The 57,671-nt window shown below is 63.8% G+C and carries 42 protein-coding genes (3 of these 42 only partly in view); 28 read left to right on the top strand and 14 right to left on the bottom strand.

The annotated features are described in order from the left end of the window. The 8 genes from KW845_RS24090 to KW845_RS24055 all read left to right on the top strand — a co-directional run. Positions 1–2,972 carry the 3' portion of a multidrug efflux RND transporter permease subunit gene (locus KW845_RS24090; protein WP_218371884.1) on the top strand. 235 nt of this gene lie to the left of the window's left edge, so only the last 2,972 of its 3,207 coding nucleotides appear in the window; its start codon lies beyond the left edge, outside the window; it ends in the stop codon at positions 2,970–2,972. Between the two features lie 2 nt (positions 2,973–2,974). After that, entirely contained in the window at positions 2,975–4,378 is a 1,404-nt protein-coding gene (locus KW845_RS24085) for an efflux transporter outer membrane subunit (protein ID WP_218372164.1), read from the top strand. Then, positions 4,371–5,822 (top strand): carboxylesterase, encoded by a 1,452-nt coding sequence (locus KW845_RS24080; protein ID WP_218371883.1) that lies wholly within the window; start codon positions 4,371–4,373, stop codon positions 5,820–5,822. The genes KW845_RS24085 and KW845_RS24080 overlap by 8 nt, the downstream gene beginning before the upstream one ends. Beyond that, the gene (locus KW845_RS24075) at positions 5,819–6,871 is read left to right on the top strand and encodes an AI-2E family transporter (protein ID WP_218371882.1); all 1,053 of its coding nucleotides are present in this window, start codon (positions 5,819–5,821) and stop codon (positions 6,869–6,871) included. Before KW845_RS24080 ends, KW845_RS24075 begins: the two co-directional genes overlap by 4 nt. A 140-nt stretch (positions 6,872–7,011) precedes the next feature. Beyond that, complete coding sequence (locus KW845_RS24070) at positions 7,012–8,439, top strand: basic amino acid/polyamine antiporter (RefSeq protein ID WP_218372163.1); 1,428 nt, start codon at positions 7,012–7,014, stop codon at positions 8,437–8,439. A 13-nt stretch (positions 8,440–8,452) separates the two neighbouring features. Next, positions 8,453–9,697: an arginine deiminase gene (locus KW845_RS24065; RefSeq protein ID WP_218371881.1), complete on the top strand. Its 1,245-nt coding sequence runs from the start codon at positions 8,453–8,455 to the stop codon at positions 9,695–9,697. A 91-nt stretch (positions 9,698–9,788) separates the two neighbouring features. Next, positions 9,789–11,216: a basic amino acid/polyamine antiporter gene (locus tag KW845_RS24060; RefSeq protein WP_255592900.1), complete on the top strand. Its 1,428-nt coding sequence runs from the start codon at positions 9,789–9,791 to the stop codon at positions 11,214–11,216. A gap of 36 nt (positions 11,217–11,252) precedes the next feature. After that, positions 11,253–13,076 (top strand): SLC13 family permease, encoded by a 1,824-nt coding sequence (locus tag KW845_RS24055; protein WP_370628283.1) that lies wholly within the window; start codon positions 11,253–11,255, stop codon positions 13,074–13,076. 19 nt (positions 13,077–13,095) lie between these two features. Here KW845_RS24055 and KW845_RS24050 read toward each other — a convergent pair whose 3' ends face one another. Together KW845_RS24050 and KW845_RS24045 are read right to left on the bottom strand one after the other, a co-directional pair. Then, a complete protein-coding gene (locus KW845_RS24050; RefSeq protein WP_255592941.1) occupies positions 13,096–13,548 on the bottom strand; it encodes a glycine zipper 2TM domain-containing protein in 453 nt (150 codons plus the stop codon). 95 nt (positions 13,549–13,643) lie between these two features. Then, positions 13,644–14,102, bottom strand: a complete 459-nt coding sequence (locus tag KW845_RS24045; RefSeq protein ID WP_218371879.1) for a hypothetical protein — start codon at positions 14,100–14,102, stop codon at positions 13,644–13,646. 264 nt (positions 14,103–14,366) lie between these two features. Here KW845_RS24045 and KW845_RS24040 point away from each other — a divergent pair, with 264 nt between their 5' ends. From KW845_RS24040 to KW845_RS24030, 3 genes are read left to right on the top strand one after another with little or no spacing between them, the layout of a single operon-like run. Further along, the gene (locus KW845_RS24040; RefSeq protein WP_218372160.1) at positions 14,367–15,758 is read left to right on the top strand and encodes an amidohydrolase family protein; all 1,392 of its coding nucleotides are present in this window, start codon (positions 14,367–14,369) and stop codon (positions 15,756–15,758) included. A 58-nt stretch (positions 15,759–15,816) separates the two neighbouring features. Beyond that, positions 15,817–16,734, top strand: a complete 918-nt coding sequence (locus KW845_RS24035) for an aldo/keto reductase (RefSeq protein ID WP_218371878.1) — start codon at positions 15,817–15,819, stop codon at positions 16,732–16,734. Positions 16,735–16,744: 10 nt separating this feature from the next. Further along, positions 16,745–18,067 carry an NTP/NDP exchange transporter gene (locus tag KW845_RS24030; protein WP_218371877.1) on the top strand — a complete coding sequence of 441 codons (1,323 nt, stop codon included), beginning with the start codon at positions 16,745–16,747 and terminating at the stop codon, positions 18,065–18,067. 82 nt (positions 18,068–18,149) lie between these two features. Here KW845_RS24030 and KW845_RS24025 read toward each other — a convergent pair whose 3' ends face one another. The 4 genes from KW845_RS24025 to KW845_RS24010 all read right to left on the bottom strand — a co-directional run bounded on the left by KW845_RS24025 (position 18,150) and on the right by KW845_RS24010 (position 24,006). Beyond that, positions 18,150–19,622, bottom strand: a complete 1,473-nt coding sequence (locus KW845_RS24025; protein WP_218371876.1) for an aldehyde dehydrogenase family protein — start codon at positions 19,620–19,622, stop codon at positions 18,150–18,152. A gap of 42 nt (positions 19,623–19,664) precedes the next feature. After that, positions 19,665–21,452 carry a thiamine pyrophosphate-binding protein gene (locus KW845_RS24020; protein WP_218371875.1) on the bottom strand — a complete coding sequence of 596 codons (1,788 nt, stop codon included), beginning with the start codon at positions 21,450–21,452 and terminating at the stop codon, positions 19,665–19,667. 63 nt (positions 21,453–21,515) lie between these two features. Beyond that, positions 21,516–22,496, bottom strand: coding sequence for a tripartite tricarboxylate transporter substrate binding protein (locus KW845_RS24015; protein ID WP_218371874.1), 981 nt, complete (start codon positions 22,494–22,496; stop codon positions 21,516–21,518). 133 nt (positions 22,497–22,629) lie between these two features. Continuing rightward, entirely contained in the window at positions 22,630–24,006 is a 1,377-nt protein-coding gene (locus KW845_RS24010; RefSeq protein ID WP_255592899.1) for a citrate/2-methylcitrate synthase, read from the bottom strand. A 147-nt stretch (positions 24,007–24,153) separates the two neighbouring features. On the opposite strand from KW845_RS24010, the gene KW845_RS24005 reads away from it, so the two are divergent. The 3 genes from KW845_RS24005 to KW845_RS23995 are packed head-to-tail and all read left to right on the top strand — an operon-like array spanning position 24,154 to position 26,949. Then, positions 24,154–25,131, top strand: coding sequence for a TauD/TfdA family dioxygenase (locus KW845_RS24005; RefSeq protein WP_218371873.1), 978 nt, complete (start codon positions 24,154–24,156; stop codon positions 25,129–25,131). A 9-nt stretch (positions 25,132–25,140) separates the two neighbouring features. Further along, on the top strand, positions 25,141–25,941 hold the full coding sequence (locus tag KW845_RS24000; protein WP_218371872.1) for an HpcH/HpaI aldolase/citrate lyase family protein: 801 nt from the start codon (positions 25,141–25,143) through the stop codon (positions 25,939–25,941). Between the two features lie 30 nt (positions 25,942–25,971). Beyond that, entirely contained in the window at positions 25,972–26,949 is a 978-nt protein-coding gene (locus KW845_RS23995) for a tripartite tricarboxylate transporter substrate binding protein (protein WP_218371871.1), read from the top strand. 37 nt (positions 26,950–26,986) lie between these two features. Here the strand turns inward: KW845_RS23995 and KW845_RS23990 are convergent, their stop codons facing one another. Beyond that, positions 26,987–27,739: an IclR family transcriptional regulator gene (locus KW845_RS23990; RefSeq protein ID WP_218371870.1), complete on the bottom strand. Its 753-nt coding sequence runs from the start codon at positions 27,737–27,739 to the stop codon at positions 26,987–26,989. Positions 27,740–27,813: 74 nt separating this feature from the next. On the opposite strand from KW845_RS23990, the gene KW845_RS23985 reads away from it, so the two are divergent. Genes KW845_RS23985 through KW845_RS23975 form a run of 3 tightly spaced genes read left to right on the top strand, consistent with a single transcriptional unit; the run spans position 27,814 to position 30,522 of the window. Further along, positions 27,814–28,719 carry an oxaloacetate decarboxylase gene (locus KW845_RS23985; RefSeq protein ID WP_218371869.1) on the top strand — a complete coding sequence of 302 codons (906 nt, stop codon included), beginning with the start codon at positions 27,814–27,816 and terminating at the stop codon, positions 28,717–28,719. Positions 28,720–28,723: 4 nt separating this feature from the next. Next, positions 28,724–29,986: an aconitase family protein gene (locus tag KW845_RS23980; protein WP_218371868.1), complete on the top strand. Its 1,263-nt coding sequence runs from the start codon at positions 28,724–28,726 to the stop codon at positions 29,984–29,986. Further along, positions 29,983–30,522, top strand: a complete 540-nt coding sequence (locus KW845_RS23975; protein ID WP_218371867.1) for a hypothetical protein — start codon at positions 29,983–29,985, stop codon at positions 30,520–30,522. The genes KW845_RS23980 and KW845_RS23975 overlap by 4 nt, the downstream gene beginning before the upstream one ends. Positions 30,523–30,569: 47 nt before the next feature. Here KW845_RS23975 and KW845_RS23970 read toward each other — a convergent pair whose 3' ends face one another. From KW845_RS23970 to KW845_RS23960, 3 genes are all read right to left on the bottom strand, one after another. Then, a complete protein-coding gene (locus KW845_RS23970) occupies positions 30,570–31,145 on the bottom strand; it encodes a YSC84-related protein (RefSeq protein WP_218371866.1) in 576 nt (191 codons plus the stop codon). A gap of 192 nt (positions 31,146–31,337) precedes the next feature. Then, on the bottom strand, positions 31,338–33,566 hold the full coding sequence (locus tag KW845_RS23965; RefSeq protein ID WP_218371865.1) for an NADP-dependent isocitrate dehydrogenase: 2,229 nt from the start codon (positions 33,564–33,566) through the stop codon (positions 31,338–31,340). A gap of 248 nt (positions 33,567–33,814) precedes the next feature. After that, positions 33,815–34,807 (bottom strand): AraC family transcriptional regulator, encoded by a 993-nt coding sequence (locus KW845_RS23960; protein WP_218371864.1) that lies wholly within the window; start codon positions 34,805–34,807, stop codon positions 33,815–33,817. Positions 34,808–35,038: 231 nt separating this feature from the next. Here KW845_RS23960 and KW845_RS23955 point away from each other — a divergent pair, with 231 nt between their 5' ends. Then, on the top strand, positions 35,039–41,716 hold the full coding sequence (locus tag KW845_RS23955; protein WP_218371863.1) for an autotransporter outer membrane beta-barrel domain-containing protein: 6,678 nt from the start codon (positions 35,039–35,041) through the stop codon (positions 41,714–41,716). 112 nt (positions 41,717–41,828) lie between these two features. Here KW845_RS23955 and KW845_RS23950 read toward each other — a convergent pair whose 3' ends face one another. Next, a complete protein-coding gene (locus KW845_RS23950) occupies positions 41,829–42,248 on the bottom strand; it encodes a CBS domain-containing protein (protein ID WP_218371862.1) in 420 nt (139 codons plus the stop codon). Between the two features lie 239 nt (positions 42,249–42,487). On the opposite strand from KW845_RS23950, the gene KW845_RS23945 reads away from it, so the two are divergent. The 3 genes from KW845_RS23945 (at position 42,488) to KW845_RS23935 (ending at position 45,247) form a co-directional block, all read left to right on the top strand. After that, entirely contained in the window at positions 42,488–42,970 is a 483-nt protein-coding gene (locus KW845_RS23945; protein WP_255592898.1) for a DUF2231 domain-containing protein, read from the top strand. Beyond that, on the top strand, positions 42,967–44,250 hold the full coding sequence (locus tag KW845_RS23940; RefSeq protein WP_218371861.1) for a sorbosone dehydrogenase family protein: 1,284 nt from the start codon (positions 42,967–42,969) through the stop codon (positions 44,248–44,250). Before KW845_RS23945 ends, KW845_RS23940 begins: the two co-directional genes overlap by 4 nt. Positions 44,251–44,509: 259 nt before the next feature. Further along, entirely contained in the window at positions 44,510–45,247 is a 738-nt protein-coding gene (locus tag KW845_RS23935; RefSeq protein ID WP_255592896.1) for a haloacid dehalogenase type II, read from the top strand. Here the strand turns inward: KW845_RS23935 and KW845_RS23930 are convergent. The 3 genes from KW845_RS23930 to KW845_RS23920 form a co-directional block, all read right to left on the bottom strand. After that, entirely contained in the window at positions 45,178–46,380 is a 1,203-nt protein-coding gene (locus tag KW845_RS23930; RefSeq protein WP_218371859.1) for an alpha-hydroxy acid oxidase, read from the bottom strand. The two genes, KW845_RS23935 and KW845_RS23930, sit on opposite strands and share 70 nt — an antisense overlap. Before the next feature lie 80 nt (positions 46,381–46,460). Beyond that, positions 46,461–47,276, bottom strand: a complete 816-nt coding sequence (locus KW845_RS23925) for an IclR family transcriptional regulator (RefSeq protein WP_218371858.1) — start codon at positions 47,274–47,276, stop codon at positions 46,461–46,463. Positions 47,277–47,374: 98 nt separating this feature from the next. Then, on the bottom strand, positions 47,375–51,004 hold the full coding sequence (locus tag KW845_RS23920; RefSeq protein WP_218371857.1) for an AAA family ATPase: 3,630 nt from the start codon (positions 51,002–51,004) through the stop codon (positions 47,375–47,377). Between the two features lie 334 nt (positions 51,005–51,338). On the opposite strand from KW845_RS23920, the gene tssA reads away from it, so the two are divergent. Then, entirely contained in the window at positions 51,339–52,880 is a 1,542-nt protein-coding gene (tssA, locus tag KW845_RS23915) for a type VI secretion system protein TssA (RefSeq protein WP_218371856.1), read from the top strand. Positions 52,881–52,906: 26 nt separating this feature from the next. Then, positions 52,907–53,425 carry a type VI secretion system contractile sheath small subunit gene (gene tssB, locus KW845_RS23910; RefSeq protein ID WP_218371855.1) on the top strand — a complete coding sequence of 173 codons (519 nt, stop codon included), beginning with the start codon at positions 52,907–52,909 and terminating at the stop codon, positions 53,423–53,425. Positions 53,426–53,428: 3 nt separating this feature from the next. Next, the gene (tssC, locus tag KW845_RS23905; RefSeq protein ID WP_218371854.1) at positions 53,429–54,916 is read left to right on the top strand and encodes a type VI secretion system contractile sheath large subunit; all 1,488 of its coding nucleotides are present in this window, start codon (positions 53,429–53,431) and stop codon (positions 54,914–54,916) included. Positions 54,917–55,017: 101 nt separating this feature from the next. After that, entirely contained in the window at positions 55,018–55,503 is a 486-nt protein-coding gene (locus KW845_RS23900) for an Hcp family type VI secretion system effector (RefSeq protein WP_218371853.1), read from the top strand. Positions 55,504–55,548: 45 nt separating this feature from the next. Beyond that, complete coding sequence (gene tssE, locus KW845_RS23895) at positions 55,549–55,968, top strand: type VI secretion system baseplate subunit TssE (RefSeq protein WP_218371852.1); 420 nt, start codon at positions 55,549–55,551, stop codon at positions 55,966–55,968. 3 nt (positions 55,969–55,971) lie between these two features. Next, positions 55,972–57,671, top strand: partial view of a type VI secretion system baseplate subunit TssF gene (tssF, locus tag KW845_RS23890; protein WP_218371851.1) — the 5' portion only. The gene runs 25 nt beyond the window's last position; only the first 1,700 of its 1,725 coding nucleotides appear in the window; the start codon lies at positions 55,972–55,974; the stop codon falls past the right edge of the window. Continuing rightward, on the top strand, positions 57,660–57,671 hold the 5' end (the start) of the coding sequence (gene tssG, locus KW845_RS23885) for a type VI secretion system baseplate subunit TssG (protein ID WP_218371850.1). 1,035 nt of this gene lie beyond the right edge of the window; the window shows 12 of its 1,047 coding nt (coding positions 1–12); the start codon lies at positions 57,660–57,662; its stop codon lies beyond the right edge, outside the window. Before tssF ends, tssG begins: the two co-directional genes overlap by 37 nt.

Genomic DNA, 57,671 nt, shown 5'->3' with positions numbered 1-57,671 from the left:
CCGCGGTAAGCCGGGCCAATGGCTCGGCCCAGATCACGGTCACGTTCGAGCCGGGCACCGACCTGGACGTGGCGCGTGGCCAGGTCCAGGACCGGCTGAGCCGCGTCGAGCCGCGGCTGCCGCAGGAAGTGCGGCAGATGGGCATCACGGTGACCAAGGCGTCGTCGGGATTCCTGATGCTGATTGCGCTGCAGTCCGACCGTCCCGAAGTCACGACGGTGCAGATGGGCAACTTCGCCTCGAACAATATCCTGAACGAATTGCGGCGCATCCCCGGCGTGGGCGATGTGCAGCTTTTCGGATCTTCCTATGCCATGCGGATATGGATGGACGAGAGCAAGCTGGCCAGCTACCAAATGTCGGCGGGCGACGCGCTCAGGGCGGTGCAAGAGCAGAACACCCAGGTGGCCAGCGGCGCGCTGGGCGACCAGCCCTTGGCGGAAAATGCCCAGTTCCATGCCCAGATCGTCACGCAAAGCCGCTTTTCCACGCCCGAGCAATTTCGCGAAATCATCTTGCGCGTCAATACCGACGGTTCGGTGGTGCGGCTGGGCGACGTGGCTCGCGTCGAGCTGGGCAATGACAACTACGGCTTTCGTCTTAGCGTCAATGGCAGGCCGTCCGCCGGCATCGCCATCCAGCTGGCCAACGATGCCAATGCCCTGAATGTGGCGCAGCGGGTACGCGCGCGCATGACTGAACTCGAATCCATCTTTCCCGACGGGGTCGGCTGGACCGTGCCGTTCGATACCACGCCTTTCATCGAGACCTCGATCCAGTCCGTCGTGGTGACCATGTTCGAGGCGCTGTTGCTGGTGACGGTGATGGTGTTCATCTTCCTGCAAAGCTGGCGCAGCACGCTGATCCCGACCCTGGTCGTGCCCATGGCCCTGATAGGCACATGCGCCGGGTTGTTCATGTTTGGCGCTTCGCTGAACTTGTTGTCGTTGTTTGGCATGGTGGTGGCGATCGGGATACTGAACGACGATGCCATCGTGATCTCCGAGAATGTCTCGCGCATCATGAAAGAAGAGGGCCTGACCGCGCAAGAGGCCACCCGCAAGGCAATCGGCCAGGTGTGGGGGCCGATCATCGCCAGCACCCTGGTGCTGGTGGCTGTGTTCGTACCGATGGCGATGTTTCCCGGGTCGAGCGGCGCGATCTACCGGCAGTTCTCGATCACGCTGACGGTATCCATCGTGATATCGACCATACTTGCCCTGTCGCTGGGCGCCGCCCTGTGCGCCACCTTGTTGAAACTGCCCGAGCCCGCCGGCTCGCCGGGCACCGGGCGCCGCGCGAACTGGTTGAACCAGGTACACCGGGGCAAGCAATGGGTGTTCGACAAGTTCAACGCCGGGTTCGATGCCGTGACCCTGTGGTATGTGAGCGGCGTGCAGCGCATGCTGGTGCATCCCATGCGGTGGATGCTGGCGTTCCTGCTGGTGTGCGGTTTCGCGGTATTCCTGTTTTCGCGCCTGCCCGGGGGATACCTGCCGTCGGAAGACCAGGGGTATTTCTTCGTGGCCTACACCGGGGCGCCCGGCGGCACGGCCGAGAGCACGGAACGCGCGGTCAACCAGGCTGAGCAGATGCTGCGCCAGCAAAGCGTGGTGCGCAATGTCGCGTCGGTAGTCGGGTTCAGTTTCTTCGGGCAAGGCCAGACGGCGGCCATGTCCTTCGTGGACCTGCACCCCTGGGCGCAACGGCCTGGCGCGGGCGATTCGGTCGATGCCATGGTGGGGCGCAGCAACCTGGCATTTCGCACCATACCCGAGGCGCTTATCTTTGCGCTCAATCCGCCGCCCATCCCGTCGCTGGGCAATGCCTCGGGCTTTTCCATGAAGGTGCAGGACCGCAGCGGCATGGGCGGGGCAGTGCTGGACCAGGCCGGCGCGGCGATGCTGGCGGCGGCCGCCCGCAACCCGGTGCTGGTCGGCATGCGTATCGACGGCATGCCGCCCGCGCCGCAGCTCTATGTGGAAATCGATCGCGTGCACGCGCGCGCGCTGGGGCTGCAGGTCGCCCAGGTCAACCAGGCGCTGTCGCTGGCGTTCGGGTCGAATTATGTCAACGACTTCGTGCATGACGGCAGCGTGCTGCGGGTTTTCCTGCAGGCCGATCCAGACCAGCGCATGCGGCCCGAGGACATTGCCGCGCTGCAATTGCGCAACGACAGGGGCCAGATGGTGCCGTTCTCGGCCTTTTCGCGCATGCGCTGGATCAACGGCCCCCAGCAGCTGGAGCGCTACAACGGCTTTCCGGCGATCACCATCTCGGGCGAGGCCGCGCCGGGCAATTCCAGCGGCGACGCGCTGCGCGCAATGGAAACCATCGCCGGCGACACGCTCGGCAGCGGGCTCACTTACGAATGGACCGGCACCGCTTTTGAAGAGACCCAGGCCGGCAACCAGGTGGCGCTGTTGCTGGGCTTGTCGCTGATCGTCGTATTCCTGCTGCTGTCGGCGTTGTACGAAAGCTGGTCGGTGCCCATCGTCGTGCTGCTGATTCTTCCATTCGGGATGTTGGGGGCTGCGGGGTTCACGCTGGCCCGTGGCATGTCGGCCGACGTCTATTTCAATATCGGGCTGGTCACCATCATCGGCCTGGCGGCCAAGAACGGGATATTGATCGTCGAGTTCGCCATCAAAGAGGAAGAGCGGGGGCGCGACCGGCTCGAGGCCGTGGTCGATGCCGCGCGGCAACGGCTGCGCCCGATTGTCATGACGAGCCTGACGTTCGTGCTGGGCATGCTGCCGCTGGTATTCGCTGCGGGCGCGGGCGCCGCCAGCCGGCAGGCAGTGGGCACCAGCGTCATGGGCAGCATGCTGACCGCCACGATCTTCGGCGTGTTCTTCACGCCGCTGTTCTACGTGGTCGTGCGGAAATGGTTCGGTGGGCGAAAAGAACCCGAGGGACCCGGCCGGCCCGATACGCCGGCGGCCGACCGCAGCAACGAGACGGAGGCGTGAACATGCGCCGCGCGCTATGGCTAGTGCTGTTATGCGCAGGATTGTCCGCATGCGACCTGTCGCCGTCGTACCGGACACCGGAGGTAGCGGTGCCCGACAGCTTCTCCGGGCCGGACGCCGCCGCCGGCGTTCCGGCGCAAGATCTGACATGGCAGGCGTTCTTCGGCGACGAACAGCTCAAGTTCCTGGTGGCCCGGGGCCTGGAACTCAACCGGGACCTGGCGGCAGCCGTGGCGCGGATCGAGCAGGCCAGGGCGTTCTACCGGATCGAGCAGGCGAATCGCCTGCCCCGGGTCGATGGCGGCGCAGGAGCCAGCCGCAACCAGGCACCGCTGTCCAGCCTGGATCCGGTCTTTGCCGACAGCCGCCGCACGATCCAGTTCAACCAGTACAGCGTCCAGGTCGGCGTCAGTGCGTTCGAACTCGATTTCTGGGGCCGGGTGCGCAATTTGAGTGAAGCCGCGCGGCAGCAATACCTGGCTACCGTGGAAGGAAAACGGGCCTTCCGCCTGTCGCTGATCGCCAATATCGCCGCCACGTATTACGCCGCGCGCGCCGGCGAAGAAGGCATAGAACTGGCTCGCAATACGGTCGATACGCGTACCTATGCGCTGCAAGTCGCCAAGTACCGCCTGGATGCCGGGGTGACCTCGTCAGTGGATTATGAGCAGTCCGCCATCCTGCTGACGCAGGCGCAGACACAGCTCGCGGAATTGCGGCGCACCACGGCCGAGCACTGGAACCGGCTATGGGTGCTGGTGGGCGGCAAGGTCGATACCGCCATGCCGGCGGCCAGGCCCATCGAAAATGCCGGACAGTTCGAAGACCTTGATGCCGGTTTGCCTTCGTTCCTGCTTGTCATGCGACCCGATATCCGGCAAGCGGAAGACATGCTGCGCGCCGCCAATGCCAATATCGGCGTCGCGCGGGCGGCGTTCTTTCCCCGGATCTCGCTGACCGGCACATTCGGATATGCCTCGTCGGAACTGTCGGACCTGTTGTCCTCGCCCAGCCAGATCTGGACCGTGGGAGGCACCCTGGGGTTGCCCATCTTCGATTGGGGACAGCGGCGCGCCGGTGTCGATCTGGCGGTGGCGCGGCGCGACGAACTGGTGGCAAATTACCAGAAGACGGTACAGACCGCGTTCAGCGAGGTGGCCACCGCGCTGGAGCGGCGCGAGCGCTATAGCGATCAGCTGATCGCCCAGGCGACCGCGGTGCAGGCCCAGCGCAGATTGGCCGAGACGGCCGATCTGCGATATCAGAACGGCATTTCCATCTACCTTGAAGTGGTGGATGCGCGGCGCGGCCTTTTCAACTCGGAACAGCAGATGCTGTTGCTGCGCGCCGCCCAGTTGCAGAACGGAGTGTCGCTATATGTGGCGCTGGGAGGCGGGGATGAATAGGGTGTTGAAGAAAACCCTGAAGATCCTGGGATGGACGCTGGCTACCGTGGTGCTCACGCTGCTGGGCCTGCGCATCTACAACATCCAGCAAAGCCCGCCGCTGGCGGCCTGGCATACCTATGTGCCCGATGAGCTTCATGCCGACGAGCTGGACCAGATGTCGTGGCAGGAATATATCGCGCATGAAGAAAAGTTGTTTGCCCAGGTGCGGCAGAATGTCAGCGCGAAGATCGGCCAGGAAGACAAGGTCGAGAGCAATCGCTATTTCGAGGATTCCCGGGTGAATCCCAACCATTTCGCGCATGACTGGAACCGGTCGTACATCCTGGCGCCGGCCGGCGAACCGAAAGGCGCAGTGGTGCTGCTGCACGGGCTTACCGACTCCCCCTACAGCTTGAGGCACATCGCCGTTCACTATCAGTCAGTGGGATATGTGGTGGTGGCGATCCGGATGCCCGGCCATGGCACTGTGCCGGCTTCGCTGACGGACGTCGAATGGCGCGACTGGGCGGCCGCCACGCGGCTGGCGGTGCGCGAGGCGCGCCGCAGGGTACCGGCGCCCCGGCCGCTGCATATGGCGGGGTTCTCCAATGGCGGCGCCCTGGCGCTGATGTATGCCTTGCAGGCGCTCGACGACCCCAGCCTGGCCGCGCCCGACCGGCTGGTCCTGATATCGCCCATGATCGGGGTGACGCGCTTTGCGCGCTTCGCCGGCCTGGCCGGCCTGCCGGCGATCCTGCCGGCATTCGCCAAGGCGGCGTGGCTGAGCATTGTCCCGGAATTCAATCCGTTCAAGTACAACTCTTTTCCCGTCAAGGCCGCGCGCGAGTCGTACAGCCTGACCATGGCATTGCAGGACGAACTGGCGTCGCGCGGGCGCAATGGCGGCCTGGACCAGCTTCCCCCCATCATCAGCTTTCACTCGGTGATGGATTTCACGGTCAGCACGCGGGCGCTGATCAATGCGCTGTATGCGCGGCTACCCGAAAACGGCAGCGAACTGGTCTTGTTCGACTTGAACCGGGCCACCAAGCTGGGGCCGCTCTTTCGCCGCGGGGTGGAATGGACCCTGGCGGGCACGCTGCCGGGCGAGCGGCGCAATTACCGCCTGACCATCGTCACGAATGTCAGCACCTCATCCAGCGACATGATCGAACGGGTCACCGAGGCCGGCTCGGTCGAGGTGGCCGACCGGCCCATCGGCATCAGCTACCCGCGCGACATCTACTCGCTGTCGCACGTGGCCTTGCCGTTCCCGACCAATGACGCACTGTACGGACAGCATCCGGACAATATCGAAGAGTTCGGTATCAGCCTGGGGGCGATGTCCATGCGGGGCGAGGTGGGCGTGTTCGTGGTCGGCATGGATTCGCTGGCCAGGCTGACGTCCAATCCTTTCTATTCTTACATGCTCGAGCGCATAGATGGAGTCATTCCAAGATGAGACACCCCCGCGTCGGACGTTCGGACCTGCTGGGCGGATCCCAGGCCGGGCTGTCGTTGCGCATCATCAGCGGCATACTCATCCTGGGGCTGCTGTATCTGGCCAGCTCGGTTTTCGTGCCGCTGGCCTTCGCGCTGTTCACGATTGCGCTGGTGGCACCTACCCGGGCGGCGCTGTGCCGGCGCATGCCTTCGCCGCTGGCCTCGATAGTGACGCTGCTGCTGACCGCGGCGGGCGCGGCCGTGTTCCTGTTTCTGGCGGGCTGGGGATTCGGGCTGATCGCCCAATGGATCATCGCCAACGCGGGCAGGTTCCAGCGCTTGTTCAGCCTGGAAACCGAAGGCTTGCATCCCCAGGGCGCCATCGTGCTGCGCATGTTCCTGGACAACATCAACGCCTCGTGGCTGCTGCGGGCCGTGCAGGAAATCGCGCTCAGGATCAACAGCATGCTGGGCCTGGCCTTCCTGACCATCATTTTCGTTGCGCTGGGCTTGTTCGAGCTGGACGAGGCGCCTGGCCGCGTGGAAAAACTGCTGGGGGCCAGGAACGGCCGCCGCTGGGTCTTGGGGGCCAGGCAGGTAGCCGGCAAGCTGCGCCGCTATATGGTCATCCGCACGGTGGCCAGCGTGCTGACCGGGGTGACCGTCTGGTTGTTCGCGATGTATGCGGGGCTGGAGCTCGCCACCGCCTGGGGCGGGCTGGCGTTCCTGCTCAATTACATCCCGTTCCTGGGGCCGCTGGTCGCTACCGTCTTTCCGGCGCTGTTCGCGTTCGTGCAGTACGAATCGCTGCAGGCCAGTCTGGCGGTGTTGTTCGTCCTGAATTTCATCCAGGTCATCTACGGCTGCTACCTGGAACCCAGGCTGGCCGGCAGCGCGTTTTCGCTGTCGCCCCTGATGGTGATGGCGGCGGTTTTCTTCTGGGGGCTGGTGTGGGGAATTCCCGGCACCTTCATCGGTGTGCCGATGCTGATCGCCATGATGACAGCCTTCGATACATCGTCTACGGCAACGGGAGGACAGGACATGAAGCCTATTGACCGAAGTTGACCATCCGGTATGGAAATCTGCCGATCGCAGCATGCGGGCTTACGCCAGCCGCTACTCAAGATGCCAATGCGATGCCGGTAAGCGTGGGCGCCCGCATCTTGCGCCCGCATCTGTGTTTATCTCTGCAGGCGAGGTGAATGATGGAAAGCAGCACAGAAAAGAAGCTGGGGCTCATGGCCCTGACAGGCATGGTAGTGGGCTCGATGATAGGCGCGGGCATATTCTCTTTGCCGCGCACCTTCGGCGGAGCCACGGGCGTTATCGGCGCCCTTATTGCGTGGGTCATCGCGGGCGCCGGCATGTATACGCTGGCCCGCGTGTTCCAGAGCCTGGCCGAACGCAAGCCCGACCTCGATGCCGGCGTGTTCGCCTACGCCAAGGCGGGTTTTGGCGACTATCTGGGTTTCCTGTCCGCCTTCGGGTATTGGATAGGTAGCTGCATCGGCAACGTCTCTTATTGGGTGCTGATCAAATCGACCCTGGGCGCGTTCTTCCCGGTCTTCGGCGACGGCAACACCGTGATCGCCATCGCGGCCGCCTCGGTCGGGATCTGGCTGTTCCACTTCATGATCCTGCGGGGCGTGCAGCAGGCGGCATTCATCAATGCCGTGGTCACGGTCGCCAAGGTGATTCCGATCCTGCTGTTCATCCTTATCCTGATATTCGCGTTCAAACTGGATCTGTTCCAGGCCAACCTGTGGGGCGCGCAGGGGCTGGATGGGCCCAGCCTGTTCGAGCAGGTCAGGCTGACCATGCTGGTGACGGTGTTCGTCTTCCTGGGGATCGAAGGCGCCAGCGTCTACTCGCGCTATGCCTCGCAGCGCTCGCACGTGGGGATCGCCACCCTGATAGGGTTCGTATCGGCCTTGTTCCTGATGGTGCTGGTCACGATGCTGCCCTATGCCGCGATGCAGCAAGGCGATATCGCGGCGCTGCGCCAGCCGTCCATGGCCGGCGTGCTGTCTGCGGTGGTGGGGCCGTGGGGCGCGGTGTTCATCAGCGTGGGGCTGCTGATATCGGTGCTGGGCGCCTACCTGGCCTGGTCGCTGATCTGCGCCGAAGTGCTGTTCGCGGCCTCGAAGAACCAGGACATGCCGCGCGCCTTCGCGCGCGAGAACAAGAATGGCGTGCCCGCGACGGCACTGTGGCTGACCAACATCATCGTGCAGTTGTTCGTGATCAGTACGTACTGGTCCAACGATGCGTTCGCCCTGATGCTCAGCCTGACCAGCGCCATGTCGCTGATTCCGTACCTGTTGGTGGCCGCCTACGGCTTCATGCTGGCCAAGCGCGGCGAGACCTACGAGAACGGCGTAGGCCAGAACCGCGACCTGGTGCTGGCAGGTATCGCGGCGGTTTACACCACTTTCATGATTTTTGCAGGAGGTTTGAAATTCGTTCTGCTCTCGGCACTCTTGTATGCGCCTGGGTCTGCCTTGTACTACTGGGCCCGGCGTGAACAAGGACGGAAGCTGTTCACCGGGTTCGAGCTCGCAGTGTTCATCGTGGCATGGATAGGCTGCATCGCAGCCATTGTGGGTCTGGTTCGCGGCTGGATCGCGATTTAACTAGGAGTCGACCATGACTGGAAACATAGAATTTGGCGTTCATTCGGAAGTCGGGCAGTTGCGCATGGTAATGGTCTGCGCACCCGGACGCGCTCATGAACGGCTGACACCATCCAATTGCGATGCGTTGCTCTTCGACGACGTTATGTGGGTCGATAACGCCAAGAGAGACCACTTCGACTTCATCACCAAGATGCGCGACCGTGGCGTCGAGGTGGTCGAGATGCATAATCTGCTGGCCGAGACGGTGGAAATCGCCGAAGCCAGGAAGTGGATCCTGGACAACCAGGTGGTAGCCAACCAGGTCGGCCTGGGGCTGCTCGACGAGATCCGCAGTTATCTCGACGGACTGCCCTCGCGCAAGCTGGCGGAAACGCTCATCGGCGGGCTGTCCACCGAAGAATTTCCCGAGTCGATCGGCGGCGAGCAACTGGCGCTGATCAAAGAGGCGGCCGGCGTCACCGAATACCTGCTGCCGCCGCTGCCCAATACGCTGTATACCCGCGACACCACATGCTGGATATACAACGGCGCCACGTTGAACGCGCTTTACTGGCCGGCGCGGCACGAAGAAACCATCCTGACGTCCGCCATCTACAAGTTCCACCCGACATTCGCGGGCAAGGTGAATGTATGGTGGGGCGACCCGACCCAGGACCATGGGCTGGCAACCCTGGAGGGCGGCGACGTCATGCCCATCGGCAACCGCACCGTGCTCATCGGCATGAGCGAACGGACCTCGCGCCAGGCGATCAGCCAGCTTTCGGCGTCGCTCTTCGAGCGCAATGTGGCCGACCGGGTCATCGTGGCCGCCATGCCGAAACTGCGCGCGGCCATGCACCTCGATACGGTGCTGACTTTCGCCGACAGGGATTGCCTGCTGGCCTATCCCGACATCGTCAACAACATCCAGGCGTTCTCGTACCGCCCGGGCGACAAGCCGGGCCAACTGGAACTGCACAAAGATGAGGGCTCGTTGACCGATGTCATCGGCCAGGCCCTGGGTGTATCGAAAATGCGGGTGGTCGAAACCGGGGGGAATGCCTACCTGCGAGAGCGCACGCAATGGGATAGCGGGGCCAACCTGGTCTGCATTTCCCCGGGCGTCGTGCTGGCCTACGATCGCAACGTCTACACCAACACGCTGCTGCGGAAAGCCGGTATCGAAGTCATTACCTTTGTGGGGGCCGAGCTCGGAAGAGGGCGGGGCGGCGGGCATTGCATGACATGCCCGATCGCGCGCGACGCGTACGAGTAGCAAGCCTGCAAGCACGCTAATCCGGGGCGCGGCCGGCCGCGCCCCGGGGATCCCTGTTTGATCTTCTTGCCCGCTGGCACGGGAGACTGTCTTGAACGCGGAAACTGCAAAGCTCTCCCGGATGGCGCTGGTCGCCATGGTCGTGGGTTCGATGGTTGGCGCAGGGATATTTTCATTGCCCAGCGTATTCTCGCGGACTACCGGCCCCCTGGGCGGACTGGTAGCCTGGGCCATCGCCGGCACCGGCATGTTGACACTGGCCATGGTGTTCCAGTTCCTGGCGCGCCGGCGTCCCGACCTGGACTCCGGCATCTTTGCCTATGCCAAGGCCGGGTTCGGGCGCTACATCGGTTTTCTCGCCGCGCTGGGCTACTGGACAGCGGCCTGCCTGGGCAACGTCAGCTACTTCGTGGTGTTCAAGGCCACCCTGGGCGCTGTGTTCCCTTTTTTCGGCGACGGCGATACGGTGCCGGCGGTGCTGGTGTCGTCGATCCTGCTGTGGACCACGCATTTCGGCATCTTGCGCGGCATCCGGCAGGCCGCCGGGATGAACACGGTGGTGACGATCGCCAAGATCGTGCCCATTCTCATCTTCATCGTCTGCGTGGCGTTCGCCATGGACATGGATGTGCTCAGGGCGAACATCCAGGAAGGCGCCAGCCCCGACAAGGGCAGCTTGCTCGAGCAAGTGCGCAGCACCATGCTGATCACGGTCTTCGTGTTCCTGGGTGTCGAGGGCGCAAGCGTCTATTCCCGCTACGCCAAGCGCCGCGACGACGTGGCGGTGGCCACCGTGACGGGATTCCTGCTGGTCCTGGCGCTGCTGGTATCCGTGACATTGCTGTCGTACGGGATACTGCCGCGTGCCGAGCTTGCCACCCTGCGCAACCCTTCGATGGCAGGGGTGCTGCGGGCCGCGGTGGGGCCCTGGGGAAGCGTGCTGGTCAGCGTGGGCCTGATGGTGTCGGTGGCCGGTGCCTATCTGTCGTGGATACTCCTGGCGGCCGAGGTCCTGCATGCCGCGTCGCGCGCCAATACCATGCCCAGCTTTCTCAGCCGGCAGAACAAGCACGGCGTGCCCGACCGGGCGCTGTGGCTCAGCAACGGTATCGTCCAGCTATTCCTGCTGGGCACGCTGTTCACGCAGGACACCTTCGTCCTGGTCAAGAACCTGGCCAGCTCCATGAGCCTGATCCCGTACTTCTTCGTGGCCGGCTTCGGCCTGCTGATGGCGGTACGGGGGGAAGCCTACGACGGATGGAGTTCCCGGCGCAAATTCGAGCTGTGCATCGCAGCCGTGGCCACGATATATGCAATAGGCATGATCCTGGCGGGCGGTTTCAGCTATTTCGTGCTGTCGGCACTGATCTACGCGCCGGGCACCATCCTGTTCATCATCGCGCGGCGCGAGCAGCACGGTGCCGTATTCGCCGGTTTCGAATGGCCCATCCTCTTGATTATCGTGCTGGGCAGCCTGGCCGGCATATGGGGCATCACGACCGGAAACATGAGGCTCTAGGCCCCGCCAACCAGCCCGATACTGACGACGCTTAACGTGATAACCGGCGACCTTGCCATTGTCCTGGCCATCCTGGGCGGGGCCATCGTACTGTTCCTGATCGGGCGCCCGCGTGCGGACGCCGTGGCCTTGCTCGTGCTGGTGCTCTTGCCCTTGACCGGCATGGTGTCGATGCGCGAAGCGCTCGATGGCTTTGCCAATCCCAATGTCATATTGATCGCCTGCCTGTTCGTCATCGGCGAGGGGCTGGCCCGCACGGGAATTGCGCAACACGTCGGCGATTGGCTCGTCCGCCGTGCCGGCACCAGCGAAAGCCGGCTGACCATCATGCTGATGGGGGCCGTCGGCTTGATGGGGTCGATAATGAGCTCGACCGCGGTGGTGGCCATTTTCATCCCTATCGTGTTGCGCATCTCCCGTCAGGCGGGCATGGCCAGCCGGAAGATGCTGATGCCTCTGGGAACGGCGGCGGCCATCAGCGGCATGCTGACCCTGGTGGCCACCACCTCGAACCTGGTCATCAACGGCGCGCTGGTCTATAACGGCTACGCCGGGTTCTATTTCTTCGAATTCACGCCCATCGGCATCGCCATCATGGCGGCGGGCATGGTCTACATGCTGGCGGCCCGGCATCTGCTGGGCGCAGAGCGCACCGCGCGCAGCAGGGCCAGGCCCAGTATCGGCAACTGGGCGGCCCGGTACGCGTTGCAGAGCCGGGCCCACCGCCTGCAGGTCGCCGGCGGCTCGGGCCTGGCAGGCCGCAGCCTGAGTGCCTGCGGCCTGGGAGTGGATAGCCAGGCATGCGTCATCGCCATTGAACGACGCTCGCGCTTTGCCAGGTCAGTGCTGCATGCCACCCCCGACAGTGTCATGGAGCCCGGCGATATCCTGCTGCTGGATGCGGACACCGCGGCATTCGACATCGGCCAGTTCTGCGCAGCGCAAGGGCTCGAGCAATTGCCGATGTCCGAAGCCTATTTCTCGGACCAGGCTCGCGACGTGGGCATGGTCGAGGTGATCATTCCTCCCGAATCCCGCCTGGTTGGCACCGCGGTGCGCGATTCGGATGCCCTGAAGCACAATGGCCTGTCGGTCGTGGGAGTCTGGCGCGGCGACAAGGCCCTGGGCAGGCTGCAGGGCGCGCGGATCCGGGTCGGCGATACGCTATTGGTAGTAGGCCCGTGGAAGGGCATTTTCTCGCTGCAGTCCGAAGAGCATGACCTGGTCAGCCTGGCGCTGCCGATCGAGACCGATGCGCTGGTGCCGGTGCCCGACAAGGCCCGGCATGCCTTGTTCGCGCTGTGCGTGGTAGTGCTGTTGCTGCTGACCGATTGGGTGCCGAATGTCATGGCCGGCCTGATCGGCTGCCTGCTGATGGGACTGTTCGGTTGCGTCACGCTGGATGTGGCCTACCGGGCGATCAATTGGCGCAGCCTGATCCTGATCGTCGGCATGCTGCCGTTTGCCGTGGCGCTCAAGCGCAGCGGCGGGGTAGACCTGGCGGCCGATCTGCTGCTTCATCTTTCCGGATCGTGGGGTGTCTATGGGCAGCTCGGCATCGTGTTCCTGGCCACCGTGATCCTGGGCATTGCGATTTCCAGCACCGCCACGGCGGTACTGATGGGCCCCATCGCGATCAGCGTGGCCCAGGAACTGCACGTCTCGCCCTATGCTTTCGCCATGACGGTGGCCATTGCATCCACGGCAGCCTTCATGTCGCCGGTATCGACCCCGTCCAATGCCCTGGTCAGTGTGGCCGGCGGCTACCGATTCAGCGATTACTTGAAGATAGGCACGCCGATGATGGCGATCGCGCTCATCATCAGCGTGCTGTTGATACCGGTATTGTTCCCGCTATAACCGGGCGCCGGCAACTGGACTACAGCGGGGCCACGCGCGTAACGCCGCCGTGGGTAATGACCTGGACCCGCTGGCCCACGAACACGGGCACGTCGGCCTCTTGCGCCACGACGCGGGTCCCGCCATTGTCGAGCTGCAGCGTGATTTCCACACCCTGTCGCGTGCTGCGGGCATTTTCGGCCGCATTGCCCACCATTGCGCCACCGATCGCACCGCCCACGGTGGTCAGGCGCCGGCCCGAGCCTCCGCCTATGGCGCTGCCCGCCACTCCGCCCAGCACGCCGCCCGCCGCAGCCCCCAGGCCGCTGGTGCTGCTGGCCTGGATGACGATGGGGCGCACGCCGGTTACGTGGCCCAGCACGACGGTCTGCGCGCGCTGGGTCTGTTCAAAGGTATAGACGCGCGATGACGCGTGCGGATTCGCGCAACCGGCCAGCACGGCCGCTGCAAGCAACCCGAGTCCGACCGCCATGGTCTTGATGGCACCCGCTGCCCTGACATTTCTGCGCTCATGCATGAGGTTCGCTCCGGAAAGATAAGAAAGGTCACGCCATGATCAGCGCGCGGTCAGCGACGCGGGTTGGAAGTGGAAGAGGGGGTCGGGGTGGGAGTGATCGTCGTGGTGGTGGAAGGCGGGGCCTGGGATTCCAGGCGGATGGGACTGCCTGCCTGGTCCACGATCCGCAGCGGGCGCCCGTTGAAGAAAATCACGCGCCGGGGGCTCCAGTCGGCGGACGCCTTGTCCATCGTGTCGTAGCTGGCCACCTCGAAATCGTATTCCCAGCCGTGCTGGAACTGGCCTTGCTCGTCGGTATAGCTGACCTTCTTGACCGAGTCCGCATAGCCTTTGTCGCGGTAAGAGACGTAGCGAGTCGGGGGCAGGGTGTCCCGGTACTGCGACATCATCTGGTACAGGTCGTCTTCGCTTGGGGCGGTGCCGTAGCGCGCCAGGTCGTCCCTGGAGCCTGCCGTGGACGCGCAACCGGCCAGCAGGGCCGTCATCAACAGAAAGGGGACGCTTTTCATCGGCATTGCTCCTTGAAAATATCCACGCAATTCGGATCCGGCACCTGGCGGCCGCCGGTAGCTAGAGGCCCGCAGGGCATATTAATACTCCTACTATGCGCAAGTTGGCAATACCGACGCGGCACGGTCTGCCTGTGCAATCTTCTTGCATGGCCATTTGCCATCGCGTATCGTCAAGCGCAATACCCCTGGCCGCGCACCGTTGAGCGCAGTTCCACTGAAGACGCGGCCATACACCATGACAGGAGACTACCTGTGCGTGCAATGCCGGTACTGAGGTCGATTTTCCTGGGTGCGCTGCTATGCGGTGGTTCCGCCATCGCGCACGACTGGCCAAGCCCGCAAGATGCCGCCGGCGCCGATGGCGCGGCCGGCAATGCCAAGGCCCCTGCATCGTTGATCCTGTTCGAGAACGTGCGCGTCTTCGACGGTACTTCTCCCACCTTGTCCGGCCCGGGCAGCGTGCTGGTGCGCGGCAATGTCATCGAGAAAGTGGCCCAGGGCCAGGTGTCGGCCGAGGGCGCGCGCGTCATCGACGGCGGCGGGCGTACCTTGATGCCCGGACTGATCGATGCGCATTGGCACAGCATGTTCGTGGGAGTGCCCATCGGCGCGGCACTGACCGCCGATGCCGGGTACTTGAATATCGTCGCGGGCATCGAGGCCCGCAAGACCCTGATGCGCGGCTTCACCACGGTACGCGACGTGGGCGGCGCGGTCTTCGGGCTCAAGAACGCCATCGACCGCGGCGTCATCCCCGGGCCGCGCATCTACCCGTCCGGGGCCATGATCAGCGTCACCGGCGGGCACGGCGACTTCCGCAATCCTTCCGACCTGCCGCGCACCCAGGGAGAACCCGCTTCGAGGCATGACATTGCCGGCGACAGCGCCATCGCCGACAGCCCGGACGAGGTGCGGCTGCGCGTGCGCGAACAACTCATGCATGGCGCCTCGCAGATCAAGCTGACGGGTGGCGGTGGCGTGTCGTCGCCGCACAGCCCCCTGGACGTGGTGACATTCAGCGAAGCCGAACTGCGTGCCGCGGTGCAATCGGCCGCCGACTGGGGCACTTATGTGGCCGTGCATGCCTATACACCCGAAGCCATCCAGCGCGCCATCCGGGCCGGGGTGCAATCCATCGAGCACGGCAGCCTGATGGACGAGGAAACCGCCCGGAAGATGGCCGAAACAGGAACCTGGCTCAGCACCCAGGCCTTTCCCGACGAGCTGGCCGACGCCTTTCCGCGCGGCTCGAATGAATGGGAAAAGGCTCAGGAAGTCTTTGCGGGCACCGACAGCACCTACCGGCTGGCCGTCAAGTACAAGCTGAAAACCGCGTTCGGCACCGACATTCTGTTTTCCAGCGCCTTGGCCGCGCAGCAGGGGCGCCTGCTGGCCAGCCTGACGCGCTGGTATTCGCCTGCCGAGACCCTGATCATGGCAACGGGCACCAATGCGCAACTGCTGGCCCTGTCGGGCAAGCGCAATCCCTATCCCGGCGAATTGGGCGTGGTGCGCGAGGGCGCGCTGGCCGACCTGCTGCTGGTGGATGGCAACCCGCTCGAAAACATTGCGCTGATCGGCGATCCGGACAAGAACTTCGTCCTGATCATGAAGGACGGGGCCATCGTCAAGGACGCGTTGGCCGCGCATTGAGTGCGTCGACGGCAAGCCGGCCAACGCAGTCGGCCGGGTTTCGGCAAGGAGTGCCCGGATGTTCACACGCCGCCACTTTCTCTCTGGCCTGTCCGCGCTGGGCATGGGCGCCAACCTGCCGCGCGCGGCCCGGGCCGCCGATGGCGCCACGCCTGCGCTGCAGACCCGGCGCATTCCCTCTTCTGGGCAGGCCGTGCCCCTCATCGGCATGGGCACGGCCGACAGCTTCAACGTCGGAACCGGCCAGGCCGAACGGGCACCATTGCGCGAGGTCATGCAGCGCTTCTTCGCTGCCGGCGCCACCGTGATAGACACTGCGCCCAGCTACGGGCAGTCGGAAGCCGTGGTGGGCGACCTGCTGGCCGAACTGGGCTTGCGCGAGCGCGCCTTCCTGTGCACCAAGATCGGGGCTTCGGGCCGCGCTGCCGGCCAGGCGCAGTTCCAGGAGTCGCTGCGGCGCTTGAAGACCGACAAGGTCGAGCTGCTGCAGGTGCACAACCTGGTCGACTGGAAGACGCAGCTTGCGCTCATCAATGAATTGAAGGCGCAGGGCCGGACGCGCTATTCGGGCCTGACGCACTACAACGAAGGGGGGCAAGGCGAACTGGCCGATGCGGTGCTGGCCGCGAAGCCGGATTTCCTGCAGATCAACTATTCGGTGATATCCACCGGTGCCGAAAAGCGGCTGTTTCCCATGGCGCAAGAACTGGGCGTGGCGGTGCTGGTAAACCGCGCTTTCGACGATGGCCGGCTGTTTCGCCAGGTGGCCGGCAAGCCGCTGCCAGGCTGGGCGGCAGAAGCGGGCATCTCGTCGTGGGCGCAGGCTTTCCTGCGCTTCGCCCTTGGCCATCCGGCCGTCACGGCGGTGATCCCGGCCACCAGCCGCCCGGACCGGCAAAGCGACAACCTGAAGGCGGGCGTGGGGCCCATGCTGAGCGCCCAGCAGCGCCAGTCGCTGCGATCACTGTTTGCCTGAGCGCGACGCGATGGCCCATCCCGCCGCGCGGCGGCCAGGCTTCCTGTCCCGCCTGTTCAATCTGCACCAGGGCGAGTCGCCGGCGGTAGCCGCCGGCCTGGCAATGTTCTTCCTGTTGTTCACGGCGTATTTCATGCTGCGGCCGGTCCGCGAGACCATGGGCGTGGCAGGCGGCGTGGACAATCTGCAGTGGCTGTTCACCGGCACTTTCGTCGCGACGCTGGCGGCCTTGCCGCTGTTCGGCTGGGTGGCCTCGACGGTGCCGCGCCGGCACATCGTATCGTGGGTATACGGTTTCTTCGCGCTGAACCTGGCGGGGTTCGCAGCGATGCTATGGATACACCCCGATAGTGTGTGGGCGGGACGGGTGTTCTATATCTGGCTGTCGGTATTCAACCTGATGGCCATTTCGCTGGCCTGGAGCGTGCTGGCCGATTTGTTTGCCGGCGAGCAGGCGCGGCGGCTGTTCGCGCTGATAGCGGGCGGCGCCAGCCTGGGCGGGCTGGCGGGGCCGATGCTGGGGGCCTTGCTGGTCGTGCCCCTGGGCCACGGCGGCCTGCTGTTGCTGGCTGCGGTGCTGCTGGCCGCCAGCGCCGGGGCGGCGGCCTGGCTGCACCGCTGGCGAGACCATCATCCCGCCGCCGATATCGTGCCGGCCGACGCCGCGCAGCGCCATCGGCCGCTGGGCGGCAACCCGTTTGCCGGTATCTCCGAACTGCTGTGCTCCCGGTATCTGCTGGGCATCGCGCTGTTCGTGACGCTGCTGGCCAGTGTCAGTACGTTCTTGTATTTCGAGCAGGCGCGCATGGTGGCGGAACACTTTCCCGACCGTGCGCGCCAGACCCAGGTGTTCGGGCTGATCGATGTCGTGGTACAGGGCCTGGCCATTCTTACCCAGGTGTTCCTGACCGGCCGCATCGCGCAGCGGCTGGGCGTAGGGGTGTTGCTGACGGTGGTGCCGCTGCTGCTGGTGGCGGGTTTCCTGTGGCTGGCGCTGGCCCCCGTGTTTGCCGTTTTTGTCGTGGTCATGGTGGCACGCCGCGCCGGCGAATACGCACTGGTGCGGCCCGGCCGCGAAATGCTCTACACCGTGCTGCCGGCCGAACAAAAATACAAGGCCAAGAACTTCAACGACACGGTCGTGTACCGCGGCGGCGATGCGCTAAGCGGCTGGGTCAAGCGCGGCGTGGACCTGATCGCCGATCAACCCACACTGGCGCTGGGCATAGGCGCGGGTATTGCGTTGGCATGGGCCGCCACCGGTGCGTGGCTGGCGCGCTGGCACGGCAGGCTGGAAGCCGGGCAGGGGCACGCGGAAAGGCCCCGAGGCTAGGCTTTGCCATTCGAAATCGGCGCGTTGCGGCGATTTCCCCGATTTCGTCGAGGCTATGGGCGCTTTCGTCGCATTGCCGAGGCTATCGGAACTTCAGGTTCACATTCTTGCAGTATGTGAATTCAAGCAGCTCGGCAAAGCACTCCTCGCGGCCAATGCCGGATTGCTTTACACCGCCGAACGGGGCGCCCATGAAGTGCTGGCTGGAGTTGTTGATCCAGACATACCCGGTCTGGATGCGCCTGGCCGCGCGATGAGCGGTGTCCAGGTCTTGCGTCCAGATCGATCCGGTCAAGCCAAAATCCACGCCGTTGACCTGTTCGAACAAGGTGCTTTCGTCCTTCCACCGGAACACCGACATGACGGGGCCGAAGACCTCTTCCTGTGCCAGGCGCATGTGCGGTTGCATATCGGCGAACACAGTGGCCTCGTAGAAGAAGCCGTCTTTCAGCGCCGGGTCGGCGGGCCGTTTTCCACCGCAGACCAGTCTTGCACCGTCCGCCAGGCCGATCTTGACGTAATGCTCTACCTTTTCCAGTTGCGCGCGGCTGACCAGCGAGCCCATGGTGGTGGCCGGATTAACAGGAACACCCGGCCGATGGCGCTGCGGCAGCAGGCTTGCCACCTTGTCCAGGACGGTGTCGTGAATCGACTCGTGCAGAAAGACCCGGCTGGTCGACCCGCAGCTCTGGCCGGACCAGGTGAAGTTCATGCCGCCGATGATGCCGTCCACCAGGCGTTCTAGGTCTGCATCGGGATAGGCGATCAGCGCGTTCTTTCCGCCCAGTTCCAGCAACACGGGTTTGAGGTTGTCCGAGGCGGTTTTCATCACGGCCTTGCCGGTGGGAACGCCGCCGATCAGGGTAACCTTGCGCACCAGGGGATGCCTGCTCATTGCATCGCCGCACTCGCGCCCGCCGCACAGAAAATTGACCACCCCGGGCGGAAAGATCGCGCCCACCAGCTCGGCCAGTTTCAGGATCGACAGCGGCGCCTGGTCGGGCGCCTTCACCACCACGGTGTTGCCGGCCGCCAATGGGGCAGCCAGGCGCGCGGCGGCAAACATAAGCGGATGGTTGTACGCGACGATGCGCGCGATCACGCCCAGCGGTTCCTGGATCGTATAGTTCAGGTTGCCGTCGCCCATGGGGATCGTCTCGCCCTTGATTTCCGTGGCGAGGCCTGCGAAATATTCCAGGCAGTCCGCGGCAAAGCCGGCGTCGTTCGCCAGTGCCGAGACCGGATTTCCGTTGTTCAGCGCGTCGAGCTGCGCCAGCGGTATCGCATGGTCGCGCAACACCGCCGCGGCCTTGCGCAGGTGGCGCGCGCGCTCGGCAGGCGGGGTCGCTGCCCACACGGGAAACGCGGCGTGGGCCGCCTGGACTGCGGCATCGACATCGGCCGCATCGGCGATGGGCGCGCTGGCGATGACCTGATTGCAGGCCGGATTGATGGTGTCGGCGTAGGTGCCTGCCTGCGGTTCATGCCATGCGCCGCCGTAATACAGGCCACGCTGCGTGGGCAGGACGCCATCGGGAATGTGATGGGGGTGCATTAAGGTTCCTCCTGATAATGATCCGGCGCCAGGGCGGGACGCTCAGTCATCCGAACGAGTCATGCCGGCCGTCATGGCAGGGCTGTAGCCGGCTTGCACGCGTGCGTCGACCACGACCGCCGCGCCGTTCCTGGCTGCCGCTATCGCCTCGCGCAGCACCTGCTCAAGCGCGTCCGCGTCTTCGACAGGGCCGTAGGCAGTCAAGCCCTGCGCGCGTGCCATCGACGCCAGGTCGGGTTCGGGGTCGGCAATACGCTGGCCTATCCAGCGGTTCTCGACAGGACGGTTGCGCTGGCGGGCCATGCGTTCCTGGTGCAACTCGTCGTTGAAGAACGACCTGTTGTTGCATACCACCATCAGCATCGGTATCTGGGCATTGGCCGCGGTCCAGAGCGCATTGACTCCCATCATGTAGTCGCCGTCGCCGATCACGGCTACCGGCAGGCGATCGGTGCCCTTGAGCGCAAGCGCCGATCCGATTGCCATGCCCGGCCCCGAGCCGATACCCCCGCCGCCGTCGTAGCCCAGGAAATCAAGGGGATGGCGAAAGTGCCACAAATCGCCGCTCCAGCTCAGGGGCAGGCGCATCAGGCAGGTTTTCTGCTGGCCGATCGCACGGTCCAGGACAGCCGCCAGGACAGGCACGGTCAAGGGCCCTTGCGGCGCTGCCTGCGCCGCGGGGGCCGGTGCCGCGCGCTTGGGCAAGGACGCCGGGCGCGGCGTCACCTGCCGGTTGAGCAGGTCGACAGCCGCTTCAGGCTCGCTTAGCAGGAACACGTCGACCGGAGGCAGGCCCTGGTGATCCATGCTCCAGCCGTTATGGCTGTAATGGTCGACCGACACCTGGATGATCTTGCTGGCGACGGCTTCGCCTTCCCAGGCCTGCTGCAATGTGCCGGCAAGATCCAGCCAATCCAGGCTGAGCACTACGTCCGCGCCACGCAGCACTTCCTTTGCGGTGGCGTTCAGGAAGTGCCCGCCGGGCGCGGCGTGCAAGGGATGATCGGTGGGGAAGGCACAACCCACCTTCAGGTCGGTCAAGACTTCGGCATTCAGTGCCTCGGCCAACTGGATGCGCTGCCTCCAACCCGTCTCGTCGCGACTGACGCGTCCGGCCAGGATGACGGGCCGGCGTGCTCCAGAGAGCAGGGCGGCGGCCTGGCGGATCACATCGTCGGCGGGCCGCGCGGGCGGCGGCGCCAGATAGCGTGCTGGATCGGGCCTGGCGGGCCTGGCGGCCAGCCTGGATTCCTGCAGCGCGGCGTCGAAGCAGACATACACCGGGCCCTGCGGCGCGGTCGTGGCAATTTGCCTGGCGCGCAGCAAGGCTTCCTGGGCAGCCAGGATCGAGGCAGGCTGCGCGTCCCACTTGATGAAGTGGCGCACCAGGGCGGCCTGGTCTTGCGCGGTGTGGATCCAGTCTATCCATGGCCGGCGCTTCGCGGCATCGACAGGGCCGGTGGCGCCCAGCACAATCACCGGAACGCGGTCGACCCAGGCATCGAAAATCGCCATCGAACCGTGCATCAAGCCCACGTTGCTGTGCAGGATGGCCGCCAACGGCCTGCCCGCCACCTTGGTATAGCCATGAGCGATCGCCACGGCATGTTCCTCGTGCAGCACCACGATCATCTGGGGTTTTTCATTGCCCAGGTGATTGACGATGCTGTCGTGCAGCCCCCGGAAGCTGGCGCCCGGATTCAGTAGCACGTACGGAATCTCCAGGGCGCGCAGCATATCGGCGATGGCATCGCTGCACCAGGGCGTGCCGTCGGATTCGGAAGGTACGGGAATGTCGCGGCGCACCGATGCCACAGAAGTAGCGGTCATGAAGTCTCCAGCTTGAAATCAGGTCGATGAATGGCAGCGCGATGTAGGTCTGCCAGCAGGCTTTCAGTCGGGTTTGATGCGTGCGGCCGCAATGACGCCGGCCCAGCGCTTCTGGTCGCTGGCGATCAGATTGTTGAAGTCGGCGGCGCTGCTGGATTCGGCCAGTATTCCCTGTTCGGCCAGGGTCTTGCGCACATCGGGCAGTTCCAGCGCGCGGCGAAGCTCGGCATTGAGCTTCTGTATCACCGCCGCGGGTGTCCCGGCCGGTGCAACCATGCCGATCCAGATATCGCTTTCGAAACCGGGCACGCTCTCGGCAATGGCCGGCACATCGGGCAGCAGGGCGATGCGCGACAGGCCCGTGGTGCCCAGCGCACGCAGCTTGCCGCTGCGGATATGCGGCAGCGCCGAATTGATCGGGCAAAACATCACGTCGACCCTGCCCGCCAGCACGTCGACCAAGGCGGGGGCCGACCCCTTGTACGGGATGTGCGTCAGGCTGGCGCCTGTCATCGACTTGAAGACCTCGGCCGCCATGTGCTGCGGGCTGCCGGAGCCCGCCGATGCATACGACAGGCCGTCGGGCCTGGCCTTGGCCAGCGCGATGAGTGCGCCGATCGACGAGGCAGATATTCTGGGCGACACGACCAACACCATGGGCACGCGGCCCAGCATCGTGATGCCCTGCACGTCCTTCAGCACATCAAAGGGAAGATCCGGATAAAGCACCGGGTTGACTGCTACCGTCTGGTTGGGCGCGATGGCGATGGTATAGCCATCGGCCTCGGACTTGGCCAGATAATCGGTGGCGATGTTGCCGGCGGCACCGGGCTTGTTCTCCACGACCACGGTCTGGCCGAAGGACTCGGACATCTTCTGGCCCAGGATGCGCGCCAGCACATCGTTGGATCCTCCGGGGGGTAGCGGAACGATGATGCGTATCGGCTTGTCCGGAAAGGCCTGGGCGCGGGCCAGCCTGGGCAGCGCTGCCACGGCGGCACTGGCGCAGAGCGCGGCCAGCACTGAACGGCGGTGATTACTCATGGTTGTCTCCGTTGTTGTGGTGCCAACAAGCGGATCCTAGGGAGAATCTGCCGCGCCTTCAATCTTGAACATTGAATCAATGTGAGCCTGCAGCAGGCACCCGCTGTACGAGATGCGTTCTTCGATGCCAGGCCTATGCGCGGACCGGCTGCGCGTTCGATACGAACTTGGCGCGCGGCCGCAGCATGGTTCCATCGGCATGCTGCTCTCGCACATGCGCTACCCATCCCGCCAGGCGGCCAAGCGAGAACAACGCGGCGGCGGCCTGTGGCGGCAACGCCATCGCACGCGTCAAGACAACCAGTGCCAGTTCCTGCCTGGGGTACAGGCCGACAGTTGTCTTCATCTCTTCGATAAACGCGAAGATGGCCTTCAGGTCGCGCGCCTGGTTGCCGCGGCGGCGCGCAATATCCAGAAGCTGCGCCGCGCGCGGATCTCCGGCGGGGTAGAGCGGATGATGAAAGCCCGGCACCCCGTGTCCCTGCGCGTGCAATCGGCACGCGCGCCGCACCAGCGTGGCGCGGGTTCGTTTCTGGCCCAGGAAGTCCTGCACGCGTTCGTACATGCGGCCGACTTCAAGCCCGGATGTTGCACAGAGGGCGGAAGCCAGGCAACTGTGCAGCGAACCGCCGGCAGAGGCCACCACGCGCGCGCTGAATGTGCCGGGAGGAAATTCATGGTCTGCCATGAGTATCAGCAGGGCGCGCAGCGCCTCGCCATTCTCTGCGGTGATGGCCACGCCCAGCGAGTGCATCAGGGCCTGCACCACGGTTTCACCGCGGCGCATTGGCCGGTAGCAGCCGCCGTGGCCGACAAAGCCGCAGCATGCCACCAGGGCCTGGATGATCTCGCGCGCCGCATCCAGCGTGGTGCCGCTGGCCAGCCGTTCGGCAGTCGATCCATGGTTCAGCCCCAGCATCAGCACCACCATGGCAAAGACTTCGAGCACATTGTTGCGCGGGTTGGACGCCGCCATCGCTCGAGCCAGCGCCAGCAGTTCTTCGGTGGGCCGATGCACCGGCCATGCGGGCGCCAGACGGGGCAGCGCATCGTTCCAAAGTAATTCGGCGACCGCTTCGAACGAGCTGCCGTCACGCACCAGGTCGCACGCCAGATGACCCCGGTAGCGCGGGCCTTGTGGAGTTATTTCAGTAATCGACGTGGGTAGAATCGGCTCGCCCCAATCCATGGCGGATGCCGCGACGGCACCATGGCCGGCCCTGGCCGCAGAGCGTTTCCTGACACGGTCCACGTCATCGCGGTTATAGAGTTTCTTCTTCTGGCCAGGCTGCATCACGCTGCAGATCCAGCCACGGCTGACATACGCATACAAGGTCTGCGGCCTGACATTGAGCAGTGCCATGGCCTCGGCTGCGTCGATGTAGTCCGGGTGCCCGGCCGGGCAGGGTCCGGCAGCCGCGGGCGGGCTGCCTATTGCAGGGGCCGGGCGCGCACCCTGGCCGCCGCGGCCGGGGCGCCGCAAATCGGGGGGCTGAGAGAGCGGTTGCATGGGAAGGGCGGGGCGCCGCAGGATGAGGAAATGCCCAGGCTACCCCACGATGGGCGCCGAATCCATCCTGTTTTCCCAGTACCGCCACAGGCGGGTGAAACCCTCTTGACCAGGGCTTTGCGATCGTCCGGAACCTGGCCCGGAAGCATGTCCGCTCTTCGGACATTCTGTATTGAGCCACCGGGACCGCCTTGGAAGAATACGTTCGGTACGCAGCGCTTGCCGCTATCGATATCTTATGACGAGCTTACAAGGAGAACTCGGGACATGAAATTCCGCAAACTATCCAATTCTTTAGGAGCCGAGGTGCTCGGCTTCAAGATACAGGGCGACCTTGCACCGGCTGTCGTCGACGAGCTGCGCGAGGCCTTTCATCGCTACCAGATCCTGCTGTTTCGCGACCAGCCGATCTCTTTCGAGACACATATTGCATTCAGCCGGTATTTCGGGCCGCTGGACCAGCACGAACATGTGCCCGATTACCGCCATCCAGATCATCCCACATTGATCAAAGTCACCAACGAAGGCAAGGAACGGTCGAAAGTCTTTGGCCAGCAATGGCACTCGGACCACTCGATGGCGATTCGCCCAAGCTTGGCGTCCCTGCTGCATGCACACGAAATCCCGGATGTGGGCGGCGATACGATGTTCACCAATATGTGCGGGGCCTACGATTCGCTTTCATCCGGAATGCAGCGCATGTTAAGTGAAATGCGGGCGGTGCACACTGTGATTGCGGCCAGGCATCTGCGCGGGCTGGATGAAAAAACACTGGCCAAGAAAGAGAGCGTCAATCCCCCGGTCATACATCCCGTGGTGCGCGCCCATCCAGAAACCGGCCGCAAAGCGCTGTATGTCAGCGAAATGCTGACGAGCCATTTCGAAGGGATGTCGGTCGAAGAAAGCCGGCCGCTGCTTGAGTATCTGTTCGCGCATTCGGTACGGCCGGAACTGGTCTACCGCCATCAATGGCGGCGCCATGACCTGCTGATGTGGGACAACCGCTGCACAATGCATCTGGCGCTCATGGACTACGACCATCAACAATTGCGTCGGCTGTTCCGTACGACCATCGAAGGTGATTACGTGGGCGAGTACGCCCACGAGCACGCCAACGCCGCCTGAGGACGCCCTATGCTGATCAGAGAGAATCGCATCAAGTCCGCCATGGCGCAGGGCAGGGTGCCGCTGGGCGCCTTCGTGCAGATGGCCAGCCCCGAGATCGTCGAAGCTGCCGGACATGCGGGCTACGACTATGTATGGATCGATGGCGAGCACGGCTCGTTCGGCCTGGATACCACGGTGCAGATGATTCGAGCGGCCGAAGCCACCGGCATGACGCCAATGGTGCGTGTTCCGACGGCCGACGCTTCATTGATAATGCGTGCGCTCGATGCAGGCGCGATGGGCGTCATCGTGCCGCAAGTCTCGACACGCGCGCAGGCCGTGGCCGCGGTGCAGGCAGCACGGTATCGGCATGGAGATAACGTGGCCGGCCGGCGTGGTGCCTGTCCCTTGACGCGTGCCACGGGCCATCAGACGCTGGATTGGCCCGCTTACGCCGCATGGGCCAACCTGAACGTGATGGTCTGGCTACTGGTCGAAACAGTCGAAGGGCTGGCGAACCTGGACGACATCCTGACTGTGCCTGGCGTGGATGCGGTCGTGCTTGGCGCGTTCGATCTGGCCGTGTCGATGGGGCATGACGGCGACAGGAACCATCCGGCCGTAGTCGAGCGCCTCGATGGAATGATCCAGGCCGTGCGCGACAAAGACGTCGATGTGGTCGGATTATTGTTCGATGCGGATATCCAGGCGATGGAACGGTCGCGACGCCATTACGTGGAAAGCGGCTGTCGGATCCTCGTGGCGGGAAGCGACCGGCGCTTGTTGGCGAACGGCTTTACCGCGATTGTCGACCAACTTGGCCGGTGATCGCTCACAATCAAAATACCGGAGACACTCATGACATTCACCCGCTACGCCGCTGCCTTGATCGCTGCGCTTGCCTTCACTGTGGCCGTTACGGCGCAAGCAGGCGCATATCCGACCAAACCTGTACGTATCGTGGCGCCAGCGCCGCCAGGAGGCGGCACGGATTTCCTGGCGCGATTGCTCGGTAGATACTGGACGGAGAATACCGGCCAGCCTGTCGTCACTGACAACATCACCGGGGCCAACGGCAATATCGGGGCCGCCCAGGTTTCGCGCGCCGAGCCGGATGGTGCAACCTTGCTGATGTCGTATGTCGGCACGCAGTCGATCAATCCGGCCTTGTATAAATCCATGCCCTACGATCCGAAAAAGGATCTGGAGCCCATCGCCGAACTTGCCAGCTATCCATTCGTCATCGCGGTCAATCCGGATGTGCCCGCGCATTCGATAAAAGAATTGATCCAGTATGCCAAGGCAAACAAGAACGAACTCAGCTTCGGCAGTGCTGGAGTAGGCAGTGGCGGCCACCTGGTCGGCGAGATGTTCAACAAGCGCAACGGCACAAACATCATGCATGTGCCTTACCGTGGCAGCGCACCCGCCATTACGGATCTTCTGGCAGGCCAGCTGCAGGTGGTGTTCGATACCTTGAACACGGTCGGGCCTTTTATCAAGACCGGGAAAATTCGCGCGCTTGCCGTGACGAGCGATGCTCGCATCGAATCGTTTCCCGATATCCCCACGGTGGCCGAAGCAGGGCACCCCGACATGGTGATCAGTGGCTGGTATGGGCTGTTTGCGCCGAAATCCACGCCCGCGGCGCTACTGCAAAGCATTAATGACGGCGTAGGCGGGATATTGCGTACGCAGGATTACCAGGACAAGGTGCGCACGGCCGGCTATGTGCCGTCGTCGCCGCAATCGACCGAGCAGTTCCGGACTTTCGTGGATGACGAAACGAAGCGCTGGTCGGAACTGGCGAAATCGAGCGGAGCGGCCATCGACTGATCGTCCGGCCCGGGCTTGCCGAACAAGCCGGTCATCGTCAGCCGATGACCGGCTTGAGTTCGTCTTGAATGATTTGCGCGATCTCGCGCTGACGGGCCAGCGGCATGCGGTCTAACGGCGCCGTGACGCTGAGCGCCGCAAGGGGCAGGCTTGCGGTGGCCGGGATGGCCACGCCAACGGCGAGCACGCCCTTGAGCGAATAACCGCCCACCACCGCATAGCCGCGCGCCAGGCAATTTTCAACCAGGCGGCGAACCGTGGCCAATTGCAGGTTGCCGTAGTCGAGGTAGGCCGCTTGATTGCGCTTGAGCAGGCTTGCAAGCTGCCGAGGTGCTAGCGTGGAAAGCATGGCTACGCCGGCCGCACCGACACCAAGAGGTTGACGACCCCCGATGTTCAGTGACAGCACCTGGATGGGGTAAGGGCCGATCTCGCGATGCAGGCACAGCAGGTTCAACTCGTCTCGGCGGACCAGGAACACGGCATTGCCCGTGCGCCGCGCGATCGAGATCATCACCGGTTTCATGTCCTGTACGAACATCTGCCAATGGTCTCCCAGGCTGACATCGGGGGATCCCAGCGCAAAGCGCTTGCCTGTGTCATCGCGCCGTACATAGCCTTCGGATTCAAGCACATCGAGCAGACGGTAGGCCGTGGGGCGTGGCAGCCCCGTGGCTTTTGCAATGGCAGCCACACTGAGCGTGCCGCCCTGGCGGCGCAGCAGGTTGACGATATGCAGTCCCCGCCGCAGTGCGCCGGGCCCCATGGGGTCGATGGCTATTTTGTCCATTTACCGGACATTTTATCTTGGCCCGTGCAGGCGTGTCATCCACACTGATCGCATCTTCAGAAAGGAGACTTGCCTTGAATTCCATTCATCCCGGCGCCCGTTTGAAGGCGCTGATTGTCGCGGCGAAGGCCAGCGGGCAACCCGTGGTGGCGCCTGGCTGTTATGACGGTTTGACTGCGCGGTTGGTCGAACGTGCGGGTTTCAACGTGGCGTACATGTCCGGCTTGTGTGTTGCCTCGACACTGGGCGAACCGGACGTGGGTGCGATCACCGCGGATGCAATGGTCGAACGGGCGCGGGTGGTAGCCGGCTGCACCGGCATTCCGCTGATCGTGGACGCTGACAGCGGTTACGGCGGCGCCTACAACGTGGCGCAAGCCGTAAGGGCGTTCGAGACGGCCGGAGCCGCTGCCTTGCACCTGGAAGACCAGCCGTTTCCCAAGAAATGCGCGGCGATGGCCGGCAAGACCTTGATCGCGGTGCCTGAAATGGTGGCCAGGCTGCGCGTAGCGCTTGATGCGCGCCGCAATCAGGATTTCATGATCATTGCGCGAACGGACGCCTTTGCGGTCGAGGGACTGGATGCGGCGATCGCACGGGTGCAAGCCTATGAAGCGGCCGGCGCCGACGCCACCATCATCATGTCGGTCGCCAGCGAAGAAGACATGCGTCGTATCACGGCAAACCTGAGGAAGCCCTCCATCGTGATGATGGTCGAGGGCTTGCGTCCGCTGGTGCCGGCGACCCGCCTTGGCGAGATCGGCTACCCGCTGGTGGTGTATCCGGTATCGCTGTTGCAGGCGCAGGCTCATGCGCAACAGCGTATGCTCGAGACCTTGCAGCGCGACGGCAGCACCGCGGCATGCGCCGATGCGTCGTTGACCTTGAACGATATCAACGAGACCGTCGGGCTCGAGCGTGCGCGCGATGCCGATGCTGCGTACGACCGCTATATCAACGAAGCCCACGCTGCTTCTTGACACTATGGCCATTTCTTCCAGGGGCCTGACGGCCGTAGAGAAAGTGCTTGCCCGCAGCGCCGGATTGGACGCAACGCGGGCCGGCGATGTGGTCTGGGCGACACCGGACCTGGTCATCGCCCATGACCTGAACTACCAGCGCCATCGCAAGCTGCTGCAATCGCTGGGCTACCCCGACATCGCCGCGCCGGACCGGCTGTTCGTCACCATCGACCACACCACGCATTCTGACAGCGCCAACCATCTCGAATCCCATGCTTTCATCCGCCGCGATACGCGCGAACAAGGGGTACGCTGGTTCATGGACACGGGCCGTCAAGGCATCAGCCACAACGCACCCCTGGATCTGGGCATTGTGCGGCCGGGCATGCTGGTGGTGGCGGCGGACACGCGCGCACCGGCGCTGGGCGGCTGCGGTGCCATCGGCGTGGCGCTAGGCCTTAGCGTGGCGCTGGCACTGGCCACCGGACGGGTCTGGTTGCGCGTGCCACAAACCCTGCGCGTAGGGTTGCATGGCCGGCCAGGGCCCGGCGTCATGAGCCGCGACATCGGCCAATGGGTGGCTGCCGCCATTGGCGCCGAACGGGCCGACTACTGCTGTATCGAGTTCCATGGCGACACGTTGAATTGGCTGGACGAAGACGGGCGGCATACACTGTGCAATGCGATGGTCGACATCGGCGTGAAAACCGCGTTGTGCCCGGTCCGCAACGCCGACGGTGTCGAGTGGCGCAGCGATCGTGACGCCGTCTTTGCGGACGACCTGCATTTCAATATCGAGGCGCTGTCGCCCCAGGTGTGCGTACCGCCCGATCCCCAACATGTGGTTCCCCTGGCGACTGTGGTGGGCCGCCGCGTGACAGCCGCGTTTATCGGTTCGTGCATCGGCGGCAAACTTGAAGACCTGCGCGCCGCCGCCCAGGTCCTCGAGGGACGTCGCGTGCATCCCGACGTGCGGCTGACCGTGATTCCGGCCACTCAGGCAATCTATCGCAAAGCGCTGGAGGAGGGCCTTGTCGCGATCTTCCTGCAGGCGGGGGCCGACCTGACGACGGGCATCTGTGGGCCGTGTTACGGCACCTATGCGCCGGTGGGCAACGAGGACGTCTTGATCTGCACGGCCACGCGCAATGACGCCGGCAGGCTGGGCAGCGACAAGGCGCCTGTGTATCTTGCCAACGCTGCCGTGGTGGCAGCCTCGGCGGTCAGCGGCCATATTGCCGACCCGGCGCACCTGGCCGTGGCTGTGTCAGGAGCGCATGGATGACGGCAAAGCATCAGTTGGTTCAGCGAGGGCGCGTCTGGTGCTTCGGTGACGACGTCATGAACGATGGCCAGGTCATGGACATCGAGATGACGCGGCAGATGGTCTACGATCCGGTTCGCCTGGCTCCCCTGGCGATGGGCGGGCTCGATCCCTCTTTCGCCGCCGCGGTGCGGCCGGGCGATTTCGTGGTGGCAGGGCACCGTTTCGGCCAGGGGCCGATGCATATCCAGGGGCCGCTGGCGCTGGCGGCTCTGAAGGTTGCCGTGTTGAGCGAGTCGATGGCGCGCTCATTCTTCCGGCTGGCGGTCTCGGCGGGCCTGAAAGTGCTGCCGTTCGCCGAAGGCGCGATCGAGTTCGCCGCGCAAGGTGACGAGATCGAAGTCGATTTCGTCAGCGGCCGGGCCATCAACTACACCAGCGGCCAGGAAAAAGGCTTCAGGCCATTGGCGCCGGCCGTACTCGAATTGGTTGCCGCGGGCGGCGAGCAAGGCTGGCTGCGGCAACAGGCTCCGTTCCGAAGCGGGCCGCAATCATGAAGAGGGCACGGCACTGAGTATGCCGCTTCCGGCTGCGATGGGCTGGATTACTTCGGATCCATGCGGGTGATCTTCGAGCCTTCCAGGCCGATTCCCGCCATCAGGCCTTCTTGCCCGAACGGAACAGCGTAGACATCCTGGGTCAGGGTGGTGCTGCTCATGCTGGCAGCCGCGCCCTTGTCGACCACCACTACATTGGGCGCGGCGCCCACTGCCCAGCCGTCGCTGCGGTCCAGGTACTGCAGCGCCTGGTCATTCATGAAGAAGAGGGCATAGCTGAAGGTCTGGATTCCGGCTTGCAGTCCGAACGACACCGCTGCAAGGTTGTAGTAGGCCTGCGCGCGGCCATTCTTGATCAGGGCGCCTTCGCCGCCTTCGCCACCCACCAGCATGCCGGCTTTGACGATCTTGGGAAACACCAGGATCGCGGTCGCCTTTTCGGCAAGGGCGCGGGCTTTCGGCTCTTGCGCCTGCAACTTCTGCAGGGCCTGAGCGGATTCGCTGGCGATTTCTGCTGCAGAGGCTGCGGACGCCCTGGGAGCCCAGGCGGCAGCGGCGCTGAACAACAGCGCGACAGCAAAGAGCGCGGGCCGCGCAATTGAACCTACTAGCGTGTCTTTCATGACTACGACTCCAGGGGATTGCGGGACTGGCTCGGAAAAGTAGTCGTGAGTATCGGTATTGCCATGAGTATTGTCAATTGCCAAGCTCGATGGCGCACACGTGCGGCGTGTCGGTCGAAAGCCGGCAATCCGTGAGGACTGCCGGCTTTTTCATGCCGGCGGCAGGTACGCCCGCCGCTCATCCGCCATCGTTCAACCGATAGACGCCAGCACCTGGTTCAGCGTGGCGCTGGGGCGCATGGCCTGGATGGCCTTGGCTTGGTCTGGCTGGTAGTAGCCGCCGATGTCCATGGGCTTGCCTTGGGCGGCTTTCAGTTCGCCGAGGATCTTGGTTTCGAACTCGGCAAAGGCGCTGGCCGGCGCCTTGAACTGCGCGGCCAGCGCGCTGTCTTCGGTCTGGGCAGCAAGCGCCTGGGCCCAATACATCGCCAGGTAGAAATGGCTGCCACGGTTGTCCAGGCCGCCCACCTTGCGTTCCGGCGATTTGTTGTGGTCCAGGAACTGGGCGGTAGCCTGGTCCAGCGTGCTGGCCAGCACGCTGGCACGGGCATTGCCGTGCGCCTGGCCCAGGTGGTCCAGCGAGGCAGCCAGGGCCATGAATTCGCCCAGCGAATCCCAGCGCAGGAAGCCTTCTTCCAGGAACTGCTGCACGTGCTTGGGCGCGGAACCTCCTGCACCGGTCTCGAACAGCTGGCCGCCTGCCATCAGCGGAACAATGGACAACATCTTGGCGCTGGTACCCAGTTCCATGATGGGGAACAGGTCGGTCAGGTAGTCGCGCAACACGTTGCCCGTCACCGAGATGGTGTCTTGGCCGGCGCGAATGCGCTCGAGCGAGAAACGGGTGGCATCTACGGGACTGAAGATGTGCAGGTCGAGGCCTTTCGTATCGTGGTCGGCCAGGTACTTCTTGACCTTGACGATCAGCTGGGCGTCGTGGGCGCGCTGTTCGTCCAGCCAAAACACGGCGGGCGTCCTGGTCAGGCGCGCGCGGGTCACGGCCAGCTTGACCCAATCCTGCACGGCGGCATCCTTGGTCTGGCACATGCGCCAGAGATCGCCGGCCTGCACCGCGTGCTCGAGCAGCACGGTGCCGGCCGCGTCGGTCACGCGCACGGTACCGTCAGCGGGAATGACGAAAGTCTTGTTGTGCGAACCATATTCTTCGGCAGCCTGGGCCATCAGGCCGACGTTGGGCACGCTGCCCATGGTGACCGGATCGAACGCCCCATTGGCCTTGCAGTCTTCGATGACGGCCTGGTACACGCCTGCGTAGCAGCGGTCCGGGATCACGGCCTTGGCATCCTGGAGCTGGCCGGCGGCATTCCACATCTTGCCGGAGTCACGGATCATGGCGGGCATGGACGCATCGACGATGACGTCGCTGGGCACGTGCAGGTTGGTGATGCCGCGATCGGAGTTCACCATGGCCAGCGCGGGCAGCGCCTGGTAGGCGGTGTCGATATCGGCGGTAATGGCGGCCTGCTGGTCGGCTGGCAGCGCCTGGATCTTGGCGTAGAGGTCGCCAATGCCGTTGTTGGGGTCGAAACCCACTTGCTTCAGGGCATCGGCATGGCGGGCCAGCACATCCCGGTAAAACACCGATACCACGTGGCCGAAGATGACAGGGTCCGAGACCTTCATCATGGTGGCCTTCAAGTGCACCGAGAACAGTACTGCCCGGGCCTTGGCGTCAGCGATCTGGGCCTGCAGGAAGCTGCGCAGCTTCGCGGTGGACAGCACCGCCGCGTCGATGATCTCGCCGGCCGTGACCGGGGTCTTTTCCTTCAGCACGGTCTTGCTGCCGTTGGCGGCGGTCAGTTCGATCTTCACGTCGCCGGCCGCGGCCACGGTGGCGGACTTTTCGCTGCCGTAGAAATCGCCGTCATCCATATGGGCGACATGAGACTTCGAATCGGCGCTCCAGGCGCCCATCTTGTGCGGGTGCTTGCGCGCGTAGTTCTTGACCGACAGCGGGGCGCGCCGGTCGGAGTTGCCCTCGCGCAGCACTGGGTTTACCGCGCTGCCCTTGACCTTGTCGTAGCGCGCCTTCACGTCGCGCTCGGCGTCGTTGGCGGGTTCGTCCGGGTAGTCGGGCAGCTTGTAGCCCTGGGCCTGCAGTTCCTTGATGGCCGCCTTCAGTTGGGGCATCGAGGCGCTGATGTTGGGCAGCTTGATGATATTGGCGTCGGGCGTCACCGCCAGGGCGCCGAGTTCCGCCAGCGCGTCGCCGATTTTCTGGCTGTCGTCCAGGTAATCGGGAAACAGGGCAATGATGCGGCCGGCCAGCGAGATATCGCGGGTTTCAACCGTAATGCCGGCGGATTTGGCGAAGGATTGGACGATGGGCAGCAGCGAATGGGTAGCGAGTGCCGGGGCTTCGTCGGTGAGGGTATAGATGATCTTCGGAGTAGGAGCCATAGTAGTCGGATGTGCCCGGACGCGAATACGGATCCAGGCATGCTTTGCCGGACATCGTTGCCGATGTCATCGTAGGATGGGGTGGGGCCCTTGGGTCGGCGCAATCGAGCGTCTTCCCACCATGACGGAAACCCTTCCTTTTATGGACTGCGCTGGATAGGTGTGACCAGACATGTAAGGGCATTGTAATCCGGCAAAGCCCGATTGGGTACAACTCTTATAGAAGACTGGGCGCCTACATTCAGTTACTAGTTGCGCGTTTGTTGCGGCGTTTCGCCGAACGCCTGGCGGTACGCCCGAGAAAACTCGCCCAGGTGGGTGAAGCCGAAACCTGTTGCGACTGCACTGATTTTGTCCGCATTGCCGGCCTGCAAGGCTTGCCGGACCGCTTGCAGGCGCTGCATGCGCAGCCATTGCAACGGTGATTGCCCGCATTCGTCATGGAACAAGGCTTGCAGGCGCCGGACTGACAGGCCGCAATGGCTGGCGACCATGGCCACCGGCAGGCGTTCGCCCAGATGTTCAAGCATGTAGGCTTGCGCGCGGCGCATGGCCTGAGGCGCGGAGGGCGGTGGCGCCGGCCACAGGTACGCCGCCATATTGTGCGGTTGATGCAGCAGCAGGGTGGTGGCGACCAGCATCTCGATTTGGGCCAGCAAGGCTGCCTGGGTGATGTTCTGGTCCTGGCTCAGGCCCGAGCATCGCGCCACCCATTGCAACATGGGCTGCAGCGCTTGCCAGCTGGTCGTATACAAGGGAATGACCGCATCGAAACAGATGTCGGGCGCCTGGTCATGTCCTGTCAAACGGTGCCAGGCCTCGGCGATGGCGGTGCGGTCCAGGCGCAGCAGGACCTGTTCGTAGTCGTGGCTGACGCTGAAGTGAAACCGCCTGCCGGGGCTGATAAGAAAGGCTTTATCCGGCGAAACCTCGATGCGGCCCCCATCGAAATAAAACACCGCCTGCCCCTGGGTGGGCAGCACCAGCAGGTAGTAGCCGTCCAGGCATTGGCAATCGGGGTCGATGCTGATGTCCGCCCCATACCCGTGCCTGCTCTTGAGCAGTGACAAGCGCCCGCAAGGAACAAGGTCCAGCCGGCTGTGGAGGATACGCCCGCGTATGACTTGCAGCCGATATGAATTGAGTACCTGACCTATCCGCTGCCGTGCCTCGTCGGGGTCGGCAGTATCCACGATTCGATACTGCTCGAACGGCACTTGGGCAAACAGGGAGGCGGTCATCTGATTTCACATGTGCGGGTTGCCCACATATTACTGGGTGCATCATGCCATGCGAAAAAAAAGGCGCTTTTCCGACAGCCAACGGCGCACAACCGATAGACGGCACACGGGGCCGGCATGACCATGACGCGCTGTGCATGCCTGTCGTACCCATCGATATAGCAACCCGTCTGTACTCACTGCGGGACAAGCCCTTGTGGCATTCACCTCGCGCCTGCCGGAAACCTGAAAATGAAACGAATTGCAAGCCCAGTCGCGTTGACCATCCTGGTATCGACGCCCGCGCTCGCGGACAACACGTTCATGGTCCAGACCCTTACGCAGCGCATCGAGTCGATGGCCGTCAGCGACAGTGATGATGCCACGGTGGGGGTGCAGCACATCAACCGGGGACCCGCGGGCACCGATGATAACTACGACGGCGGCGACGCTCATTCCGTTACGGCCTCGAACCCCAACCCCATTTCCATGACGCCGTCGTCCACCGATAACCTGGTCATCGGCTTGCAGGCCGCCAGTATTGGCGGCAAGGGTTATACGTCGGATTACAATGACGATGGGGGCAATGGCGGCGATGGCAACGCGGTGACGATCACCAATACTGCCGGCTCGGATATCACCATTTCTGGCTCGGCCACGTTGCAGAATGGCGTCATCGGCCTGCTTGGAAGCTCTCGAGGCGGTGATGGCGGATCGCTTAATCCCAGTGACCTAGAACTTGATCACTACGGAGGTACGGCCGGCAGCGCCGCGAATGTCACGGTCATCAGCCAGGCCACGGTTTCGCTCGGCACCGACAGCACGCCCCTGAATGGAGGAAGCCACACTGCTTGGGGGGTGGTCGCCCAGAGTATTGGCGGGCGTGGGGGCCTGTACGCCAAAGGCGCCGGCGCGCACGACGGCGAGCCCACCGGAAACGGCGGGGGCGGGGGGACGGTCACGGCGAACGTGACGGGTGATGTATCGGTGTACTGGAACCCCTCATCCCAAAGTTCGGACGCCTGCGGCGGCAACGACGCGTTGGGCGTGGAACACTGCAGCAGCGTGGCTGCCGTGGTGGCGGCCAGTGTCGGGGGGACCGGCGGCGTGGTCACCTGGACCGATGATCAGGGTGGCAAAGGCGGCCACGGGGCCCAGGCAACCGCCAATGTCGGGGCGCAGCTCTCCAACACCGGCACCATCACCAACATTATCGCTTCAACCAGCCAGGCAACGCTGGACGATAGCGCGGCCATCATGGCTATTTCGGCAGGTGGCCATGGCGGCGACTACGGAACCGATGATGGGACCGGAGGCGATGGCGGCGACTCTACAGGTGCCACCGCCAATGTTTACTATTCCAACGTGACGACCTTCGGCGATAGCCTTGCCGGTGTGCAGGTGCTATCGCAAGGCGGGGACGGTGGCGGTAACGCTCCTCCTGCCACGAGTAGTGACGATTCGAACGGCGGTAATGGGGGCGCCGCAGGGCCCGCTGCGGCAAACCTATATAGCAGCGTAGTCAGGACGTCTGGCGCCATGTCTTACGGCGTATTGGTTCAAAGCATAGGTGGCTTGGGCGGCCTTGGCTCGAATCAGGGTGGCCAAGGCGCCGGAGGAGGTTCGGCGACTGCCAACCTGGACATAGGCACCACAATCATAACCAGCGGCGATTACGCCGCCGCGGTTGTCACGCAATCCCTGGCCGGTGCCGGCGGGTCGGGTGGCGCATGGACCAGCTGGATAGACGGCAGTTCGGGCGATGGCGGTTTTGGCGGCGATGGCGGGACATCCTCCGTGACCACCGACGCGGCCCTGGTTACAACGGGGGACTATGCACACGGGGTCTTGGTGCAGTCCATCGGGGGCAGCGGGGGCACCGGCGCGGCGGCAGGTGGCGTGGTTGCCTTGGGCGGCAGCGGCGGCCGAGGAGGAAACGGCGGTGACGTGACGGGTAATGAGCTGGGAGGGGCCATCAGCACCAATGGGACGGGCGCGATAGGCGGTCTGGTGCAATCCATCGGCGGCGGCGGCGGCAACGCAGGCAGTGCATCCGGTGTGATCTCGGTCGGGGGCACGGGCGGTACCGCCAGTGCCGGTGGCACCGTCGTTGTCGATTGGTCCGGCGGGATCACCACCAGTGGCGAGGCGGGTATCGGTTTATTGGGACAGTCCATTGGCGGTGGCGGCGGCAACGCCGGTTCGGCGTTGGGCGTCTCTGCGGTAGGAGGTAACGGTGGCGCCGGGGGAGGTGGTGGCACCGTCACCCTGAATCTGAACAGCGGCGGCGCGATCGATACGTCGGGCCTGTATGCGCACGGCGCAGTCGCCCAGTCTATCGGCGGCGGCGGGGGCAATGGCGGCAGTGTGTTCAGCCTGGCGATCAACGCGGACGGTTCGGTCCCGCCCGCCCTGGGCGGGCGCGGCGGTGTCGGCGGCAAGGGCCAGCAAGTCATGGTTAACGGCCAGGAAACCAGGATCGACACCGAGGGCAACGGGGCTATCGGCGTGCTGGCGCAGTCCATCGGCGGGGGCGGGGGATCGGGCGGGTCCTCGATGCAGGACTCGCTCTCTGTCGTGAGCCTCGTGATAGGCGGGGCGGGTGCCGACGGCGCCAATAGCGACGACGTGACAGTGAAGATGGAAAACTCCACCGTCAGTACGCAAGGCAGCGCCGCGCCCGCGATCGCGGCTCAATCGATTGGCGGTGGAGGCGGCAATGGCGGCGCCGCACATGGCAAAAGTGTGAATGCCTTTTTTGGCACCGACATGGCGATCGGGGGCAGCGCTGGCAGCGGCTCGGGCAGCGGCACGGTAACGGTCGACTTAACGAATTCAACCATTACCACGGCCGGAGGAAAGTCCAACACATCGATATCGGATTCGTATGGCGTCCTGGCCCAAGCCATCGGAGGCGGGGGCGGCAACGGCGGCAGCGCCCAAGCCAGCAACCTGGACCTCGGTATTCCCACCGGCGACGGCTCGCTGGCGATCTCCACGACCTTGGCCATGGGCGGCTCGGGATCGAGCGGAGGCAACGGGGGCATCCTCAACGTCAACCTGACAGACGGCGCCAGTGTGTCGACGGGAGGCATCGGCTCGCATGGCGTGCTGGCTCAGACGATCGGCGGGGGCGGCGGCGCGGGCGGTGCATCGCATGCCATGAGCACCAGTTCCTCGGCCCCAGGCTCCGACGCTACCCTGCAAATCCGCGTCGCCACCTCGCTGGGAGGCAGCGCCGGAGACGGCGGCCATGGCGGGCAAGTGAACTTGCTTGTGGACGGTACGTCGTCCATTACCACGAACGATGATTTTTCCAACGCGATGATGGCGCAATCCATTGGCGGCGGAGGCGGCAATGGCGGCGTCGGCAGTAGTAAAACGGGCGGCGCAGGCAAGGCCATCTCGGCGACCATCGGCGTCGGCGGTACGGGCGGCGGTGGCGGATATGGCGGCGAGGTGACCGCCCAGCTGGACGCGGGCTCCCTTTTGCAGACCTATGGCTCAGGGTCTCGTGGCATGTTGCTGCAATCGATCGGCGGCGGCGGCGGCGCGTCGCAGGGCGGCACCGTCAAACTGTCCGGCTCCGGCGGCGATGACGACGATGATGATGGAGGCTATTCGGCAAACGTTGGGGTATCGCTCGGCGCTACGGGAGCCGCAGCCGGCGATGGCGGTACCGTGAACGTGACCGCGCAGGGCGCTATCAAGACGACGGGCGGTGATGCCGACGGCATCCTGGCGCAGTCCGTCGGCGGGGGAGGCGGCCTGGCGGGGTCGGCGGGCGCCGATGCGGGCGGGGCGGGCAGCAGCGGTTCGAGTACCGATGCGCTGCTGGGTGACGACGACGATGATTCAAACTCGTACACCATGAACCTGGCCGTCGGGGGTAACGGCGGCATAGCGGGCGGTGGCGGCGAGATTTTCCTGAAGAACTTTACCGGTACCGTCGCGACCCAGGGGACTTACGCGGACGGCATCGTATTGCAGTCCATCGGCGGCGGCGGCGGCGCCGGTGGCACCGCCACGGCATCGGGTGTCACGGGCTCTACCAACGTGACCATGGCCGTAGGCGGCCAAGGGGGGGCGGCTGGAAACGGAAGCCCCATAAGCCTCGATTTGCAGGGTGATGGCACGATGAACAAAGGGGCCGTTACAACCACGGGGGACGTGGCCTATGGCTTGCTGGCGCAAAGCATAGGCGGCGGCGGGGGCCAGGGCGCTGACGGCTCGGCCAACACGGCGCAATCCAGTGATTCCACCTCTAGCGTGACGTTGGGTGCGAGCGGCTCCAGCCCCAACGGCGGGTGGGGTGGCCAGATATACACCGGCAACGGCGACGACGCCAGCGTCGTCTCGGTATCGACGGCAGGCTTCAATTCCCACGCGATCGTGCTGCAATCCATCGGCGGAGGCGGCGGCACGGCCAGCGTGGCAACGGTCGGCGTGGCGGGCGCTGGTTCGACGCCCAATTTCGACCTGACGCTGGGCGGGGGTGGGGGCAAAGGCGACAGCGGAACCTCTTCTCCGGTGACGAAAAGCTCAGGGGGGGACATCAGCGTCGAGGCGTGGCTGAATGTGCACACGACGGGCGAACATGCATTCGGCCTGGTTGCGCAGAGCATCGGCGGCGGCGGAGGTATCATCGCCTCCGGCGCGGCCTCCAACGTCGACAAGATCGGCATCACCGGTGACGCGACGAGCCAGGGCCTGAACGGCAATGTCATCAACATCACGATTGGAAACTACGGCAGCAAGGCCGGCTCCAGTGATCTCAGCGTGATTTCCACCACGGGCAAGGGATCGCACGGCATAGTCTTGCAGTCCATTGGCGGCGGAGGCGGCATCGCGGGCTATACGGCAAATGGCGATTTGTCGGCCGGATGGAATGGCACGCAAAGCGGCTCGGTCCGAGGCGACTCCAACTCGGGCCGCGACATTATTCTCGATTACACGGGTACGCTGACCACCACCGGCGACGGTGCGTTTGGCATCATCGCGCAGTCCATCGCAGATGGGGGCGGCCTGGCCGGAGACAGTGCCGGCAGCTATGCGGGTTCGGCCTACGACCACTCGAGTGGCGGGGCAGCGGGCAGCGCGGCCGGCAACGTGACGATCAATCAAAATGGCACCCTGAGCATTGCCAGCGCGAATGCCTACGCCATCTTTGCGCAAAGCGATGGCAAGCTGGACAACACCAATGCCATCAATATCAATATCGGCGGCAACGTCCTCGCCACCAATGCCACAGGGGGCGGTGTCTGGATCGACGGCACGGCGCAAACCAATCATGTCACGATCGATTCTGGCGCAATCCTGTCTGCAGGGACGGCCATCAACAACACCGGAACACAGAAGGTCACCGTCACTAATAACGGAACCCTCGCCGGCAACCAGAACCTGAATGGTGACGCCGGCGACCTGGGCACGGTCGAGAACTTCGGCACGGTGCTCAAGGCCGACAGCATCCGCGGGCACGTCATCAACCGTGGCGATTTCCTGGTGGGCGAGTCGTTGGGCGCGGCACGTACGCACGTCACCGGCGATTTCACCCAGGCTGCGGATGGCACGCTGCAGATCGGCGCCGATTTCATAGCCCAGACTGCAGACGCTTTGCAGGTGGATGGTACGGCAACACTCAACGGGAAAATCCGTGTCAACAGCAGCCGCCTGATGCCTGACCGGTCGGTCGTGTTTTTGCAGTCGGACGACATCGACCCCACCGCCACGCTGAAAGGCACATCACCGCTGTTCGATTATTTGACGCAGTATTCCGGCAACCAGGCCACGGTGACAACCGGTCAGGCGCATTTCGATACCCTGTCGGAATCCTACGGGGCGGGGCGCAATCTGCGTGAGCTCGGCACTCATCTGCAAGACATCTGGGAGCGTGGCGGCAACGAAGACCTCGCCGGCCTCTACGCGACACTGGACCACACTGCCGAGAGCGCATCCGCGTTCACGGATGCCTTGTCCAGCCTTTCGCCCGGCATTGCTGCTGCGCCCGCCGCGCTGAAGCAGGCCGACATGGCGCGGTTCGCGAACTCTTTGCTCAGTTGCCCGCATTACGAAGGGGCCGAACTGCGGCTTAGCGAATCGTCTTGCGTGTGGGGAAACATCGCGGCCCGCACCACGAGCGTGGATGGCAGTCACGGCACGTCGTCATTCGACGCCAGCGGCGTCACCTATCAGGTCGGAGTACAGCACCAGATCGCTCCCCAGTGGTTTGTCGGCGTGTCGGCCGCCTACGAGAACGGCAATATCAGCGCCGATGACGGGCGCCAGAGCCTGAGTGGCGACACAGGGTACCTGGGTGCATCCCTGAGGTACGAAAATGGCCCCTGGATGGTGGCGGGGACCTTGTCCGGCAGTTATGGCAGCTATGACAGCACACGGTACATCCGGTTGCCGGGGCTCAGTGCCAGCGCCAAGAGTTCGCCCGATGTGATGTCGCTGGGGCAACGCCTGCGCGTGGCTTATACCCATAACATGGGTAAGGCATACATCAAGCCCGCCATCGACCTGGACCTGATCTACACCCGCATGCCCTCGTATTCCGAGCATGGCGCCGGGGCGCTGAATTTGAATTATGAAAGCAGCGACAATTGGGCGGCCATCCTGACGCCTGGCGTAGAAGTCGGGGGCCGTATCGACTTGGATAAAGGCTACGTGCTGCGGCCTTATCTGAATGTAGGCTTGAGTCTGAGCAGTACCGATCACTGGGACAGCTACGCCAGGTTGGACTCGGCCCCGGCGGGCAGCCGTTCTGCCAAATCCACTCTTGATGCGGGCCGCACGTTCGGACGCGTGACAGCGGGCATGCAATTGTTTGGTGGCGAGCAGTTCGATGTACGCCTGCAGTACGACGGCCTGTTCTCCAGCCAGGTGCGCAGCCATGGCGGAACGCTGAAGGCCAGTTGGCGGTACTAAGTTGGCGGTACCAAGCAGGTTCGTATCAAGCGAGGATGGCGCAATCGAGGCTGGCCACAAGGCAGGTTGCCCATTTTCAGCGTCAAGACGCCATCCTCACTCTGGCAGTCGGTTATCCCGGCTGCGAGATATCAGACAATGCCGCACCGGCCGGCTTGATGCTTCCTGCACCTACCGCAAGGTCGCCCAGCGCCACGATTCCCACTAAGCGCTTATCAGTGTTCACGATGGGCAAACGCCGGACCTGATTGTCGCTCATGATCTGGCAGGCTTTTTCCACAGAGTCATCCTCATACGCCCACACGACCTTTTCAGACATAACGTCTCGTACCCTTGTGCCGGATTCCAGCCCTTCTGCGACGGCGCGGAGCACGATATCGCGATCTGACAGAGTCCCGATCAAGCGATCATTCTCTCCTACGGGCATCAGGCCAAAGTCCCCGTCACGCATTTGGGCTGCCGCATCCTTGATGGTGGCCCCGGGGCTCAAGATTTTTACGTCTTCGGTCATTACGTCTTTAAGCTGTTGCATATTTGCTCCTGTTGATTGAATCCGTCGTCGGCAAAGCTTCCACCCCGAGGAGTAGAAACCGTGTACGCAAGCGTCGGACCTGATCCCTGCAAGATCGGATGATCTTCATTCCAATGCCCAGGGCGCGGCCAGGTTCCTTGGCGGCGTAGATTCTTTCTAAGTAGGGAAAAATGTGCCGGTGCGCCGGAACAATTTGCGCCCTGCGATCTGACCCAGGGGCACAGGTGCAGGCACGTTACTTGCTGCGTCCTTCCACATATCGTGGCCCAGCCGTCTATCAAGGAGGCGATCCAGTGCCCCAAATTGTCGAACCTCGGTATGCCCTGACAGTGCACCCGCTGCATGCCGTATTTCTGGGGGGAACCCTTTCCTTGTTTCTCGGCGCCGCCCTCGCGGATGCAGCCTATGCGAAGTCGTTTGATATCCAGTGGAATAATTTTTCCTCGTGGCTGCTGGTCGGCGGCCTGGTGTTTGGCGGCATCGCGCTGATCTTCGCCATCATCGATCTCTTCCGGGCTCATCAACGCGCACGGGGAATCATCCCGTACGCCGTGGTATTGCTGGCGGCATGGATCGTGGGCTTTTTCAATGCGCTGATACACGCCCGCGACGCATGGGGAAGCATGCCTACCGGCCTGGTCTTGTCGGTGATCACGCTGGTGCTTGCCTGCGCAGCCACATGGCTGGGCTTTCGCACCCCGCATATCAGGGGCGCCGTATGAAATACCTTAGCTTGCTTGCCGTCGTCCCGCTGTCGGCGATAGTGGGCGTATGCAGCGGCCAAGCCGGACCTTCGCAGGTCGGAGCCGCGCCCGAACTGCCCAAGCCCGAACGAGGGCTGCTGCCCGACATGGTGATTGCAAAACCTGCGGAATGGGGGAGCAAAGTGCCGACGGTGCCGGACGGCTATTCGATTACCGCCATCGCGACTGACCTTGAAATTCCGCGACAGATGCTGGTATTGCCGAACGGCGACATCCTGGTGGCCGAGGGCAGGGGGGGCAATGCTGCGAAACTCAAGCCGAAAGACGTGATCGCCGGCATGATCAAAGCCAAGGGCACCAGCCCGGTAAAAGGCGGCAACCGCCTGACTTTGTTGCGCGATGCCGAGGGCGACGGCACCTACGAAGTATCGACTTTCGCCGAAAACCTTAATGCGCCGTACGGTCTCGCATTGGTGGGGAACGAGCTTTATGTTGCCAACCAAGACGCCCTGGTGCGATTCGACTACCAGCCAGGGCAAACCAAGGCGAGCGGGCCACCCGAAACTGTGACGCCGCTGCCATCGGAAATCAACCATCACTGGACCAAGGCCCTGGCCGCCAGTGCGGATGGGCAGTATCTGTATGTAGGCATCGGTTCCAATAGCAACATCACCGAACGGGGCATGACGGCGGAAGCCGACCGCGCCCGTATCTGGCGGGTAAATGCCCGCACCGGTGAACACAAGGCGTACGCCACCGGCCTGCGCAATCCCACCGCGCTGACCATCCAGCCCGATACGGGCCAATTGTGGGCGGTCGTGAATGAACGCGATGAGATCGGTCCGAACCTGGTTCCCGATTATCTGACTGCCGTCCAGGAAGGCGCCTTCTATGGCTGGCCGTACAGCTATTGGGGGCAAAACGTGGACGAGCGCGTCCGGCCACAGGATCCGGACAAGGTCGCCGCGGCGATCAAGCCCGACTACAGCCTGGGGTCGCACGTCGCGGCGCTGGGCGTCGCGTTCTCGATCGATGCAATGGGCGGCCAGTTCGCCAATGGGGTCTTCGTCGGCGAACACGGCAGCTGGAACCGCAACGAGCCCGTCGGCTACAAGGTGGTCTTCGTGCCATTCAGCGAGGGGCGGCCGTCCGGCCCGCCGGTAGACTTCGTCGCCGGGTTTCGGGACAGCGACGGCACGACCCGCGGCCGCCCGGTAGGCGTGACAGTGGACCCGCGCGGCGCACTCATCGTCGCTGACGATCTTTCAAACACGATTTGGCGCATCGCGCCGAAATAGTCCGTTAAATCCTGGGCTATCTCTAGGTTGCCCAGGGAATGAGATGAGGCTGCCGATCATCCGCAAGGGTAGTTTGCCTTGGCTCAGGCAAATCATTAACTTTACATAATATACATTATGCGTATTAAAGCCAAACCCAAAACCGCACTCGACAGCACGGACATTCCTGCCGTATCCGGGTGCTGGCCCTACCATGTCGGTGGCAATCCTGCTTCTCACGTTGGCCCCAGGCGGCCACGACCGGCACTGGAGATTTGAATTGGCCAAAGTTGAAGTCTTGTTTTTCGACGTTCTGGGCACTGTTGTGGATTGGCGCGGCAGCATCGCGGCGCAAGTCGGGGCTTTCTTCAAGCGCCACGACGCCCTGCATATCGACGCCGATGCGTTTGCCGATGCCTGGGTTGGGCGCTATGGCGCCTCGGTCGAGCCCATACGCCGCGGCCAGCGGCCCTTTGCCGGTCTCGATCAGCTCAACATGGAAAACCTGCAAGCCTGCCTCAACGCGTTCGGGCTGCCGCCATCGGCCTTGCCCGGCGCCGACCTGCAAGACTTGAACCGGGCCTGGCATCGCCTCGATCCGTGGCCTGATTCGGTGCAAGGCCTCAGCAAATTGAAGGAGCGCTTTATCGTCGCCCCGCTGTCCGATGGAAACACCCGGCTTCTGGTCGATATGGCCAAACATGCCGGGCTGCCCTGGGACACGATTCTGGGAGCAGATATCTCCAAGGCCTATAAACCCATGCCGCAGGTGTACTTTCATGCTTGTGAATTGCTGGGCGTGGCACCGCACCAGGCGATGCTGGTTGCTGCCCATGACTACGATCTGGACGCGGCGCGACAATGCGGGCTGAAAACCGCCTACATCGCGCGTACCCATGCGCATGATCCGTCGAAAGACCCCGCGGGCAAGCCGCTTGGGGGCTGGGACTATACCGCGGGCGATCTGGTCGAACTCGCCGGCATCCTGGAACAGCGTCCGCCGCGCGGCCATAGATAACTGTCGTCCAGGCCTTGAAACGACGGACAGCCGATCTGCGCCATCACCATGTCCAGCTCGTTGCGCACGATCTGCAGCGCCCGCTCTGCACCCGCCTGGCCCGCTGCAGCTACCGCGTACAGCGTCGGCCGTCCGAAAATCGTCGAGCAGGCGCCCAGCGCCCGCGCAACGGCCACGTCCGAGCCGCGCCTGACGCCGCTGTCCAGGATCAGCGTCATGCCGTTGCCCACCGCCGCACGGATGGCCGGCAGCATGTCCAGCGGCGCCGGCGCGGCGTCCAGTTGCCGGCCGCCATGGTTCGATACCACCAGCCCGTCCACGCCCAGGCGCAGCGCCTCGCGCGCGTCATCGGGATGCAGCAGCCCCTTGATGACCAACGGGCCGTTCCATGCCAGGCGGATGCGCCGTATATGCTGCCAACCGATCATGGGCGCCGGCGTCAGCGTGCCGTACAGATCGGCAACCGCGGCCGCGCTGGCCCCATCCGGCGCATAAGGCTTCCAGTTCTGCATCATGGGAATGCCCCCGGTGCGCAGGTAGCGCAGCACCCAGGCCGGATGGCCCAGTGCTTCCAGCACCACCCCGGGTGTCATGCGAAACGGTCGCGAGAATCCATTGCGCCGGTTCCGTTCGCGGTTCGCATTGACCGGCACATCCACCGACACCACCAGCACCCTGACACGCGCCTCGCGGGCGCGCCTGACCAAGTCGTCGTTGATGCGCTCGTCCCGGGTGCAATACATCTGGAACCATACGTGGTCCGCAGCAATGGCGATGACTTCCTCCCAGGCCGCGTTGCTGGCGCTGGACAACAAGAATGGCACATCGGCCTGGCGGGCAGCCGCCGCCAGCATCAGATCGGCATCGGGTCGGAACAACGCGGCCAGGCCGGTGGGCGAAATACCGATCGGGCTGGCGTAGCGGCGGCCGAACAGTTCCACCGACTGGTCGCGGATGGACACGTCTCGCAAGTAGCGCGGAACCAGGCAATACCGCTCGAAGGCTTCGCGGTTGCGCTGCAGGCACCGTTCGCCGTCGGCGCCGCCGTCAATGAAGTCGAACGCAATGCGCGGCAACTTGCGGCGCGCCAGCAAGCGCATGTCTTCCAGGTTGATGGCGGATTGGATGCTCACGGCGCAGCTCTTTGACATAGCGACGCCATAACCTTAAGCGACCTTGCGGGTGCGGCCGCAAGCCCATGGCCGCTTCTATTTCATATGCTGAACTTGTGTGCGTCGGCCGACAGTGCCCCGGCCACGGCTTGCAGCGCATCGCGCAACTCGGGCAGTCGCTTTTCGCCATACAGATCGGCGGTGCCCATCAGGCAGACAGCTGCGAAGGCATCGCCCCGCATGTCGCGTACAGGCACCGAAAACGCATGTACACCCGGCACGACGTCGCCCAGGTTGACCCCCCAGCCGTGATGATCCGATCGTTCCTGCATTTTCTGCAATGCCTGCAGGCGCATGGTGCCGTGGCCGGCGATTTCCTGGGACACATTGTTCAAAAGCACCTGGCGTGCCTCATCGGCGCCCAGTGTCTGGATGATGGCGATACCGCCTACGGACGTGATCAACGGCCGGCGCGTTCCCGCCTGCACCATCAGGCCGGCCAGCGGCAAGGCCCCTGCCCTGACGCTGCAGACGTATTCGTTGCCGCTGCGCAGCAACAGCAACGAAATACCGCCCATGCGCCGCGCGAACGATTGCAGCAGCGATTCTGCGCGGCGCTGGAACTGTACGCGCGCCGGAATGGCCAGACCCAGTTCGTACATCAGCGGTCCCGGCAGATAGCGCCGGTCGGTGGCTCGCTGGGTGACCAGGCGCTCTTCGACCAGGCAGGCCAGCATCCGGTGCACGGTGCCCTTGTCCTGTTTGCAGGCCGCCGCCAGGTCCGACAGGCGCCAGCCGAAATCCGGGCGTGCCGCGATCACGCGCATGAGCTTGATTCCGCGCCCCAGGCTTTGCGTGCCGGTACGTTCGGGTGCGTCGCGCCCGGGTTGCTCTAAAGCCAAGTGCTCGAGATCCATGATGCGTAACCCTCTCCCCTGCCCGCCCGCACTGCCCGATTGCCGATTTTTCAATCTGGTGCAACGGTTACCGATACGTCAGGCTCGATACCCAGGCCTCAGGCGACACGTTGTGAAATGTCCTTGAGCCGTGCTTGAGCTCTGCGCGCCACCAGTGTAAGGCCCAGCCGGCGGCTTTCGGTGACAGCTTCTTGCCAATGTTCGCGGGCCTTGCCGTATTGGCCTTGCCGGGCAGCCACATTGCCCAATAGAAAAAGATAGTCGCCCCGCATGAACTGGCTGCCGAAGCGCTCCATGACTTCGGCCGCCCGCTGCACCGCGCCCGAGGCCCGTTCAGGTTCGTCATGTTCCAGGTGAGCGCTGGCCAGGAAGAGTTCCAGTGCGGACTGCAGCACCGGCATGCCTGCGCGCGAGGCATCGATAGCACGCTGAATACTGTCCAGGCCACTGCGTTCACCGCGGCGCGCCCGTACCCAGCCCGACAGGCCCTCGGCCAAGCCGCGCCAGAGAGCGAAGTCACCGCTATTGGTCTGGGCGCGCAAGGTGTCGGCGGCCTCGAGGGCTTCGTCGTCATCGCCGCGCTGGCGGTGGATTTCGCCCAGCATGGCCAGGCAAAGAACACGGCTGGCCAGGTGATCCAGATTGTTGGCATCGGCCAGGCCTGCTTTTGCAAAGGCCAGTCCTTCCTCTTCGCGGCCTTGCAGCGTCAGTACCCAACCCAATACGGCCTTGGCGGCACAAACACCGTCCGCGCCCCAACGGGCGAACCGCATGCGCTGATCCGGCTGCCCCCCTAGGCTTTGTATGCAAGTGCGCAGCCAGCGTTCGGCGGCAACCATGTCGCCGGTCAGCAGATAACTGAAGCCGCAGGCGTACTGCGCCCACCCCTGCAAGGCGCTGTCGCTCGTCTGCTCGGCGTAACGATAGATCCGCTCGGCCTGTTGCAGGCTTTCGGCGTGCGTGCGGGTGCTTATCGCCACGGTCCACGCCCCCCATAGCAAGAGGAATTGCGTGTTCGGGTCGTCGTTGCTTTGCTGTAGTTCAATCGTGCGGGCGTACGCCTCGGAGGTCTCGGCGGCCCCGCCGCCCTTGAGCGACGCAAACACCGAGCCGCGCAACAACTGTACTTCCAGTTCGTTCTTGCGGCGGTCTTGCACATCTTCAATGTGGCGCAGCGCCCGCAGGGCGCGTTCGGTCAGCGCCTGGGCTTCGGCCACGGCGGACTGGGCCAGGGCGTCGCGCGCCGCCAGGCACCACCATTCCGAAGCCCTGGCATGCTGGGCCATTTCGAGGTGCCGTGCGATGTAGGCAGACTCCACGGGCTCGGAGCGCGGACTTTGCTCGATCAGGTAATTGGCCACGATCTCATGTTGCAGGCGGCGCTGGCCGGGGCTGAGCGTGTGATAGATCGCATCGCGCACCAGCGCATGGCGAAAATTGGCCGGAATGGCATCGTCGATAAGGCCGCGCTGGCGCAGTTCGGCCAGGACCTCGGGCATGCTCTGGGGATTGACGTTGAACTCCTGGGCGGCGCGCGCCATCAAGACATCGTCCACCTGCCCCGCCACCGCGGCAAACTGCGCCAGCCTGCGGGTACCGGGCTCAAGGTCCGACAAGCGGGCCGCTATCAAGTCGGCAATGACAGGCGTGACACCAATGTCGGCACCCAGCACGACTTGGCGGACCATTTCTTCGGCATAGAGCGGAATGCCATCAGCGTCGTCCACGATGCGCGCGCGCAATTTCGACGACAGGCGTTGGCCTTTGGCTCGGTGCGCCACCAATTCCGCAATAGCTTGGCGCTCCAGCGGCTTGAGCAGCAGTTCATGGGCAGACCATGCTGAACCGCCGAACTCCTCGCGCGCCGTCATCAGTGCCATGGTCGGCGCGGCCTGCACCTGTTTCATCAGCAGCTGGAGCAGCGCGAGGCTGGAATGGTCCGCCCAGTGGAGATCTTCCCATACCAGCAGCAACGGACGGTCCGGTTGGCTGCGGTGGGCCAGGATGGAGAGCAGCGACTGCATCAGGGCTTGCCGCGACAGATCGCTGGCAGCAGCCTGGCCGGCACGGTCGCCTTCTGGAAACAGCACGCGCCGCAGGCCGGCATGCACCGACGAGTCCAGGCCCACCCGCTGGCAAACGGTCTCGACCAATTGGCGCTGATAGTCGGATGAGTCGAGTGCGCCGTCGATGCCTCCCCATTCCAGGGACAAACGCTGCATGATGTACTCGCGCACGGGATAGAACGGCGTGTTGTCATGGCCTTCGTGGCAGGCCAGCAGGCAGATGTCGCCACCGGTATGGCGCACATACTCCGCCATGACGCCCATCAGCAGCGACTTGCCGATGCCAGCTTCCCCGCGCACGGTCATGGCGGTCGGCAACTGGGCTACGGGCAGGCGGGCCCACAGGCGGACCAGGCTGTCGAACTCCCGCACGCGGCCAAACATGCGTCGTACGACTTTGGCCTCCAACTGGAATTCCAATAGGCACAGATGCCGTCCGTGGCGTTTTTCAGCGCGGACGGCGAACTGGTCGGCCAGGCGGTCGCGGGTAGCCGCGCTGAGCAGAATTTCGCACGTGTCGGCCAGATAGGCTAGGCGCATGGCCCGCTGGCTGACCAGCGCGCCAGCGTCGGGCCGGGTGTTCGATTGCACCAATGAAATGTCGGCATGGATGCCCATGCCCACACGCACGCCGGTCGGCAATGACAGGGCCCGGATGCCGCAAGCCAGCTTGGCAGCGGCATGAGCCGGTCGTTCAGTCAATTTGGGATAGCCGAACACGATTGCCAGGCTGTTGTCGGCGCCCACCAATACATGCCCTCCTTCGCTGCGCGCCAGTTCCAGCAGGTGCTTGCGTGCCGTTTGCAGGCCTTGCAATGATTGCTCGGGGTAGCGTTCGGACTCGTCGAGCGTCAACGCCACCGCCAGAACCGCCAAAGGGCAATACTGGCGTTGCTCGACCGGCTGCAGCATATCGGGTTCGAGAGCAGGCAGGGCATTTTCGACCAGGGCGCGCGTTTGTTCCGTGGGCTCGGTGTCGTAGCGTTCGCGCATGATCCCCACGCAATGCTGGTAAGCCAGCAAGGCGGCTTCGCGGTTGCCATTGTCCAGCAGCAAGCGGATCAGGTGGCGATGCGCTCCTTCGTCTTCAGGGTGCGTGTGCACCCAATGCTTGGCGGTATCCAGGGCCTGGTTCAGATGGCCACTGGCGGTCAGTTGAGCCAGCAGCGCCTTGCGGCGTTCGGAAACGTCGCGCTCGATACGTGATTGCCAACTGGTTTTCCAGGCCGTGAACGATCCGCTTTCGGGCAGATCGGTGTATTCCAGCAGGCTGCCGCGGTCATAGTTCAACCGCTGCTCAGGTGTCAGGTCCTCGTAACCCGCCGCACCAATGATGGCCAGCACATCGACCATGATGACATCCGGGTTCAGCGCCAATGTGCTGCTGGTGGATATCCATGCATCAGGGACCGGCTCGAACAATCGGCGCAGCACGAACAGCGCGTGGCGCAGGTTGGCGCGCCCGTCCTTCAAGTCGGCGGGCCATAAGGTGTTGGCCAATTCCGCCCGTGAATAGGGTTTTCCCTGTGCGAGCGCCAGCATGGCCAATAACAGCTTGGGTTTGCTGTAACTGAGCGCACGACGGCCGCTGACATTCGCCACGGCGATATCGAACTCACCGAGCAGACGAAGTTGGATGGGTCGGATCAGGCTGGGATGCATAGGAAGTTGGCTAGAACCTTGCGACCCCGCCAGGCGCTGTCCGCAGACATCGTCTAACTGCCCTGCCTTGTCTTACTCGGGGTCTTTGTTCTTCTCAGTTCATGTCGATTCGATACAGATGCCCCATTGTGGCGTGAAAAGCGTTTAAGAAACGTTAAATCGATTACAGAGAATGTCTCAACTTTTGCGATTTGCTTCAACGGTTCATAAACGCCTGGGTTTCTAACATCGTGCCAAGCACCTGAGTCGTGGCCTTTTGGTCAGACAGGGTTGCTCAGAAATATGCAATTTGTTTCACGTCGTCGACCGCGAGACTCGTAAAGGATAAGCCACTGTGCCTATTGAAGGGTTCGACCGCAATCTGGGCGCCAGCCCGGTCCGCACTGACCAGCCGGTGGGCACCAGCCCGCGGGACGGTGAGGCATTTGCGGCGATGCGTACCCAGATCGACCAGTTGACCGATATTCATGCCACCGCCCCGGTGGATTGGAAGGCAGTGGCGCGCCTGGGCACCCAGGTACTTGGCCAGGAAGGCAAGGACCTGACCGTAGGCGCATGGTTGACCGTGGCGCTGCTTCATATCCGTGGATTGGCGGGATTGGCCGACGGCATCCACCTCTTGCGCGATCTTGTAACGATCCATTGGGACGATATGTCTCCACCGGCCGCCCGCCTACGGGGCCGCCGCAACCAGATCCAGTGGCTGCTGGATCAGTTGAACGAGCGCATCCAGGACACTCAGGTGGAATTTGCCGCACTCCAGCCGGAACTGCATGGCGAATTGCTGGCGGATTGGGAGGCGCTGGATGCTGCGTGGCAGCAGCACGACGATCAGGCGCCGGCTTTCTATGGATTGCGTGCTGCGTTGAACAACCTGCCCGTCGAACGGCCGGCTGCGCCCGCGCCTGAGGCAGCGGCGACCAGCCCGGCGGCGTCGGCCGGGTCGGCAGCGGTCGCCACGATGGCCGCGCCGGCCGCGGGCAGCGATCCAGAGGCGGCCGCGGACGCCGGGCTGGCCTGCCTGCGCCCGCTCATTGACTGGTACCTGGAAGAACACCCCACCCTGCCCTTGTTGTTCAGGCTGAATCGCATCTGCGCCTGGGCCACGCTGGAACAGGCGCCCCCCGCGCAAAATGGCGCGACGCGTTTGCCTGCCCCACCCGACCAAATCGTGGTCGGATTCGAGAAGATCGCGCAAGGGGGCGAACCGCAAGCCGTGATTCATTTCGTGGAATCGCGCCTGATCGGGCATCGCTACTGGCTGGACCTCAATCGTGCTAGCCATGCCGCCTTGAGCCGGCTGGGTGCCACCGATGCGGCTGCGGCCGTGGCCTTTGAAACGGGCCGCTTGCTGTCCCGCCTGCCGCAACTGGCAGAAATGAAATTCAACGACGGCCGCCCATTTGCCGACCCTGACACGCAGGCCTGGCTGGAAGCGCTGGGTAGCGATACCTCGCACGCCGGGGCCAGCGCGGATGGCGCAGACACCGTGACCGAGCTGACGAAGGCCGCCGACGCCGACGCTGTTGCCGGCAAGCTGAATGAAGCGCTGGACAGTCTGCAAGGCGCTGCGCGCCACGCCGGCAGCCAGCGCGACAACTTCCGCCTGCGGCTGGCCCAGTGCGCCCTGCTCCAGCGTTTTGACGCGCGTGCCGACATGCGTCCGCTACTGGCCGCGCTGATTGAAGAACTCGACGCCCACCGCCTGATCACTTGGGAACCGGATCTGGCGCGGCAAGCCTTGAAGCTGGCGGCGGCCGTCGAACTGCGATACGGCGCCTTCGGCGCCGGGCCCAACGATTCCATGCTGGCCCGTCTGGCCGGCCTGGACTTGCGGGCAGCCTGGCAACTTTCGCAGTCAACCGCCGCCGCCTGACCTATCTGCTACCAAGGAGTACTGCAATGGCTACTGATGGATCCGTCGCCCCCAAGGAACGCGTCAACATCGTCTACAAGTCCGCTACCGGCGATGCGCAAGAGGAAGTCGAACTGCCTCTGAAGCAGTTGGTGCTGGGCGATTTCACGCTGCAAGAGTCGGACACGCCGCTGGATGAACGCAAGCCCATCCAGGTCGACAAAGACAATTTCAACGATGTGCTCAAGGCCCAGGGCCTGAACGTCACGATGGCGGTGCCCAATCGCCTGACCGAGGGCGAGAGCGACGAGTCGTTGCCCGTGACGCTCAAGTTCGAGAACATCCGCGACTTCGAACCCGATGCCCTGGTCGAGCAAGTGCCCGAACTGCGCCAGTTGATCGAGCTGCGCGAAGCCCTGAAGTCGTTGAAAGGCCCGCTGGGCAATCTTCCCGAATTCCGCAAGCGGCTGCAGGCGCTCATTCAAGATGAAGGCGCCCGCGAACGCTTGCTGGGTGAATTGGGTGTGCAATCGACGGATCCCGCTTCCGGCCCGTCCAAGGAGTAATCGATGAGCCAGGAATCTCCCCAGCAACAGGGCGCCGCGCAACCCACCGAACAAGCCGGCGGGTCGCTCATCGACCAGTTGATCGAGTCGACCCGTGTCAAGCCCGGTGACGACGCCTATTCCATCACTCGCCAGGGGCTGGAAGCCTTCGTGGCGGAACTGCTCGAACCGAGCCGCGCGCAGCAGAAGGTCAGCCAGGGCCTGATAGACGAAATGATATCGGGCCTGGACCGCAAATTGTGCCGGCAAGTCGATGCCATCATGCATCAGGAACAATTCCAGAAGCTGGAATCGTCGTGGCGCTCGCTGAAGTTCCTGATCGACCGGACCGATTTTCGCGAGAACAATCGCATCGAGATCCTGAATGTGTCCAAGCAGGCGTTGCTGGAGGATTTCGAAGACGCCTCGGACATCACCCGCTCCGGCTTGTACAAGGCGGTGTACACCGCGGAATTCGGCCAATTCGGCGGCGAACCGTTCGGCACCATCGTGGGCAACTATGAGTTCGGCCCTGGCGGGCAGGACATCAAGCTGCTGCAATCGGTGGCCAGCGTTGCCGCCATGGCGCATACGCCGTTCATCGCGGCTGCCGGCCCGCAGTTCTTCGGCATGGACTCGTATGCGGGCCTGCCCAACCTGAAGGATCTGGCCGCGGTATTCGAAGGCCCGCAATACGCGAAGTGGAACGCCTTCCGGCAAACAGAAGATGCCCGCTTCGTCGGCCTGACACTGCCCAACTTCCTGTTGCGTGTGCCATACGGCGACGATACCGTGCCCACCAAACAGTTCCGCTACAACGAAGATGTGTCGGGCGGCAATCAGGAATTCCTGTGGGGCAACGCCGCGTTCGCGTTTGCCAGCCGCCTGTCGGAGAGCTTTGCCCAGTACCGCTGGTGCGCCAATATCATTGGCCCGCAAGGCGGTGGCACCGTTGGCGACCTGCCGGTCTACAACTATGAGGCCATGGGCGAGACGCAGACCAAGATTCCCACCGAGGTGCTGATTTCCGAGCGACGGGAATTCGAACTGGCTGAACAGGGTTTCATTGCGCTGACCATGCGCAAGAACACCGACAACGCCGCATTCTTCTCGGCCAATTCAGTGCAGAAGCCCAAGTTCTTCGGCAACAACAAAGAAGGCAAGGACGCCGAACTGAACTACAAGCTCGGCACCCAGCTTCCGTACATCTTCATCGTGAGCCGGCTTGCGCACTACATCAAGGTGATCCAGCGCGAGAACATCGGTACCTGGAAGGAGCGCACCGACCTGGAGTCGGAACTGAACAACTGGATCCGCCAGTATGTGGCGGATATGGACAACCCGGCGGCCGGCGTGCGCAGCCGCCGTCCGTTGCGCCAGGCTGAAATTACCGTTTCGGATGTGGAAGGTGATCCGGGATGGTACCGCGTGGGTCTGAAGGTACGCCCTCATTTCAAGTACATGGGTGCGTCATTCACGCTTTCGCTGGTGGGCAAGCTCGACAAGAGCTGATCCGCTGACCTGCCGGAACTGGCGTGCCGGCTGCCACCGGCACGCCACCGGTCCTGCATGCAATTGCACCAACTGTCATCAACTGCAAGGAGAAATTTACCATGGCCATGCCGTGCTATCTCACCCTGGAAGGGGAAAACCAAGGCAAGATCGAAGGTTCTTGCGAAGTCAGCGGCCACGAGGGAAAGATCCTCATCCAGGCGGTCGAGCATTCCATCGAACTGCCCAAGAACCCGCAAACCGGCCTGCCCTCGGGCAAGCGCCAGCATCTGGGCATCACCCTGGTGAAGGAAATCGACAAGTCGTCGCCCAAACTGTATCAGGCCCTGTGCTCGGGCGAACAGCTCAAGTCGGTGACGCTCGAGTTCTACCGCATCAGTCCCAAGGGCACCGAAGAAAAGTACTACACCATTCAGCTCGAGAAGGCTGTGCTCGTGGCCACGCGCCTGTGGGTGCCGAACTGCCTGCAGCCCGATAACCGTCAGTTGGGGCACATGGAAGACGTCGGCATGACCTACGAGAAAATCGTGTGGACCTGGGAGCCGGACGGCATCGAATCGGAAGATTCGTGGCTGGCGCCGAAATAATCGCTTGAGGGCGCGGGCCCGGCGGGCCCCGCTTTCCTTGCCCCAATGAAAGAGCTTCGCTTACTGGAACGCGTCGCCGGCCTGGGGGCCGAAGTGCAGCGTTCGCACATTACCCGCGCCGAGGTCCTGGTCGACTCGATCCTGAGCCACCTGCGGCGCATTCTCAACACGCGCCAGGGCAGCGTGCCTATCGACCCCTTGTTCGGCGTGCCGGACTTCACCAACCTGGCCGGGTCTTTCACCGCCGGCACCACGGGACAGATGATCGAGGACATGAATCGCATGATCCAGCGCTACGAGCCGCGCCTGCAGCAGCCGCAGATCACCTTTGCCGAGTCTCAAGACGAGGTCCTGTCGCTGGCGTTTTCCATCACCGGCCTGATTGCCGTGGATGACCGCGCGATACCGATCCGTCTGACGTCGCACGTGGCCGCGAATGGTCGCGTGTCACTGAAAAGGCAATAGGCCATGCTGAATCGCTACTACGAACAGGAACTGGGCTACCTGCGCACGCTCGCGGCTGAATTCGCCGCCAGCAACCCCGCGCTGGCTCCTCTTCTGGGTGCCGGTAGCGCCAGCGACCCCGACGTTGAACGCCTGCTTGAAGGTGTCGCCTTCATGACCGGGCTGATGCGCCATCGGCTGGATGACGATTTTCCCGAATTCATCCAGAACCTGGCGCAACTGCTGTTTCCGCACATGCTGCGGCCCCTGCCCTGCATGACCATCATGCGCTACCAGCCTCGCGCGGCGTTGGAAGGCCCCGTGACAATCCCGGCGGGCACCGAGTTCGCGTCCGTTCCGGTGGATGACTTGCGCGCCATATTCCGGGCCTCGTTTCCCGTAACCCTCGAGCCCGTGGCACTGCTTGGCGCCCAATGGGAAGGCGGCGGCACGCAGCCCCGTTCGCTGCGATTGCAATTCAGCATGGCCGGCATGGCTGGTTCGGACTGGGCAGGCGACAGCCTGCGGTTTTTCCTGGGCGATGCGCATGCCGACGCGGCACGCCTGTACCTGCTGCTGCTGCGCCATGCGCGCGAGGTGCGCATCAGCGCCCAGGGCAACCCCTTGACGGTGCTGCCGGCCAGCGCCATCCAGCCGGCGGGCTTGCGCCCCGAACTGGAACTGCTGCCCTGGCCGAGCGGCGCCCACCCCGCCTGGCGCGTGCTGTACGAGTACTTCGCCCTGCCAGAGAAGCTGCTGTTCCTGGATATCGCAGGCTTTTCACAATGGACCTCGCGTAGCGCGGATGGCCGGTTCTCAGTGCAGATCATGTTCGACCAGGTGCCAGCCTGGGCGCCCGCCATCGGGCCATCGAGTTTCATCCTGAACGCGACCCCGGCCGTCAATCTGTTCGGGCACGACGCGCATCCGGTCCGTATCGATCATCTTCAGCCCGATTACCGCATTCGTCCGATAGCGCGGGGCAACCGGCCCGTGGAACAGATTTTTTCGGTGGACAGCGTCCAGGCCCGGGCAGCCAATGGCACCGAGCAGGAATACCATGCGTTTGCGGCGATGCGGGGCGAGGACACGGCATCGTATAACCTCAGTATCCGTGCCTCGGCCTTGAATCGCGGCTACGATCATTTCCTGAGCCTGCCCTACGCCGCTGGCGAAACGCCGCAGCCCTTGACGCTTTCAACGCGCTTGACCTGCACGCACGGCGACCTGCCGCAAAGCTTGCGGTTGGGCGACATCTGCGAGCCCACCGACAGTTCGCCGCCACGGGTGCAGTTCAGCAATATCCATGGCATCACGCCGCACAGCCCGCCGGTCATCGACAGCACCTTGCTATGGCGAGTGCTGTCGCACTTGAATTCCAACCATCTGGCGCTGGCCAACGAGGGCCAGTTGCGTGACTTGCTGTCGCTGTATGTGCCTGCGCGCCAGGCCGACGCCCAACGCCATGCGGCCGCGCGCCGCAGTGTCGACTCGATCGAACGCGTGACGGTAGTACCGGTACGACGCATCGTGCACGGCATGCCGGTGGAAGGCAGCGATGTGCGCATTGAGTGCCGCGGCGATCACTTTCCGGGTAGCGGCAGCCTGTTCCTGTTTGGAACAGTGCTGGATGAATTCCTGGCAGGTATGACAGCCATCAATACCTTCAGCGCCCTGACGCTGGTGGACACCGTTAACGGAGAAACCCTGGAATGGCCCGCGAA

The sequence above is a fragment of the Bordetella sp. BOR01 genome, from assembly GCF_019218885.1.
Taxonomy (GTDB): domain Bacteria; phylum Pseudomonadota; class Gammaproteobacteria; order Burkholderiales; family Burkholderiaceae_B; genus Bordetella_A.
Note: the sequence above shows the minus strand (reverse complement) of the source record. Positions and strands in the feature narration are given on the sequence as shown.

What these genes read in the sequence shown, in the direction of transcription:
- KW845_RS24025 (WP_218371876.1), bottom strand. Translation starts at nt 19,622, where the DNA reads ATGCACCCCCATCACATTCCCGATGGCGTCCTGCCCACGCAGCGTGGC.
- KW845_RS24070 (WP_218372163.1), top strand. Translation starts at nt 7,012, where the DNA reads ATGGAAAGCAGCACAGAAAAGAAGCTGGGGCTCATGGCCCTGACAGGC.
- KW845_RS24045 (WP_218371879.1), bottom strand. Translation starts at nt 14,102, where the DNA reads ATGAAAAGCGTCCCCTTTCTGTTGATGACGGCCCTGCTGGCCGGTTGC.
- KW845_RS23970 (WP_218371866.1), bottom strand. Translation starts at nt 31,145, where the DNA reads ATGAAAGACACGCTAGTAGGTTCAATTGCGCGGCCCGCGCTCTTTGCT.
- tssB (WP_218371855.1), top strand. Translation starts at nt 52,907, where the DNA reads ATGGCTACTGATGGATCCGTCGCCCCCAAGGAACGCGTCAACATCGTC.
- tssE (WP_218371852.1), top strand. Translation starts at nt 55,549, where the DNA reads ATGAAAGAGCTTCGCTTACTGGAACGCGTCGCCGGCCTGGGGGCCGAA.
- KW845_RS23995 (WP_218371871.1), top strand. Translation starts at nt 25,972, where the DNA reads ATGACATTCACCCGCTACGCCGCTGCCTTGATCGCTGCGCTTGCCTTC.
- KW845_RS24080 (WP_218371883.1), top strand. Translation starts at nt 4,371, where the DNA reads ATGAATAGGGTGTTGAAGAAAACCCTGAAGATCCTGGGATGGACGCTG.
- KW845_RS23920 (WP_218371857.1), bottom strand. Translation starts at nt 51,004, where the DNA reads ATGCATCCCAGCCTGATCCGACCCATCCAACTTCGTCTGCTCGGTGAG.
- KW845_RS23980 (WP_218371868.1), top strand. Translation starts at nt 28,724, where the DNA reads ATGGCCATTTCTTCCAGGGGCCTGACGGCCGTAGAGAAAGTGCTTGCC.
- KW845_RS23925 (WP_218371858.1), bottom strand. Translation starts at nt 47,276, where the DNA reads ATGGATCTCGAGCACTTGGCTTTAGAGCAACCCGGGCGCGACGCACCC.
- KW845_RS24020 (WP_218371875.1), bottom strand. Translation starts at nt 21,452, where the DNA reads ATGACCGCTACTTCTGTGGCATCGGTGCGCCGCGACATTCCCGTACCT.
- KW845_RS24035 (WP_218371878.1), top strand. Translation starts at nt 15,817, where the DNA reads ATGTTCACACGCCGCCACTTTCTCTCTGGCCTGTCCGCGCTGGGCATG.
- KW845_RS24075 (WP_218371882.1), top strand. Translation starts at nt 5,819, where the DNA reads ATGAGACACCCCCGCGTCGGACGTTCGGACCTGCTGGGCGGATCCCAG.
- KW845_RS24005 (WP_218371873.1), top strand. Translation starts at nt 24,154, where the DNA reads ATGTCCGCTCTTCGGACATTCTGTATTGAGCCACCGGGACCGCCTTGG.
- KW845_RS24065 (WP_218371881.1), top strand. Translation starts at nt 8,453, where the DNA reads ATGACTGGAAACATAGAATTTGGCGTTCATTCGGAAGTCGGGCAGTTG.
- KW845_RS23955 (WP_218371863.1), top strand. Translation starts at nt 35,039, where the DNA reads ATGAAACGAATTGCAAGCCCAGTCGCGTTGACCATCCTGGTATCGACG.
- KW845_RS24040 (WP_218372160.1), top strand. Translation starts at nt 14,367, where the DNA reads ATGCCGGTACTGAGGTCGATTTTCCTGGGTGCGCTGCTATGCGGTGGT.
- KW845_RS24000 (WP_218371872.1), top strand. Translation starts at nt 25,141, where the DNA reads ATGCTGATCAGAGAGAATCGCATCAAGTCCGCCATGGCGCAGGGCAGG.
- KW845_RS23960 (WP_218371864.1), bottom strand. Translation starts at nt 34,807, where the DNA reads ATGACCGCCTCCCTGTTTGCCCAAGTGCCGTTCGAGCAGTATCGAATC.
- KW845_RS24015 (WP_218371874.1), bottom strand. Translation starts at nt 22,496, where the DNA reads ATGAGTAATCACCGCCGTTCAGTGCTGGCCGCGCTCTGCGCCAGTGCC.
- KW845_RS24085 (WP_218372164.1), top strand. Translation starts at nt 2,975, where the DNA reads ATGCGCCGCGCGCTATGGCTAGTGCTGTTATGCGCAGGATTGTCCGCA.
- KW845_RS23965 (WP_218371865.1), bottom strand. Translation starts at nt 33,566, where the DNA reads ATGGCTCCTACTCCGAAGATCATCTATACCCTCACCGACGAAGCCCCG.
- KW845_RS23900 (WP_218371853.1), top strand. Translation starts at nt 55,018, where the DNA reads ATGGCCATGCCGTGCTATCTCACCCTGGAAGGGGAAAACCAAGGCAAG.
- KW845_RS23990 (WP_218371870.1), bottom strand. Translation starts at nt 27,739, where the DNA reads ATGGACAAAATAGCCATCGACCCCATGGGGCCCGGCGCACTGCGGCGG.
- KW845_RS23950 (WP_218371862.1), bottom strand. Translation starts at nt 42,248, where the DNA reads ATGCAACAGCTTAAAGACGTAATGACCGAAGACGTAAAAATCTTGAGC.
- KW845_RS24050 (WP_255592941.1), bottom strand. Translation starts at nt 13,548, where the DNA reads ATGGCGGTCGGACTCGGGTTGCTTGCAGCGGCCGTGCTGGCCGGTTGC.
- KW845_RS23975 (WP_218371867.1), top strand. Translation starts at nt 29,983, where the DNA reads ATGACGGCAAAGCATCAGTTGGTTCAGCGAGGGCGCGTCTGGTGCTTC.
- KW845_RS23940 (WP_218371861.1), top strand. Translation starts at nt 42,967, where the DNA reads ATGAAATACCTTAGCTTGCTTGCCGTCGTCCCGCTGTCGGCGATAGTG.
- KW845_RS24030 (WP_218371877.1), top strand. Translation starts at nt 16,745, where the DNA reads ATGGCCCATCCCGCCGCGCGGCGGCCAGGCTTCCTGTCCCGCCTGTTC.
- KW845_RS24010 (WP_255592899.1), bottom strand. Translation starts at nt 24,006, where the DNA reads ATGCAACCGCTCTCTCAGCCCCCCGATTTGCGGCGCCCCGGCCGCGGC.
- tssC (WP_218371854.1), top strand. Translation starts at nt 53,429, where the DNA reads ATGAGCCAGGAATCTCCCCAGCAACAGGGCGCCGCGCAACCCACCGAA.